This window comes from Nocardioides endophyticus, assembly GCF_039543845.1.
Classification (GTDB): Bacteria; Actinomycetota; Actinomycetes; order Propionibacteriales; family Nocardioidaceae; genus Nocardioides; species Nocardioides endophyticus.
The window spans coordinates 440,271-486,347 of record NZ_BAABKN010000009.1; the positions used below are offsets into that span (position 1 = coordinate 440,271).

Below are 46,077 nucleotides of genomic sequence, written 5' to 3' on the forward strand. Positions count from 1 at the left end.
GGCGCACACGCACGAGTACATCGCGACCGCCCACGAGGACCAGAAGTTCGGCTTCTCGATCACCAGCGGTGACGCCCTCGACGCCGCACGCCGGGTGCTCGCCGCCCCGGGCATCGAGCTTCTCGGGCTGCACTCCCACATCGGCAGCCAGATCTTCGACTCCTCCGGGTTCGAGGTCGCAGCCCGCCGGGTGCTGGCCCTGCAGGCGCGGATCAGCGAGGAGCTCGGCGTGACGCTGCCGGAGATGGACCTCGGCGGCGGCTTCGGCATCGCGTACACGACGCAGGACGACCCGGCGGACCCCGCGCAGCTCGCGACCGAGATGACCAAGATCGTCGAGCACGAGTGTCGCGCTCTGGGCATCCCCGAGCCGCGCCTGTCGATCGAGCCCGGCCGCGCGATCGTCGGGCCCGCGATGTGCACCGTCTACACGGTCGGCACGGTCAAGCAGGTCCACCTCGACGGCGGCGCCGTCCGCACATATGTCTCGGTCGACGGCGGGATGAGCGACAACATCCGCACGGCGCTGTACGACGCCGACTACTCCTGCACGGTCGCGTCGCGCGCCTCCGAGGCGGTGCCGGTGCTGGCCCGCGTGGTCGGCAAGCACTGCGAGGCCGGCGACATCCTGGTGAAGGACGAGTTCCTCCCCGGCGACGTGCGCCCCGGCGACCTGCTCGCGGTCCCCGGCACGGGTGCCTACTGTCGGTCGATGGCCTCCAACTACAACCACGCGCTGCGCCCGCCAGTGGTCGCGGTACGGGACGGGGTCGCGCGCGTCGTCGTACGCCGCGAGACTGAGGACGATCTTTTGGCGACAGACATGGGTGATGTGCGATGACGGAGGGTGACAAGCCACTCAAGGTGGCCGTGCTGGGCTGCGGCTCGGTGGGCTCTCAGGTGGTGCGACTGCTCGGTGAGCAGGCCGGCGACCTCGCGGCCCGGGTGGGCGCGGAGGTCGAGTTGGTCGGCGTCGCCGTACGCCGGCTGGACGCGCCGCGCGACATCGAGGTGCCCGACGGGCTGCTGACGACCGACGCCAACGCGCTCGTCGCACGCGACGACGTCGACCTGGTCGTCGAGGTGATCGGCGGCATCGAGCCGGCCCGGACCCTGATCCTCTCGGCGCTCGAGAACGGCAAGTCGGTCGTCACCGCCAACAAGGCGCTGCTCGCCGAGGACGGACCGACGCTCTTCGAGGCCGCCGAGAAGGCCGGCCGCGACCTCTACTACGAGGCCGCCGTCGCCGGCGCGATCCCGATCCTGCGCCCGCTGCGTGAGTCGCTCGCCGGTGACCGGGTCACCCGGGTGCTCGGCATCGTCAACGGCACCACCAACTTCATCCTCGACAAGATGGACACCTCCGGAGCCGGCTTCGCCGAGGCGCTGGAGGAAGCCCAGGAGCTCGGGTACGCCGAGGCCGACCCGACCGCTGACGTCGAGGGCTTCGACGCTGCGGCCAAGGCCGCGATCCTGGCCTCGCTCGCGTTCCACACCAGGGTGACCGCCGCCGACGTGCACCGCGAGGGCATCGCGGAGGTCACCGCGGCCGACGTCGCCTCGGCCCGGGAGATGGCCAGCGTCGTCAAGCTGCTCGCCATCTGCGAGCTGCGCGAGACCGACGACGGCCAGAGCGCCGTCGCCGTCCGCGTGCACCCGGCCATGATCCCGAGGTCGCACCCGCTGGCCTCCGTGCGCGAGGCCTACAACGCGGTCTTCGTCGAGTCCGACGCCGCCGGCCAGCTGATGTTCTACGGTCCCGGCGCGGGTGGCGCGCCGACCGCGTCCGCCGTGCTCGGTGACCTGGTGACAGTCGCCCGCAACCGGCGGGCGGAGACCCGCGGACCCGGCGAGTCGGCGTACGCCGACCACGCGGTGCTGCCGATGGGGGAGACCCTCACCCGTTACCACGTGGCGATCGATGTCGACGACCGCGCCGGTGTGCTCGCCGCCGTCGCGACCGCCTTCTCGGAGCACGGCGTGTCGATCCAGACCGTCCGCCAGGAGGGCCGTGACGCCGACGCCCAGCTCGTCGTCGTCTCGCACGAGTCGACCGACGCCCAGCTCGCCGCGACCGTGGAGACGCTGCGCGGCATGGACACCGTCCGCGAGGTCACCTCGGTGATGCGCGTCGAAGGAGTAGCGGAGTGACCACCGAGAAGATGGCACGGACCCACCAGTGGCGCGGCGTCATCGAGGAGTACCGCTCGCTGCTGGACATCCCGGAGGGCACCCCCGCCGTGACCCTGCGTGAGGGCGGCACGCCGCTCGTCTTCTCGGAGTGGCTGTCCGGCCTCGCCGGGGCCGAGGTCTGGCTGAAGGTCGAGGGCAGCAACCCCACGGGGTCGTTCAAGGACCGCGGCATGACGGCCGCGATCTCGGTCGCGAAGCACGAGGGCGCGCGGGCCGTGGTCTGTGCGTCGACGGGCAACACCTCCGCATCGATGGCGGCGTACGCCGCGAAGGCCGGGCTCAAGCCGCTCGTGCTCGTGCCGGAGGGCAAGATCGCCGCCGGCAAGATGGCGCAGGCGCTGCTGCACGGCGCCCAGGTCGTGATGGTGCGCGGCAACTTCGACGACTGCCTGGGGCTGGCCAAGGGCCTGGCCTGGGACTACCCGGTCGCGCTGGTCAACTCGGTCAACCCGGTGCGCCTCGAGGGGCAGAAGACCGCGGCCTTCGAGATCGTCGACTTCCTCGGCGACGCCCCCGACTACCACCTGCTGCCGGTCGGCAACGCGGGCAACGTCTCGGCGTACTGGCTCGGCTACACGCAGTACGCCGACGCCGGGATGGCCACCAAGAAGCCCGTCATCCGCGGCTTCCAGGCCGAGGGCGCGGCGCCGCTGGTCACGGGTGAGCCCTTCCCCGACCCCGAGACGCGCGCGACGGCGATCCGGATCGGCAACCCTGCCTCGTGGAAGCTCGCCGAGGCGGCGCGCGACGAGTCCGGTGGCGCCTTCGCCTCGGTGACCGACGACCAGATCCTGGCGGCGCAGCGTGAGCTCGCCTCTCGAGATGGTGTCTTCGTCGAGCCGGCTTCGGCGGCCGGCATCGCCGGGATGTTGCAGGAGCTCGCCGGGGGCACGTCGTACCGCGGCAGCACGGTCGCCGTCACCGTCACCGGCCACGGCCTCAAGGACATCGCCACCGCGCTGGAGGGTCTCGCCGAGAGCGGGCGCCCGATCGTGGACACGGTGATCGACGCGGACGTCGCTGCTGCCGCGGCCGCCGCCGGGCTCGCCTGAGGCTGCCGTGACGACCTTCGTCGAAGGCCCGGTGCGGGCCTCCGTTCCCGCGACCTCCGCCAACCTGGGCCCGGGGTTCGACTCGCTCGGGCTCGCCCTGTCGATGCGCGACGAGCTGGTCGCCGAGGTGGTCGCGAGCGGCCTCGAGGTCGAGGTGACCGGTGCGGGTGCCGACGCGGTGTCGCGCGACGAGAGCCACCTGGTGGTCCGTGCGATGCGCGCCGCGTTCGACCTGATGGGCGCCCAGCCGTCGGGTCTGCGGCTGTCGTGCGCCAACGTCGTCCCGCACGCCCGCGGCCTCGGCTCGTCGTCCGCCGCGATCGTCGCGGGCGTCGTGCTCGCTCGTGGGCTGGTGGCCGGGGGAGCGCTGCTGGCCGACGACGAGGCGCTGTTCCGGCTGGCCGCCCGGATCGAAGGCCACCCCGACAACGTTGCGCCGGCCTTCTACGGCGGCTTCACCATCTCCGGTCGCGACGAGGACGGCGAGTTCTACTCGGTCGGTTCGCCAGTCGACCCGCGGATCCAGGTGGTCGTGTTCGTGCCGCCCACGGGGGTCTCGACCGAGGTCGCCCGGGGACTGCTCCCCGCCGAGGTGCCCCACGCCGACGCCGCGGCGGACGCCGGGCGGACCGCCCTGCTCGTCGCGGCGCTCGCGGGCAAGCCCGAGCACCTGCTGCGCGCGACCCGCGACTACCTGCACCAGCAGTACCGGCGCCCCGCCATGCCGGGCTCCCTGGACCTGGTCGACCGGCTGCGCGCCGACGGCCTACCGGCCCTCGTCTCCGGCGCCGGTCCCACGGTGCTGGCGTTCACCGACGCGGCCGGCGCCGACCGCCTGCTCGCCCGGTGTCCGGACGGCTGGGTGAGCCACCGGCTCGAAGTGGAGACCGCGGGAGCACGGCTCTCCTGACGGGTGTATCTTGACGGTGCGTCGAGTTCTTCGGCGTGGCACCGCCGGTCGTGAAGGCGGCACCGTGCACCCTCTTCCTCGTGATGCGGCGGCTTGCCGCCCAGCGGCCCGACGGCCTCGGAACCGAGCGCCACGGCGGGCGAGGAAGCACTGACCAGTACGCCGCCGGCCCGAGGCCGGATCGGCACTGAACGTGGGAAGGACCTCACGTGACGGAAACCATCGAAGGCACCACCGAGCCGACCGGCGCGGGCGCTGAGAAGCCCGCCAAGAAGCGCGGTGGCGGCCTCAATGCCATGCTCCTCGCCGACCTGAAGTCGATGGCGGCGGGCATGGGCATCGCGGGCGCGGGCGGCATGAAGAAGGCCCAGCTCGTCGACGCGATCAAGTCGCAGCAGTCCGGCGGCCCTCGCCAGGAGAAGCCGACGCAGGACCAGCCGGGGCAGGACCGGCCAGCGGAGAAGAAGCCGGCGCAGGCCAGGCGCGGCCGCGCCAAGGCATCGGCCGAGGACCAGCCGACCCTGGAACAGGAGCCGGCCGAGGAGAAGCGGCCCGAGGAGCTGCCGGCCCAGGACAAGCAGCCGCAGCAGGAGCGCCGCCAGCAGCGCGACCGCCAGCAGGACCGGAACCAGCAGCAGGATCGGAACCAGCAGCAGGGCAAGCAGGAGCCGAGGCAGGACCGCGGCCAGCAGCAGGAGCCCAAGCAGGACCAGAAGCCGGACCGGGGCCAGCAGGACCGGGGCCAGCAGGACCGGAGCCAGCAGGACCGGAGCCAGCAGGACCGCGGCCAGCAGGACCGCGGCCAGCAGAACAAGTCCAACCAGGGTCAGCCCAACCAAGGTCAGCAGGACCAGCACGACGATGACGCGGACGGCGACGGCGAGGGCAGCCGGCGCAACCGCCGCCGCCGGGGACGTGACCGCGACCGCAGTGTTCGCCCCGCGGGCGGTGGCACCGGAGGCCAGCGCAACGAGCCCGACACCACGATCCTCGAGGACGACGTGCTGGTGCCGGCCGCCGGCATCCTCGACGTGCTCGACAACTACGCGTTCGTCCGGACCAGCGGCTACCTCGCCAGCTCCGACGACGTCTACGTGTCGCTGTCGATGGTGCGCAAGTTCGGCCTGCGCCGCGGCGATGCGATCGTCGGTCAGGTGCGCCAGCCCCGCGAGGGCGAGCGCAAGGAGAAGTTCAACCCGATGGTTCGTATCGACGCCGTCAACGGCGCCGACCCCGAGGTCGCGAAGAACCGCGTCGAGTTCTCGAAGCTGACCCCGCTCTACCCCACCGAACGACTGCGCCTCGAGACCGGGGCGGACAACCTCATCGGCCGGGTCATCGACATCGCGGCGCCGATCGGCAAGGGCCAGCGCGGGCTCATCGTGTCCCCGGCGAAGGCCGGCAAGACGATGATCCTGCAGTCGATCGCGAACTCGATCACGACCAACAACCCCGAGTGCCACCTGATGGTCGTCCTGGTCGACGAGCGGCCCGAGGAGGTCACGGACTTCGAGCGCTCGGTCAAGGGCGAGGTCATCTCCTCGACCTTCGACCGGCCGCCCGCCGACCACACCACCGTCGCCGAGCTCGCGATCGAGCGGGCCAAGCGGCTCGTCGAGCTCGGTCACGACGTGGTGGTGCTGCTCGACGGCATCACGCGACTCGGTCGCGCCTACAACCTGGCCGCGCCGCCCAGCGGCCGGATCCTCTCCGGCGGCGTCGACTCGGCCGCGCTCTACCCGCCCAAGAAGTTCTTCGGCGCAGCGCGCAACATCGAGGACGGCGGCTCCCTGACCATCCTGGCGACGGCGCTCGTCGAGAGCGGCTCGAAGATGGACGAGGTGATCTTCGAGGAGTTCAAGGGCACCGGCAACATGGAGATCCGGTTGCGCCGCGACTTCGCGGACAAGCGACTCTTCCCCGCCATCGACGCCGTCCAGTCGGGCACCCGCCGTGAGGAGCTCCTGCTGAGCAAGGAGGAGCTGGCCATCATCTGGAAGCTCCGACGAGTGCTCTCGTCGACGGACGGGCAGCAGGCACTGGAGCTCTTGCTGGAGCGCCTGAAGAAGTCCCAGACCAACATCGAGTTCCTCATGCAGGTCCAGAAGACGACCCCGACCGTGTCCGCACGGGAGGAGTAGACCGGCACCGACGACGGGCCGCTCCCGCGACGGAGCGGCCCGTCGTGCTCGATCCGAGGGCAGCTGCGGCTAGGCTGCCCGCACATCAGAATGGGAAGGGGACCCGCGTGGCTCGGATCCTGGTCGCGGACGATGACGTCGACATCCGCGAGCTCGTCGAGTTCAAGCTCTCGACACTCGGCCACGACGTGGTCGCAGTAGCGGACGGCGCGGCGGCGATCGAGGCCTGTCAGGCCGAACGCCCGGACCTCGCGGTGCTCGACGTGATGATGCCGGGGGTGTCCGGACTCGACGCCATTCGCGCGATCCGTGCCGACCCGGCGCTGGCCGACCTGCCGGTGATCCTGCTGACCGCGCGTGCGCAGGAGTCCGATGTCGAGACCGGCTTCGACTCGGGCGCCGACGACTACATCACCAAGCCCTTCAGCCCCCGCGAGCTCGCGTCGCGGGTCCAGGCGCTGCTGAGCCGCTCCACCCCGTAGCCGCAAGGTAGGCGCAAGGTCGCCACAAAGTGGGCCGTTTGAGCGGCGTCCAGCCGTAGCCCGGGGGTAGCCTCCTGCCGTGGGAGGGGTGCTGGTCGCGCCCGGCGGACACGGGGGGTGTTCTCACGTCATGACTGGCCGTCCGGTGGCGCGCGTCGTGTCGTCTGTTCTGGCGCGGATCGGGTTCCTCGGTGCGCTCGCCACCGCGGTTGCCGTCATCGGTGTCATCGTCTCGGCCGTTGCGGTCAGTGACCTGACGGACGAGCTGTCGCCGGCCGCCGCCGCCAACCAGGCGGTCTACCAGGACCTCACCGACATGTCGGCCGCCGCCGAGGCCTGGGCGAGCGTCGGCCTGCCCAGCGCGGCCGACGACTACCGACAGGCCACGTTGCGATTGAGCGCGCACGAGCAGGAGGTGAGCGCGTACGCCGACGGCGATCGGGCCCTCCAGATCGCCGTGGAGCGCCAGGATGCCGCTGCACAGGCCTGGATCGACGGGTACGCCGCGCCGCGGATGGCCGCCGAGGGGGGCGCCGGCGCGCGTCCGCGGGACGTCCGGGCCGGCAACGCGGCGTTCGACGCGATCCGCTCCGCGCACCAGACCACGACCCAGGCGTTCGACAGCCGGGTGCGATCGGCCAGTGACGGCGTCTCGATGCGGCTGCGCGGCACCGTGCTGGCCGTCATCCTGCTGGCGGTCGCCGCGGCCGCCTTCATGGCGCGGTCGCGCCGGCGGGTCCTCGCCGAGCTGTCCACCCCGCTGCTGGCGCTCGAGAAGGTCGTGCAGCGGATGGCCCGCGGGGACCACGACGTACGAGCCGCTGCTGCCGGGCCGAAGGAGGTCCAGGCAGTCGCCCAGGCGTTCAACGAGCTCGCCGAGGCGCAGACCCGGGCGCGCGCCGTCGAGCTCTGGATCCAGCGCGAGCTGCGCACCCTGGACACCGCGAAAGACGACTTCGTCGCCAACGTCTCCCACGAGCTGCGCACCCCGCTGACCACGATCAGCGGCTATCTCGAGCTGGTGGCCGAAGAGTTCGAGGGGCAGATGGAGCCGCGGCACGAGCGGATGCTCGACGCGACGCGTCGCAACGTCGCCCGGCTCAAGATGCTCATCGACGACCTGCTCACCCTGCAGCGCGCCGAGGGCAGCAACCAGCAGATGGAGCCGGTCGACCTGCCGGCCCTGGTCCGCGACGTGGTCGTCGACGTGAAGCTCACGGCTGCCCGCCGGAGCATCAGGATCGGCGTGAAGCTGCCGCAGATCGACGTCGCGGTGCTCGCGGACCGCGCGATGCTGCACCGGGCCTTCCTCAACGTGGTGACCAACGCGGTGAAGTTCAGCCACGACGACGGGATCGTCGAGGTGGCCGTCACCACCGGCCGCGGCCAGGTCGAGGTCGCGGTCACCGACCGCGGCATCGGCATCCCGTCGGCCGAGATCGACCGGCTCGGGACCCGCTTCTTCCGGGCGTCCAACGCGGTGTCCAACGAGATCGCCGGCACCGGCCTCGGCGTCCGCATCATGCAGACGATCGTCGACCGGCACGCCGGCGCCGTCGTCATCGACTCGGAGGAGGGCGTCGGCACCACCGTGACCGTGCGCCTCCCGGTGCAGGCCCAGGCGCCGCAGCCGGTCGTGACCCCTCCCGCGATCCTCTCCGTGGTGGAGAACCAGCCCCAGCCGGAGCCCGCCCCGTAGGCCGGCCAGCCACGCCCGTCGAGCGTGCCGTACGCGGGAATGTTGTCGATTACCCAAGTGTTTGGACCCATGGCAGAATCGTCTGTCGGCTCCGGTTCACGCCTCCTCGTAGGGAGCGAGGCGACCCGGCGGCTATCGAGAGGACATCAGCATGAAGAAGGACATCCACCCGGACTACATCGAGACCCAGGTGACCTGCACCTGTGGCTCCACGTTCACGACGCGCAGCACCGTGGCGTCGGGCGTCATCAAGTCCGACGTGTGCTCGCAGTGCCACCCGTTCTACACCGGCAAGCAGAAGATCCTCGACACCGGCGGTCGCGTCGCCCGCTTCGAGGCCCGCTACGCCAAGAAGGCCGCTGCCGCCGAGAGCAAGTAGCTGCTTCCGAGCGCCGGTCCCCGCCACGTGGCGGGGACCGGCGCTCGTCATTTGTCCGCACCCGTCACGCGAGGAGAAGCCGATGTTCGAGGCAGTCGAGGGGATGCTCGCCGAGCACGCCGAGATCGAGACGCGGCTGGCCGAGCCCGAGACGCACGCTGACGCACGGCTCGCCAAGCAGCTCAACCAGCGCTACGCCGCGCTGTCGTCGATCATCGGCGCCTGGCGGGACTGGCAGGCGCTCGGTGACGACCTCGGCGCCGCCCGCGAGCTCGCGTCGGAGGACTCCGCGTTCGCCGAGGAGGTCGAGGCCCTGCAGCCGCGGATCCACGCGGCCGAGGAGCGGCTGCGCCGGCTGCTCGTGCCCCGCGACGAGGCCGACGACAAGGACGCGATCCTCGAGGTGAAGTCGGGAGAGGGCGGGGAGGAGTCGGCGCTCTTCGCCGCGGACCTGCTCCGTATGTACACCCGGTACGCCGAGGCCCGCGGTTGGAAGGTCGAGATCCTCGACGCCGCCGAGTCGGACCTCGGCGGCTACAAGTCCGTCACCGTCGCCGTGAAGGCGCGCGGCACCTCCGAGCCCGGGACCGCGCCGTACGCCTTGCTGAAGTTCGAGGGCGGCGTGCACCGGGTCCAGCGGGTCCCGGTCACCGAGTCGCAGGGGCGGGTGCACACCAGCGCCGCCGGGGTGCTGGTCTTCCCCGAGGCCGAGCAGATCGACGTCCAGATCGACGACAACGACCTGCGCATCGACGTCTACCGCAGCAGTGGCCCCGGGGGGCAGAGCGTCAACACCACCGACTCCGCGGTCCGGATCACCCACGTGCCGACCGGCATCGTCGCCAGCTGTCAGAACGAGAAGAGCCAGCTGCAGAACCGCGAGCAGGCGATGCGCATCCTCCGGGCCCGGATCCTGGCCGCCGCGCAGGAGAAGGCCGACGCCGAGGCCGGCGCGGCCCGCCGCAGCCAGGTCCGCACGGTCGACCGTTCCGAGCGGATCCGCACCTACAACTTCCCGGAGAACCGGATCTCCGACCACCGCACCGGCTACAAGTCCTACAACCTCGACCAGGTGCTCGACGGTGACCTCCAGCCGGTGCTCGACTCCTGCATCGAGGCCGACCTGGCCGCCCGGCTCGAGGCGCTCGAGCAATGACGTCGCGGCGGGCCGTGCTCTCCGCGGCCGTCGACCGGCTCCGGGGGGCCGGGGTCGCCAGCCCCGAGCACGACGCCGCGGAGCTGCTCGCCCACGCCCTCGGCACGACGCGCTCGCGCCTGCCGCTGGTCGACACCGTCCCCGACGACGCCCTGGGGGAGTACGACGCGCTCATCGCCCGTCGCGCGGCCCGGGAGCCGCTCCAGCACCTGACCGGCACGGCCTACTTCCGTCACGTCGAGCTCGCCGTCGGACCCGGGGTGTTCGTGCCCCGGCCCGAGACCGAGCTGCTCGCCGGCTGGGCGGTCGAGCAGGCGGTCTCGACCACCGGGAGGGCGCCCGTCGTCGTCGACCTGTGCACCGGGTCGGGAGCTGTCGCGAAGGCGATCGCCGACGAGGTCCCTGCGGCGAGCGTGCACGCCGTCGAGCTCGACGAGGCTGCGCTTCCGTGGGCGGAGCGCAACCTCTCCGGTACCGGTGTCGACCTGCGCGAGGGCGACATGGCGACCGCCTTCGACGACCTGGCAGGCACGGTCGACGTGCTGACCTGCAACCCGCCATACATCCCACTCGACGCCTGGGAGTCGGTGGCGCCCGAGGCCCGCGACCACGACCCGCACCTCGCTCTCTTCTCCGGCGCCGACGGGCTGGACGCGATCAGGGTGCTCGAACGCCGGGCGGCCCTGTTGCTGCGGCCCGGGGGAGTGGTCGGGTTCGAGCACGCCGATGCTCAAGGCGAGTCCGCGCCGGCGGTCTTCTCCGCGACCGGTCGCTGGACCGATGTCAGGGACCACGCCGACCTGGCAGGGCGCGCACGCTTCACGACGGCCCGGCTGGCACGATGAGCCCCAGAAGGAGGGCACTGTGACGAGCGAGCGTTATCCGACCGGGACCGACGAGGAGCGTGAGGCCGCGGTCGAGGCGGCAGCCCTCGCGGTCCAGCAGGGCGAGCTCATCGTGCTGCCGACCGACACCGTGTACGGCGTCGGGGCGGACGCGTTCGACCCGGTCGCCGTGCGGGGTCTGCTGGCGGCCAAGGGCCGCGGCCGCAACATGCCGCCGCCCGTGCTGGTCAGCTCGGCCACGACGCTCGACGCGCTCGCGGTCCGGGTCCCCGGGTACGCCCGGGCGCTGGTCGAAGAGTTCTGGCCCGGCCCGCTGACCCTGGTCTGCCACCAGCAGAGCTCGCTGCAGTGGGACCTCGGCGACAGCCGCGGCACCGTGGCCGTGCGGATGCCCGACGACGAGATCGCCCTCGCGATCCTCGAACGGACCGGGCCGCTGGCAGTCAGCTCGGCCAACAAGACCGGCATGCCGGCCGCCACCGACGCCGACCAGGCGATCGAGATGCTCGGCGACGACGTCGACGTGGTGGTCGACGGAGGGACGTCTCGCGGTGGTGAGGCCTCCACGATCATCGACGTCACCGGATCCCAAGGGAGGGTGCTGCGCCTGGGTGCGCTCAGCCTCGAGCAGCTCAACGCCGTCCTGGAACCTCTCGGCGCGACCCTGACCGACGAGGCCTGAGCCCTTGCGGGAGTACCTCCTCGTCTTCATCGTCGCCGCGGCGACGACCTATCTGCTGACCGTCGTCTCCCGCGAGATCGCGCTGCGCACGGGAGCGGTCGCGAAGGTCCGCGACCGCGACGTGCACGCCGTCCCGATCCCGTACCTCGGTGGTCTCGCGATGCTGGGCGGCCTGGTCGCGGCGTACGCCGTGGCGCGACAGCTGCCGTTCCTCTCCACCAGCGGTCCGCTCGTCTTCCGTGACGCCGGGGTCGTGCTGATCGCCGGGGCGCTGATCTGTGCTGTCGGGGTGCTCGACGACCTGTTCGAGCTGGATGCTCTCACCAAGCTGGGCGGGCAGGTGCTCGCCGCGGGCTTCCTGATCGCGTTCGGCATCCAGTACGTCTTCTTCACTGGGAGCGACGGGACCCAGTTCCCGCTCCAACCGGCGCAGGGGGCGCTGCTCACCGGCTTCGTGGTCGTGGCGACCGTCAACGCGGTCAACTTCGTCGACGGCCTGGACGGCCTGGCCGCCGGCATCGTCGGCATCGGCGCCTCGGCCATCTTCGTTTACTGCTACCAGCTCGCCAACATCAACGACCTCACGCTGGCCACCACGGGCGCCCTGCTCAGCGCGGCGCTCGCCGGTGCCTGCGCCGGCTTCCTGCCGCACAACTTCCACCAGGCGCGCCTCTTCATGGGCGACAGCGGGTCGATGCTGATCGGCCTGGTGCTCTCAGCGAGTGCGATCACGCTCACCGGGCAGTTCTCGGCCGACCAGATCAGCGAGGGCGCGGCCGGTTCGCAGGCGAGCCTGGTGCCGACCCTGCTCCCGCTGCTGCTGCCGGTGTCGATCCTGATCGTGCCGATGCTCGACCTGGTCCTCGCCGTCGTACGCCGCACCCGTGCCGGTCGCTCGCCGTTCGCGCCGGACAAGCAGCACCTGCACCACCGGCTGCTCGAGATCGGTCACTCCCACCGGCGCGCGGTGCTGATCATGTACCTGTGGGCAACGCTGATGGCCTTCGGGACGGTGCTGGTCAGCCTCTACAGCGGCGAGAGCTGGGCCTGGGTCGCGGTGGGGGCGATGGCGGTCGTCACGGTCGGCGCGACCTTCCTGCTGCCGAAGCTGCACCACCCCGACCAGCTTCCACCGGCCGTCCCGGCGCCCGACGAAGGGCCGCTCTGATGGGGCCGGAGCGGTTTGGATCGTTCCGGTTTCAGTGCGCTCAGACTTTGTGCTAGTTTTCACAAGCGCCCCTGACCAGGTCGGGAGCGCATGCACCGTCAGCCCCCTACGAACGGCCGCCGACATGACGACCGATGCCCGCCCGGCACCCCTCATCAGAGGGACGGCTGTGCTCGTGCGGACGGCCGGCGCCACGATCCTGCTGGGTCTGCTGACCACCGCCCTCGGCGCGCTGGTGTCGGGCTCCGCGGCGGCGTACGGCGCGCTCGCGGGCACGGTCCTGGTCGTGGGGGTCTTCGGCTTCGGCACCTTCACCGTGAACGCCGTCGCGGCCGTGATGCCGACGGCATCGCTGCTCGTGGCCGTGATGACCTACACCCTGCAGGTCGTCGTGATGGCGCTGGCCTTCGTCATCCTCTCCGGCTCCGGCGCGCTCGACGACACCATCGACCGGGCCTGGCTCGGCGGCACCGTGATCGCCGGCACGATGGTGTGGCTCGTGGCGCAGATCGTGCAGGCGACGAGCCGTCGGATCCCCATCTACGACGTCTCGCTGCCCGATGTCGACCAGACGCCGGCGCCGAGGGCGGAGGGGGCGGAACGATGACCAAACCCGACTGCTATTCTCCGGTTCGCAATGAGTCAGCAGGAACCGTCGGCTGGACCTCAGGGGGAGCGCCCGAAGGGCGACCCGTGGCATGCCTTCGGGTACATCGTCTCCGGGGTCGCGATCTACGGCTTCCTGGGGTGGCTCGTGGACCGATGGCTCGAGACGGAGTTCGTCGTCGCGATCGGGATCATCTTCGGTGCGGCGCTCGGGATCTACCTGACCTTCAGCCGCTTCAATCGCGCACAACCGTCCGACCAGAAGTAGAGGAGAACCGGTGACCTACGCAGCCGCCGTGGTGCGCAGCGATGGCTTCACGCCGCCCGGACCGGGGGACTTCGACCTCCCGGCCATCGGCGGTGGGACCGACACGTTCGAGATGTTCGGTCAGACCTTCGTGCTCGGTGTCACGAAGCCGATGCTCCAGCTCGTCCTGGCGGCGGTGCTCGTCTTCGGGTTCTTCTACCTCGCCTCGCGCAAGCGGGCGATGGTGCCGGGCAAGCTGCAGTTCATCGGCGAGGGCGCTTACGGATTCGTCCGCAACTCGATCAGCCGCGACATCATCGGCGGGCGCGACTTCGCGAAGTACGTGCCCTACCTCTTCGCGCTGTTCTTCTTCATCCTGGTCAACAACCTCTTCGCGACCATCCCGTTCATCCAGTTCCCGACGTTCTCGCGCTCGGGGATGGTCTACGGCCTCGCGATCCTGAGCTGGGTGGTCTACAACGCTGCCGGCATCAGCCGACACGGCTTCTTCGGCTACCTGAAGCACCAGACCGTGCCGCCGGGCATCAGCGGCCCGATGCTCATCCTGCTGGTGCCGCTGGAGTTCATGTCGAACATCCTGGTCCGGCCGGTCACGCTGGCGCTGCGACTCTTCTGCAACATGTTCGCCGGCCACCTGCTGCTCATCCTGTTCGCCCTCGGTGGCGAGTACCTCATCTTCGAGATGTCCGCGGCGTACGCGCCGGTCGGCCTGCTGGCCTGGGTCCTGTTCATCGCGGTTGCGTTCCTGGAGATCCTGATCCAGTTCCTGCAGGCCTACGTGTTCGTCCTCCTGAACGCGATGTACATCTCCGGCGCGATCTCCGAAGAGCACTAGAAGTCCTGCCGGCAGCGCCCTGCTGGGCGTTCCCCGAAGTCTCACTCCGCACAACACCTGAAGTAACAACCGAAAGGAAACTGCCGTGGACGGCACTCTCAACGGCTCGGTCAACATGATCGGCTACGGCCTGGCCGCGATCGGCCCGGGCATCGGCATCGGCCTGATCTTCGCCGCCTACATCAGCGGTGTCGCGCGCCAGCCTGAGGCTCAGGGTCGCCTGCAGTCGATCGCGATCCTCGGCTTCGCGCTCGCCGAGGCGCTCGCGATCATCGGTATCGCCCTCGCCTTCGTCCTCAGCTGACCGTCCTCACCGAGACGTAGGATCCGGAAGGACCTGTCATGCATGCACTGATCGCCCCCGTGGTGGTGTCGGCCGCGGAGGAAGAGCACAAGCTCAACCCGCTGCTGCCGCACGTAGCTGAGATCGCCCTCTCGCTGGTCGTGTTCGGCCTGCTCTTCTTCGCGGTGAAGAAGTGGGTGGTCCCGGGCTTCGAGACGACGTTCGAGGAGCGCTCCAAGGCCATCGAGGGCGGCCTCGAGGCAGCCGAGTCGAAGCAGGCCGAGGCGGACGCCCGGCTCGCCGAGCTCGAGCAGCAGCTGGCCGACGCCCGGCACGAGGCGGCCCGCATCCGCGAGGAGGCCCGGGAGCAGGGCGCGCAGATCATCGCTGAGATGCGCGACCAGGCCCAGGCCGAGTCCACCCGGATCGTGGAGCACGGCAAGGCCCAGATCGAGGCCGAGCGTCAGCAGGCGGTCACCGCCCTGCGCGCCGAGGTCGGCACTCTGGCGACCAGCCTGGCGGGTCGGATCGTCGGCGAGAGCCTCGAGGACGACGAGCGCTCGTCGCGCGTCGTCGAGCGGTTCCTGGTCGACCTCGAGACCATCAACGCCTCCGAGGCTGCAGGTAACGGGGCCGGCTGATGGTCTACCAGCTGAGCTCGTTGCGGGGTTCGTCGGCCGACGCGCTGCAGGCACTGGGCGCGCGGGTCGACGACGGTCGCAACAGCCCGGAGGAGTTCGCCTCACTGGGGCAGGACCTGTTCCAGCTGGCGGCTCTGATCCGGTCGGAGCCGGCGCTGCGGCGTGCGGTGACCGACGTGTCGACGCCGGCCGAGGCCAAGGCATCGCTCGTGCGCAGCCTCCTGGGCGAGCGGGTCGGCGCTCCGGCGCTCGACCTGCTGGTCGACGCGGTCGGGCACCGCTGGGTGGCGTCGCGCGACCTCGCCGACGTCATCGAGCACCTCGGCGTCGTCGCCGTGGTCCGTTCGGCTGGGAGGGAGCAGTCCTCCCGCCTCGCCGACGAGCTCTTCGCCGTCGCCCAGGCGGTGGAGGACAGCTCCGACCTGCGCAACGCGCTCTCGGATCCGGCGCGTTCGGTCGAGGACAAGGTCGCGCTCCTGCGTGGCCTGCTCGGCGGTCGCGCACTGTCGGCGACCTTGGCGCTGGTGGAGCAGGCCCTCGCGGGCTCGTTCCGCTCGTTCCACGCCGGCATCACGCAGTACCAGAAGGTCGCAGCAGCTGCCCACGGCGAGGGCGTCGCGTTGATCCGCGTCGCCCGCTCCCTGAGCGACGCCGATCGATCCCGGTTGGAGCAGGCCCTGACGGCGCAGTACGGCCGCCCGGTCCACCTCAACATCCAGGTGGAGCCGGCGTTGGTCGGTGGCATGCGGGTCGAGATCGGTGACGACGTCATCGACGGCACCGTCGCATCACGGCTCGACGACGTACGAAGGAAGCTGGCCGGCTGATCGCCGCCACTCGACAACCGACTTCAGAAGACACAAGAGAGTAGGGACAACGATGACGGAGCTTTCGATCCGTCCGGAGGAGATCCGCGACGCGCTCCAGAAGTACGTCGCGGACTACCAGCCCGAGGCGGCCAGCAAGGAAGAGGTCGGCACGGTTGCGCAGGCCGGCGACGGGATCGCGCGCGTCAGCGGGCTGCCCTCGGCGATGGCCAACGAGCTGCTGGAGTTCGAGGACGGCACCCTGGGCATCGCGCTCAACCTCGACACCCGCGAGATCGGCGTCGTCATCCTCGGTGACTTCGACAAGATCGAGGAGGGCCAGACGGTCCGCCGCACCGGCGAGATCCTCTCGGTGCCTGTCGGGGACAACTTCCTCGGCCGCGTCGTCGACCCGCTCGGCAAGCCGATCGACGGTCTCGGTGAGATCGCCTCGGACACCCGCCGCGCGCTCGAGCTGCAGGCGCCGACCGTGATGCAGCGCAAATCGGTCCACGAGCCGCTCGCCACCGGCATCAAGGCGATCGACGCGATGACCCCGATCGGCCGTGGCCAGCGCCAGCTGATCATCGGCGACCGCGCGACCGGCAAGACCACGATCGCGATCGACACGATCATCAACCAGAAGCAGAACTGGGAGTCGGGCGACCCGACCAAGCAGGTCCGCTGCATCTACGTCGCGATCGGTCAGAAGGGCTCGACCATCGCCTCGGTGCGCGGCGCCCTCGAGGAGGCCGGCGCGCTCGAGTACACCACCATCGTCGCCTCGCCGGCCTCGGACAGCGCGGGCTTCAAGTACCTCGCCCCCTACACCGGCTCGGCCATCGGCCAGCACTGGATGTACGACGGCAAGCACGTCCTGATCGTGTTCGACGACCTGAGCAAGCAGGCCGAGGCCTACCGCGCCGTGTCGCTGCTGCTGCGCCGCCCGCCGGGCCGTGAGGCCTACCCGGGTGACGTCTTCTACCTGCACAGCCGCCTGCTCGAGCGTTGCGCCAAGCTCTCGGACGACCTCGGCGCCGGCTCGATGACGGGTCTGCCGATCATCGAGACCAAGGCCAACGACGTGTCGGCGTTCATCCCGACCAACGTCATCTCGATCACCGACGGCCAGATCTTCCTGCAGTCGGACCTGTTCGCCGCCAACCAGCGGCCCGCGATCGACGTCGGCATCTCGGTCTCGCGAGTCGGTGGCTCCGCGATGACCAAGGCGATGAAGGCCGTGACGGGTTCGCTCAAGGTCGACCTGGCGCAGTTCCGCGCGATGGAGGCGTTCGCGATGTTCGCGTCCGACCTCGACGCCGCCTCGCGTCAGCAGCTCGACCGTGGTCAGCGACTGATGGCGCTGCTCAAGCAGCCGGCGTACTCGCCGTACCCCATCGAGGAGATGACCGTCTCGCTGTGGATCGGCACCACGGGTCGTCTCGACCGGGTCCCGGCCGACGACGTCCTGCGCTTCGAGCGTGAGTTCCTCGACTTCCTGCGTCGCTCGCACGACGGCATCCTCTCGGCCATCCGCGAGTCGCTGAAGTTCGAGGACGACACCGAGTCGTCGCTGAGTGACGCCTACGACTCCTTCCTGGAGCAGTTCGAGACCTCGGAGGGTGGCTCGATCAAGGTGGGCAACGAGGCGAAGGCGGAGGCGCTCCTCGACGAGGACGTCGAGCAGGAGCAGATCGTCAAGCAGAAGCGGGGCTGACCCATGGCTCTATCGGTGCGTGAGTACCGGGCGCGGATCAAGTCGACGGAGTCGATGAAGAAGATCACCCGCGCGATGGAGCTCATCGCCGCGTCCCGGATCATCAAGGCGCAGCAGCGGGCCCAGGCGGCCGCTCCCTACGCCCGCGAGCTGACCCGGGCGGTCTCGGCGGTGGCGACCTTCGCCAACGTCGACCACCCGTTGACGCGGGAGCCGGAGAACCCGAAGCGGGCCGCGGTCCTGATCGTCACCAGCGACCGCGGGCTGGCCGGCGCCTACTCCTCGAGCGTGCTCAAGGAGGCGGAGCGGCTCGTCGAGAAGCTCCGGGGCGAGGGCAAGGAGATCGACACCTACATCGCGGGCCGCAAGGGCGAGGCGTACTACAAGTTCCGTGGTCGTCCCGTCACGCGGTCGTGGACCGGGTTCTCCGACCAGCCGTCGTACGAGGTCGCCCACGAGATCGGTGCCGCCCTGATCGACGCCTTCCTCGAGGAGGACGGCGAGCACGCGGTCGACGAGGTGCACGTCGTCTTCACGCGGTTCCGCTCGATGCTGGTCCAGGAGCCGACCGACGTACGGCTGCTGCCGCTCGAGGTGGTCGAGGGGGAGTCGAAGCCCGACTCCGCCGAGGCCCTGCCGCTCTACGAGTTCGAGCCGTCGCCGGAGGCCGTCCTGGACGCGCTGCTTCCGCAGTACGTGCAGAGCCGGATCTTCTTCGCGCTGCTCCAGTCCGCTGCGTCCGAGCTGGCCGCGCGCCAGAAGGCGATGAAGGCGGCGACGGACAACGCGGACGAGCTCATCAAGAAGTACACGCGGGTCGCCAACCAGGCGCGCCAGGCCGGTATTACCCAGGAAATCAGCGAGATCGTCGGTGGCGTCAACGCGCTCGCCGACGCCCAAGCCGGGAGTGAGTGAACAACATGACTGCAACGATCGAAGAGACCCAGGAGACCGGCTCCGCTGGCATCGGTCGGATCGCGCGCGTGATCGGGCCGGTCGTCGACGTCGAGTTCCCCGTGGACTCGATGCCCGCGATCTACAACAAGCTCGAGTGCGAGCTCGAGCTGAGCGGCGAGAAGAAGGTGCTCTCGCTCGAGGTCTCGCTGCACATCGGTGACGGCATGGTCCGCGCCGTCTCCCTGCAGCCGACCGACGGCCTGGTCCGCGGCGCCCAGGTGACCGACACCGGCGGGCCGATCACGGTCCCCGTCGGCGACGTCACCCTCGGCAAGGTGTTCAACACCCTCGGCGAGTGCCTCAACCTCGAAGAGGGCGAGACGTTCGACGTGAAGGAGCGTTGGGGCATCCACCGCAAGGCGCCCGCCTTCGACCAGCTGGAGTCCAAGACCCAGATGTTCGAGACCGGCATCAAGGTCATCGACCTGCTCGCGCCGTACGTGCAGGGCGGCAAGATCGGCCTGTTCGGTGGTGCCGGCGTCGGCAAGACCGTGCTCATCCAGGAGATGATCGCGCGAGTCGCCAAGGACCACGGTGGGGTGTCGGTGTTCGCCGGCGTCGGCGAGCGTACCCGTGAGGGCAACGACCTGATCGTCGAGATGGAGGAGGCCGGCGTCATCGGCCAGACCGCCCTCGTCTTCGGCCAGATGGACGAGCCGCCGGGCACTCGCCTGCGGGTCGCGCTGTCCGCCTTGACGATGGCGGAGTACTTCCGCGACGTGCAGAGCCAGGACGTGCTGCTCTTCATCGACAACATCTTCCGGTTCACCCAGGCCGGCTCCGAGGTCTCCACCCTGCTCGGCCGGATGCCGTCCGCGGTGGGCTACCAGCCCAACCTCGCCGACGAGATGGGCACGCTGCAGGAGCGGATCACCTCGACGCGTGGTCACTCGATCACCTCGATGCAGGCGATCTACGTGCCGGCCGACGACTACACCGACCCGGCCCCGGCGGCGACGTTCGCGCACCTCGACGCGACCACTGAGCTGTCCCGCGACATCGCGTCGCAGGGCATCTACCCGGCCGTGGACCCGCTGACGTCGACCTCGCGGATCCTGGACCCGCAGTACATCGGGCAGGCGCACTACGACTGCGCGATCCGGGTCAAGCAGATCCTGCAGCGCAACAAGGAGCTCCAGGACATCATCGCGATCCTCGGTGTCGACGAGCTCTCCGAAGAGGACAAGATCATCGTGTCCCGCGCTCGTCGGATCCAGCGGTTCCTGTCGCAGAACACCTACGTGGCCAAGCAGTTCACCGGCATCGAGGGCTCGACGGTCTCGATCGGCGACACCATCGAGGCGTTCAACAAGATCGCCGACGGTGAGTACGACCACGTGGCCGAGCAGGCCTTCTTCATGTGCGGCGGGCTGGACGACGTCGACAAGAAGTGGGCCGAGATCCAGAAGAGTCTCTGATGGCAGCCGAGGCCGCCCACGACCTGCACGTCGAGCTCGTCGCCGCCGACCGGACCGTCTGGTCCGGTGAGGCGTCGATGGTGATCGCGCGCACGGTCGAGGGCGATGTCGGTGTCCTGCGAGGGCACGCACCGCTGCTCTCGCTGCTGACCGACGCCGCGGTCGAGATCAGCACCCCCGACGGCGTTGTCCACGCCGTCGTCGAGGGCGGCTTCCTCTCGGTGGCCAACGACCGGGTCTCGATCCTGTCGCAGCAGGCCCTGCTCGCCGAGGAGATCAAGATCGACGAGGCCAAGGCGGAGCTCGAAGCCGCCGAGGGCCTGCACTCCGGCGACGAGCGGGAGATGCGGATTCGTCGCGCCTCCGCCCGGATCCGGGCCGCCGAGAAGGCCTCCTGACCCTCTCTCGTTGCGTGACCGGGGTGCCGCTAGTGTGAGGCATCCCAGGGGTGACGGAGCGGATGGAGGGCATGGATGCCGGTGTGGCAGTGGCTGCTTGATGCCGCTGGTGTGCTGCTCGTCCTCGTCCTGTTCTACGGCCTCGGACTCATCGTCCGTCGTCGCCTGCTCTCCCGTCACGGCGGGACCTTCGAGCTCAGCTACCGCGTCCGGCACGAACGTGCCGGGCGCGGTTGGCTTCTCGGCCTCGGCCGCTACTCCGGTGAGTCGCTGGAGTGGTTCCGCTACTTCTCGCTCTGGCCCGGACCCAAGCGGGTGCTGCAGCGCTCCGAGGTCACCTTCCTCGACAGCCGCGCCCCCGAGGGGCCCGAGCAGATGTCGCTCTACCCCGAGCACGTGGTGCTCTCGTGCTCGACGCCGACCGGCCCGATCGAGCTGGCCATGTCGCCCGCCTCGCTGATGGGCTTCCAGTCCTGGCTCGAGTCCGGCCCACCCGGCACTGACTGGACCCGCGGGCCTCGGAAGTAGAACGCCGAGTCGGCGCAAAGTGACCCTGGCTGGGGTCACTTTGCGCCGACTGGCGGGTCATTTTGCGCCGAGTCGGCGCTGTCTCACCGGGGGGAGAGGGTGAGACGGCGCCGACTCGGCTGTCTGGGGTCAGCCGGTGGGCTTGCCGTCCTCGAACAGCCGCGGCACCGGGTGGTTGGCGGCGAAGATGCCGTGGGGGTCGACGGCGCTGCGGATGCCGGTGAGCTGGGTCCACACGTCCGGGCCGTACGCCGCACGGGTGTCGACGGGGTTCTCGGCGAAGTTGAGGTACTCCCGACCGCTCGCGAACGGCGCCAGTGCCTCGGTGAACCGGACGGCGTCGGCGTGGGCCTGGGCGCCGATCTCCGCAGTGGCGGCGATACCACCCGCGAAGGTCACGAACTCGGCGTCGAGGCGCGACAGCACGCCACCGCCCGCTTGGGAGCGTCCCAGCGCGCCCCCGAGCTGGCGCAGCTCGGCCATCAGCAGCGTCGTCTGCGCGTCCGGTCCCGCTTCGGCGAGGAACGCGTCGACCGCGGCGTCGGGGAAGGACGCGAGCATGGCGGAGTCGGAGGCGAACGGCGCCCCGCCCTCCGGGTCCATGTGCAGGCGGACCAGGGACTTGGCGGGCACCCGGGCGAAGGTGTCCATGAAGGGTCGCAGCGCGCGCAGGCCGGCGATCAGCTCCGCGCCCCGCTCGTCGGAGCCGACGACGGCGCCGTCGATCACGACCAGCTCCTGCCCACGCAGGAACTCGGGGAGGTCGGGCATGTCGGGCAGCCGCATCGCGCGGAACGCCGTGGTGATCTCGTCGGGCGCGGTCGGTGCCCAGGCGGTCCACTCGCGCAGCACCGGCTCGATGTCGGCGAGGCTCCACATCAGCATGCCGGCGTACGCCGTGGGGATGTCGTACATCTTGAACTCGAGCGCCGTCACGACACCGAAGCTGCCGCCGCCACCGCGCACCGCCCAGAACAGCTCGGTGTTGGTGTGGTCGTCGGCGCGCACCAGCTCGCCGTCGGCGAGGACGATCTCGACCGCGGTGATGCTGTTGGTGGCGAGACCGTGCTGGCGGGCGTACCACCCGATGCCGCCGCCGAGGCTGTAGCCGGCGATCCCGACGTCGGGGGAGGAGCCGTGCAGGACGGCCCGGCCGTGCGCTGCCGCGGCGTCGACCGCAGGCTCCCAGATCGCGCCGCCCTCGACCCGGACGATGCCGCGGATCGGGTCGGCGATGGCGGTGTTCATCTCCGAGGTGCGCACGATGACGACGTCGTCGAGTCCCTGGGCGGCGAGCGGGCCGGCGCTGTGGCCGGTGCTCTGGGGCGCGACCCGGAGGCCGGCCTCGGCAGCGACCCGGACGACGGTGGCGACCTCGGCCGCGGACCGCGGTACGGCGACGGCGGCGGGCCGCTGGTCGATGGCGACGTTCCACGGCAGTCGCGCGGCGTCGTACCCGGGGTCGCCGGGCAGGTGGACCCGGCCGCCGAGCAGGCCGCGCAGGGCGTGTGCGGCAGGGGCGGTGCTGGCGGAGCTGCGCTGGGTGGCGTTGAGGTCGATGGTCATGGTGGTGACTCCTGTGTGGGTTCTTCGATCGGTGGGACGACCATGCCGCCGGTGACTTGGAGTCGACTTTGAGCCGACTGGGAGCGCCGGTGTCCCGCGCCGCTCTACGCTGCCGCCGTGGAGGTGTCGGTGCTCGGTCCGGTCGAGGTGTCGCTGGCCGGCGCCCCGGTGGATCTCGGTACGCCGAAGCAGCGTGCCCTGGTCGCCGCGCTCGCGCTCTCACGCGGCTGGCCGGTCTCGGTCGACGGGATCGTGGACCTGCTCTGGGAGGACCACGCTCCCCCCGGCGTGACGGCGACCCTCCAGGCCTACGTCTCCCAGCTGCGGCGGGTGATGGAGCCGGACCGCGCGCGCCGCGCCCCGGCGACGGTGCTGGTCACGGTGGCGCCCGGGTACGCCCTGCGGGTGCCCGACGAATCCGTCGACGCGTACCGCTTCGAGCAGGCCGTGACCGGCGTACGCCGGAGTCTCCAGCCACTGCCGCCGTGGGGTCCGTCCCCACTCCCGGCCGCGGAGCTGCGCGACCTGGCCGCCGTGCTCGACCAGGCACTCGGCTGGTGGCGGGGCGTGCCCTACAGCGAGCTGGGCGACGCCGACCCGGCGGTCGCCGAGCGCGCTCGGCTCGAGGAGTTGCGCTTGGTCGCCCGTGAGGACCGGGCGGTCCTCGAGCTCGCGCTCGGCCGGCACGCGAGCGTGAGTGCCGAGCTGGAGGCGATGACGGCTGCGCATCCTCTCCGCGAGCGCCTCTGGGCGCTGTGGGCGGTGGCGCTGACCCGGAGCGGGCGACAGGCGGACGCGCTCGACGTGCTGGCCCGGGTCCGCACCATCCTGGACGAGGAGCTCGGGCTCGAGCCGTCCGCCGAGCTGCGCGAGCTGCAGACCGCCGTGCTCCGGCAGGACCCGGACCTCGAGTGGGTCGCGCCCGCCGAGGACCCAGCGCCACCGAGGCCGGCGGCCGTCGTCACTCCGGAGCCCGCTCAGACCCCGGTCCCGGAGGAGCAGGTCGCGCCCTGGCCGATGATCGGCCGGGGCGAAGACCTGGCCGCACTCGTGGCGCTGGTGGACCGGGCGCGGACCGGAGCCCCGTCGTACGCCGCGCTGACCGGCGACCCGGGCATCGGGAAGTCTCGCTTGGCCGCCGAGCTGGTCGCCGAGGCCCGGCGCCGCGGGATGCGCGCCCTGATCGGTCGCTGCTCCCAGGACGACGGTGCCCCACCGCTGTGGCCGTGGAAGTCGGTGCTCGACGGGATCGGCATGAGCGTCCTCGCCGAAGGCCAGGTCGGGGACGGGGCCGAGCCGGCGGACGACGGTGCCCAGTTCCGGGCCTGGGAGCGGATCGTCAGCGGCATCCGGGCGGCCGCTCAGGAGGAGCCGCTGCTGGTGGTCCTGGACGACCTGCACTGGGCCGACACCTCCACCCTCCGGGTGCTGCGGCTGCTGGTGGACTCCGTCGACCTTGCCCGGCTGCTCGTCGTCGGGACCTGGCGGCTGCACCCCGAGCCGACCGGGTCGCTCGCCGACGTCGCCGAGAGTCTCGCTCGCATGCACGCGCTGCGCATCGAGCTGGCCGGGCTGCCGCCGTCGGAGGCGGCCGCGGTGTTCGAGGCGGTGACCAGGCGCGAGCTGACGGGGGAGCACGCCGCCGAGCTGCACACCCGCACCGACGGCAACCCGTTCTTCCTGATCGAGTTCGCACGGCTGGCGGGGGAGCGCTCCACGCCCGGGCTGGCTGACGACGGCGTCCCGACCGCCGTCGCCGACGTCCTCAACCGGCGGCTGCTTCGCCTCCCCGAGCCGACGGTCCGCGCGCTGCGCGTCGCGGCGGTGCTCGGCCGCGACTTCGACACGCCCACCCTGGCGACCGCCACCGGCATCGACGAGGACGACCTGCTCGACGTCGTCGAGCCCGCGCAGGCCGCGGGACTGGTCCGCGAGGACGGCATCGACCACTTCTACTTCGCCCACGCGCTGGTCCGCGACACCCTGCAGGCGGGGATGAGCATCAGCCGCCGGGCCCGCGCCCACGCCCGCGCGGCCGAGGCCCTCGACGGCGTACCCGGCCGCGAGACCGAGGTTGCCCGGCACTGGCGCGAGGCCGGACCGTCGTACGCCGACCGCGCCTGGCGCGCCGCCGTCGGCGCGGCCACGCTGGCCCGCCGCTACTACGCCTACGACCAGGCGGCCGAGCTGCTCGGCAGCGCCCTGGCCTCCCTCGAGGCGGACCCGGCCGCGGGCCCCGCCGAGCGGTACGCCGTGCTGATGGCGCTGATCGAGGAGTACCGCTGGGCCGCCAACCTCCCCGCACTGGTCGGCGCGGTCGAGGAGGCGATCGCCGTCGGCAAGCTGATGCGCGACCCGGAGGCGGTCGCGCGCGCGGCGATCTCCACGACACAGGGCGTGCTGTGGCGCTCCGGCCCTCCTGGCGCGGCCAACGAGACCGTGGTCGACGCGCTCCGCGGCAGTCTGGATCGGTTGCCCGCGACCGACAGCGAGCTGCGCTGCCGCTCGATGCTTGCGCTGGCCAACGAGAGCCAGGACGTCGCGTCGTACGACGAGCGGCGCGCGCTGTGCGACGAAGGGCTGGCGATGGCCCGGCGGCTCGACGACCCGCACCTGCTGCTGGACGCCTGCCAGACCGTCTTCGTCGCGCTGTGGCTGCCCCAGACCGCGGCCGAACGACTCGAGCTCGTCACCGAGTCACTCGAGCTCGCGCGGGCGACGGGACGCGAGCGCAGCTTCGTGGTCTCGGCCTGCCTGCGCGCCGCGGTGCTCAGCGAGCTCGGCCGGCCGGCGGAGATGTTCGCCGCCGTCGACATCGCGCGAGCCGAGGCGGAGCGGTTGCGGATCGTCTTCGGCGAGACGGTCCTGAACGGCATCGTCGTGCCCTGGCACGCGATGGCCGGCCGGTTCGAGGAGTGCGACCGGCTGGTCGAGCACACCCGGCAGCTGGCCGAGCGGATCTCGCACAGCAACGCCGACGAGTCCGTGCTGAGCTCGCTGCTGGCGATGCGGGTGTGGCAGGGACGCTCGATCGAGATGGTCCCGGTCCTGGAGCAGTTCGCGCAGACGCCGTTCCCGTTCGCCGCGAGTGTCGCTGTCTACCTGTGGCGAGCGGGGGAGCACGACCGGGCGCGCGCCTACCACGCCGAGCACGGCGCCCCGCTGGGCCACGTCAACGACATCGCTGTGCTGTCCTGGTGCCACGGCGCCGAGCTCGCGCTCTACCTCGGTGAGCGGGACCTGGCCGCAGGTGCCTACGCCCTGCTCGCGCCGTACGCCGGGATGAGCTGCTGCGCGGGGTCCGACCTGGCTCTCGGGCCGATCGATGCCTATCTCGCGCTCGCCGCGGCGGCAGTGGGCGAGCGGGACCTGGCATCGAGGCACGCGGACGCGGCGCTCGCGCTGGCCGACGATTGGGGCATCCCGGTGTTCGCCGAATGGCTGCGAGACACCCGTCGGGCCCACGACTTCTGACCGGTTCCTGTCCACGCTCTGGACCGGTCAAGAAGGCATTTTGGAGATGGCTCGCCGATCCGGAATTCTGGTCCGGTGCCGTCCCTCATCCAGACCCGCAACGCGGTCGCCTTCAGCTTCGCGCTGAACGGGTTCTGCTTCGCCACGATGGTCTCGCGGCTGCCCGACATCCGCAGTGGCCTGGAGCTCGACAACGGCTCGCTCGGCCTGCTGCTGCTGGCGATCTCGGTCGGCTCGGTGATCGCGCTCCCGCTCAGCGGCCGGCTCATCGACCGGATCGGCGCCACCTCGGTGACTCGGTTGGGCGCCATCCTGGTCGCCTCGGGACTGCTCGTCGCCATGACCGGGGTCGTGACCGACCTGGTGGTGCTGACCGTCATCGGGTTCTTCGTCGACGGCATCGGCATCGCGGTCTGGGACGTCTCGATGAACGTCGAGGCCGCTGAGGTCGAGCGCCGCTTCGGGCGCACGATGATGCCGCGCTTCCACGCGGGCTGGAGCATCGGCTCGTTCGCCGGAGCCGCGATCGGCATCCCGATGGCGGCGCTGCACGCGCCGCTGGTGCTGCACGTGCCGGGCTTCGCGATCCTGGCCGCCCTCCTCGCCTGGCGCTCGTCGGCGTCGTACCTGCCGCCCACCGTCACCCACGAGGACCGGCAGGCGGTCGCGTGCTCCCCGTGGCGCGAGCCCCGCACGCTCGCCATCGGCGTGATGGTGCTCGCCTTCGCGCTGTCCGAGGGTGCCGCCAACGACTGGCTCTCACTCGCGCTCATCGACGGGTACGACGTCCGCCACTGGGTCGGCGTCACCGGCTTCACGGTCTTCGTGACCGCCATGTTCGTCGGCCGCCTGACCGGTCCGGTCGTGCTGGACCGCTACGGCCGGGCGCCGGTGCTGTGGGGCTCCGCCGTCGCGGCGTTCGTCGGCATCCTGCTCGTGGTCTTCGGCGGCAACGTCGTGCTGGTCGGCCTCGGCATCGTCGTGTGGGGCCTCGGGGCATCGCTCGGCTTCCCGGTGGGGATGAGCGCGGCCGCCGACGACCCGCTGCGCGCGGCCCGCCGGGTCAGTGTGGTCTCGACGATCGGCTACACCGCGTTCCTGGCCGGGCCTCCGCTGCTCGGGCTGCTGGCCGACCACATCGGCACCCTCGAGACCCTGCTGGTGATCGCCGGCCTGATGGTCCCGGCGGCACTGACGGTCTTCGCCGCGCGCCCGGTCCGTCCTGCGGTGGCCGAGGACGCGCTGGGTCGCGCCGACCGCTGATCAGGTGCCGGGCGGCGTGACCGGGCGGCTCGGGTCGACCAGGTAGGCGACCTCGACGCCCAACACCTCGGCGAGGATGAAGATCGTGTCGAGCCGAGCATTGCCCGGACCGGGGCGCCCGGTGGTGGCATCGCGGGCGTTGTTGCGGCTGTGCTCGATGTTCTGCACTTGGTTGCGGCTGATGCCGGTCCGGCTCGCCAGCTCGTCCTGGCTGAGGCCCCGAGCCTCGCGGGCGGCTCGCACCTTGAGTCCGAGCATCTGGGCTGCTCGCTCGTAGTCGCGGGCGACCCTCCTTTCCGTCACACGATCACCCTGTCGGCGTCGCACGCTAGAGTCCGCCCAACGAATTGGGCTATAGGGGGCGACGGATCGATGGCGTGGAATGGGTGTCCAGAGTGCGGTGCTGCGAAACCGGATCCGCGGCGTGATCGCCGTCACGGACGGCGGCTCGTGGAGGGCTGAGATGGGCTTCCTGACCCGCCAGCGAGAGCTGGGTGAGCTGATGGCGTTGACGGCGAGCGGCGCGATCCAGCTGCCGGACTTCCAGCGCGACTACCTCTGGAGCGACGAGCGGGTCCGCCAGCTGCTGGTCACGGTCGCCCAGGGCCATCCGCTCGGTGCGGTGCTGCTCCTCGACACCGGCACTCTGCACCTCCGGCTCCGGGCCGTGCCGCTGGAGGGGACGGATCCGGCTCGGGGCACCCGGCCGGAGCTGCTGCTGCTCGACGGCCAGCACCGGCTGACGGCACTCACCCAGGCGCTGACCGGATCGGGCGTGGTCGGCACCGAGGACGCCGGCAGTCGTCGCTACCTCCTGCATGTCCCGACCGCGCTCGCCCGGCCCGACGATCTGTACGACGCCGTCCGATCGGTGCCCGCCTCGGAGCCCGACCTCGAGCTGGAGCACGGGTGCTTCCCGCTCGGCTCGATCTTCAGCGACGACGCCACGCGCTGGCTGACGGCGTACGGCGCCGAACACGAAGAGGAGGTGCGGTCGTTCCTCAGCGGCGTCGTCTCACCGATGAGGTCCTACGGTGTCCCGACCATCGAGCTGGACGAGCGGACCACCATGGCTGCCGTCGCGACCGTCTTCGAGAGGATCAACCAGAGCAGCGTGAGCCTCACGGTCTTCGAGCTGCTGACGGCCAGGTTCGCGGGGGACCGTTCGTACGCCGAGTGGACCGGGGCGCAGTTCCGGCTCCGCGACGACTGGGACGCGATCCGAGGGCAGCTCGACGACCACCCGGTGCTCGATCGGTTCGGCGGTGACGACTTCGTGCAGGCCGTCGCCCTCGTTGCCACGCACACCGGACCGATGGCGACGACCGCGCGCAAGGAGGACGTCCTCGACCTGTCGCTGGCCGAATATCTCCTGTGGGCGCCCCGGGTGCGTGACGCGCTCCTGTGGGCGGCCACCTTCCTCGACGAGCAGCACCTCCACGTCGCCGGCGACCTCCCCTACCCCCGACAGGTGGTGCCGCTGGCGGCCATCCGGGCTGTGCTCGGCGACGCCGCCGACGTCTACGCCACCCGAGCCAGGGTGCGGCAGTGGTTCTGGTGCGGTGTCCTCGGGGAGCTGTACGACGGCGCGATCGAGGCCCGGTTCGCACGCGACCTCGACGAGGTCCCGGGCTGGGCGATGGGGGACACGTCGACCACGCCGGACACGGTGGCGGCCGCGTCCTTCCGGGAGTCGCGGCTGCACCCGAGGCGCACCCACTCGGCGGCGTACAAGGGCTCGTTCGCGCTGTTGATGGGGCTGGACGCGATGGAGTGGGTCTTCGACGAGTCCTTCGACAAGGCGCACTACCTCCAGCTCAAGATCGCCGCCCACGAGGCCGACCCGGCGTTGCTCGGGATGGGTGAGGGCGACGAGTTCTTCGTGGCCCGCCGTGCCGCGCTCCGCGCGCTGGTCGAGGAGGCGATGGGCAAGCCGGTCGCCCCGGTCGAGGAGGCCTGACGCGGCGCGTCCCGAGAGTCAGCCCCGCTCGCCGCCCGGCACCCACAGCACGTCGCCGTTCTCACGGTTGGCGTGCCGGGCCAGGATGAAGAGCAGGTCCGACAGTCGGTTCAGGTACTTCACGGCCAGCAGGTTCATGGTCTCGCCGTGGATCTCGTACGCCGCCCAGGCCGACCGCTCCGACCGTCGTACGACGGTGCGGGCCACGTGCAGCAGCGCCGCGCCCTCGGTGCCGCCGTTGAGGATGAACGAGCGGAGCGTGGGCAGCTCCGCGTTGTACTCGTCGCACCACGCCTCGAGGCGGTCGACGTACTCCTGCTCGATGCGCAGCGGCGGGTACTCCGGCTCTGCCACCACCGGGGTGCAGAAGTCGGCGCCGACGTCGAAGAGGTCGTTCTGCACCCGGGTCAGCAAGGCGACGACATCGGCCTCGAGCCCACCCTGCGCGAGCGCGAGCCCGAGGTGGGCGTTCGCCTCGTCGACGTCGGCGTACGCCGCCAGCCGCGGGTCGGTCTTCGTGGTGAGGCTCATGTCCCCGAGGCGGGTCTCGCCGGCGTCGCCGGTGCGGGTGTAGATCCGGGTGAGGTTGACCATGGGCCCAGGGTAGTGGCTGGCACCGGACGCGACACGGCGGAAAAGTTCGGGATGAGAGGCAACCTTCCGGGTGTTGTACGCGTCATAGTGAGTGACAGGCCAAGGACGGCTGATCGGGACGCGGGGTTCCGAGAAACGGGGCAGAACGATGGAGATCTTCACCGACGGTCCGACCATCCATCTCAGCGGTGACTTCGACGTGCGCAGCACGATGGAGGTCCGCAACGCGATCTACGAGCACCTGCTCGGCCACGACGAGGACGTCGTCATCGACCTCACCGACGTGACCACCATCGACAAGACCGCGCTCAAGGTGCTCGCGGTCGCCACCCGACAGGCCTCGCGCACGGGGCGTCGCCTCACGTTGCGCGGCTGTGGCCCGTCCGTGCGTCGGATGCTGCACCTCACCCACCTGATCCGGCTGGTCGAGGTCGAACGCCTTCCTGCGGCTGTCGGATAAGCCACACGCCAGAGCGGTTACCAAGCGGTAGTCGTCGTCCTACGCTCGGTCCATGAGCGACCCCCTGTCCCACCCGGCAGCGAGCCACGCCAAGGACCGGCCGTGGCTGATGCGCACGTACTCCGGGCACTCGACCGCAGCGGCGTCCAACGAGCTGTACCGCACCAACCTCGCGAAGGGGCAGACCGGACTGTCGGTCGCCTTCGACCTGCCGACCCAGACCGGCTACGACCCGGACTCCCCGCTGGCGCGCGGCGAGGTCGGCAAGGTCGGCGTGCCGATCCCGCACCTCGGCGAGATGCGGCGCCTCTTCGAGGGCATCCCGCTCGTCGAGATGAACACCTCGATGACGATCAACGCGGTCGCGATGTGGATGCTCGCTTTGTACCAGGTCGTCGCCGAGGAGCAGGCAGCATCATCAGGAGGCGACCTGTCGGTGGAGGAGGTCGCCGCCCAGCTCGCCGGCACCACCCAGAACGACATCATCAAGGAGTACCTCTCCCGCGGGACCTACGCGTTCCCGCCCGAGGCCTCGATGCGGCTGATCGCCGACATGATCGCCTACACGGTCCACCAGATCCCGAAGTGGAACCCGATCAACATCTGCAGCTACCACCTGCAGGAGGCCGGGGCGACGCCGACGCAGGAGCTCGCCTACGCGCTGAGCACCGCGATCGCCGTGCTCGACCAGGTGAAGAACGCGGGGCAGGTCTCCGCCGACGACTTCGAGAAGGTCGTCGGCCGGATCTCGTTCTTCGTCAACGCCGGCGTCCGGTTCGTCGAGGAGACCTGCAAGATGCGCGCCTTCGTGCAGCTCTGGGACGAGATCACCCGGGAGCGGTACGGCGTCGAGGACCCCAAGATGCGGCGGTTCCGGTACGGCGTGCAGGTCAACTCGCTCGGTCTGACGGAGGCCCAGCCGGAGAACAACGTGCAGCGGATCGTGCTCGAGATGCTCGGCGTCACACTCTCCAAGAGCGCCCGCGCCCGCGCTGTACAGCTCCCGGCGTGGAACGAGGCGCTCGGCCTGCCGCGACCCTGGGACCAGCAGTGGTCGCTGCGTCTCCAGCAGGTGCTCGCCTTCGAGTCCGACCTCCTCGAGTACGAGGACATCTTCGACGGCTCGCCCGTGATCGAGGCCAAGGTCGCCGAGCTGGTCGAGGGCGCTCGGGCTGAGATCGACCGGATCCAGGCGATGGGTGGCGCGATCGCGTCGGTCGAGTACATGAAGTCCGAGCTGGTCTCCTCCCACGCCGCCCGCCGCGCGCGGATCGAGTCGGGTGAGGAGAAGATCGTGGGCGTCAACGCCTACGAGACCACCGAGCCGTCGCCGCTCACCGCCGACCTCGACGGCGCGATCATGGCCGCCGACCCCGAAGCCGAGCGGACCGCCCTCGCGAGCGTCGAGCAGTGGAAGGCGCAGCGAGACGAGGCCGAGGTCGCCGAGGCGCTCGCCGCGCTCGCGGCCGCCGCGAAGACCGACGCCAACCTGATGGGCCCGACCCTGGTCGCCGCCCGTGCCGGCGCGACCACGGGGGAGTGGGCCGCCGCCCTGCGCGAGGTCTTCGGCGAGTATCGCGGCCCGACCGGCGTCAGCGGTGCCGTCGTCGCAGAGGCCGGCGCCGAGTTGACCGCGGTCCGGGAGCGGGTGCGCGCGACCGGGGACGAGCTCGGGAGCCGGCTGCGGCTACTGGTGGGCAAGCCCGGGCTCGACGGCCACTCGAACGGCGCCGAGCAGGTCGCCGTACGTGCCCGGGACGCCGGCTTCGAGGTCATCTACCAGGGCATCCGGCTCACCCCGGAGCAGATCGTGTCCGCGGCGATCGCCGAGGACGTGCACTGCATCGGCCTGTCGATCCTGTCCGGCTCGCACATGGAGCTGGTGCCCGACGTCCTCGACGGGCTCCGCGACGCGGGGCTCGGCGACGTCCCGGTCATCGTCGGCGGGATCATCCCCGACTCCGACGGGCGCAAGCTGCGCGAGCTCGGCGTGGCCGCCGTCTACACACCCAAGGACTACGGCCTCACCGAGATCATGGGCGGCATCGTCGACGTGATCCGCCGGGCCAACGACCTCGACTGACCGAGCCGACCTACTCGGCGCGGATCTCCTCCGGACGCAGCCGCGGTGCGCACGCGACCATGCTGACCGCGGCGACGACGAGGCCGCCGACCACGGCCACACCGCCGAGGACGAGCGTCTGCTCCCACGGGATCGTGGAGCTGCCGTCGAGGCTGAGGTACGTCGCGCCGGAGACCGCGCCGAGCCCGACCGCGAGGGCGGAGCCGATGACGACGGGGACGGCGGTCTCGAGGCCCTGCGCCCACCGGATCACCCCACGCCCCAGGCCCACGAGCTGCAGCGCCACGATCTCCTTGCGGCGCTGGGAGGCGCGGTCGATCGCGGAGACCAGGAGGGCCAGCAGCCCCACGCCGAGCACGACGCCCGCCACGGTCCAGATCACCGATCGCATCGTCACCACGAAGTCGTAGTCCTCGGTGCCGTAGGTGCTCGGGCTGAACCCGAGGTCGGCGACCCTGCTGGCGAGATCGGGGCCCGGCGGGCCGAGCACGAGCAGGCTGTGCCGGGTCGACGGCGGCAGGTCGCCGACCATCTCGGGCGGGATGATCACGTCCGCATAGATCGGCGACAGCGCCTCGAAGACCGGGCGGTCGACGGTGGCGAGCGGGAGGTCGGCCGGTGTGGTCACGACTTCCCGGGACACCCGGTCGCCCGCGCTCCAGGTCGTGGGCCCGGAGGCGTGAGCGGTCGCCCCCTCGCTCGCGAGCCGCATCGGCTCGCCGTCGCGGCACCCCTCGAAGCCGGGGTCGATCGCGGCCAGCTGGTCACAGGTCGCGACCATTGCCTCCGTGCCCTCCTGAGCGTTGTGGAGGACGGGGACGTCCACCACCTCGGTGACGGCGTCGATCCGCGCGAGCCGGCCGGCGAGGCTCTCGGCCTTCTCCTGGGTGGTCGGCACCTCCACCCGCTGCTCGACCTTCTCGTTGCGCTCGCCCTGGACGTACTGCGGGGTGCTCTCGAAGGCGACCAGCACGAACCGGGCGCCCGTCGCCAGGAACAGCCCGATCAGCAGCGCCGCGATGATCCGGGCGACCCCCGCGGGCTGCGCCTCGAGACGTCGTACGGCGAGACGCTGGGCCGGTCCGAGCGAGCGACCGGCGGCGAACCGGGTCAGCAGGCGCACCAGGACCGGCAGCACCAGGAGCATCCCGATCGCGGTCAGCCCGATCCCGCCGAACAGGGCCACCACCTGAGCGTCGGAGATCTCCTCCTCGTGAGGACCGGACGCCACGACGTAGAGGCAGAGCGCGACGCCGGCGGCGAGAGGCAGCAGCCGCCACCGGCCCGGCGGTCGTCGGTCCGCGCGTCGACTGACGGCGAGGGCATCGCTGACCGAGGACCGCGCCGGAAGGACGCTGGCCAGGACCGCGATCGTGGGGACGCCGACGACGACCAGCACCTGGTCGGCGATCGTCGGTGAGAAGAAGTCGCCCCAGGCCGCGCCGGCCGGCGAATGCCCCAGCAGCACCGGCCGGACCAGCCAGAAGCCGACCCAGCCCAGGACCGTGCCGACGAGCGCGGCGCCACCGGCCTCGCCGGTGCCGACCAGGCGGGTCTGGTTCGGGCTCAGTCCGATCAGCCGCAGGTTGGCAAGCCGTCGGTCGCGCATCGAGGCGGAGAGCCGGGCGACGGTGGCGACGAGCACGGTGCAGGGCATCGCGACCGCGGCGACGATGACCAGGACCAGCTGCGGCATCTCGTTCTGGTACGCCGTCGCGGTGACCAACTGGTGACGGCCCGCAGCCACCGTGATGAGGACGATCGCCGTACCCAGCGCCGCCGCCAGCGCCAGCATCGCCGTCCGCAGCCGTGCGGCTGGCGTGACGGACAGGCGCAGCCCGAGCAGGAGCGAGGTCACGCGACGGCTCCCTCGGCGACCCGGCCGTCGCGGACGACGACCAGGTTGTCGAGGTGCGAGGCGACCACGTGGTCGTGGGTCACCACGACCAGCGCCGCACCGGTCGCGCCGGCGACGGCGACCAACGTGTCGAGCACCCGCTCCGCGGTGAGGCTGTCGAGCGCCCCCGTGGGCTCGTCGGCCAGCACCACGGCCGGGCGGTGCACCAGGGCGCGGGCGACCGCGGCGCGCTGGATCTGGCCGCCGGACACCGCGCCGGTACGACGGTCGGCCAGGTCGGCCACACCGAGGGTGTCCAGCATCTCGAGTGCCCGCGCCCGGGCGTGGCGGGACTTCTCGCCGAGGACCTGGAGGGGCAGCATCACGTTCTCGACGAGCGTGAGCTCCGGCACCAGGTCGCCGAACTGGAAGACCATGCCCATCCGCGCCAGCCGGCGGCGACTCCGCTCGCCCTCGCTGAGCAGGTCGAGCCGCTCGTCCTCGAACCAGACCTCTCCGGAGTCGGGACGTACGACGCCGGCGAGCGCGTGCACGAGCGTGGACTTGCCGGAGCCGGACGGCCCCATGATCGCGGTCCGTGACCCGGGCATGATCGCCAGCTCGACGGCGTCGACGGCGAGCGTGTCGCCGTACCGGACGGTGAGCGCCCGACTCTCGAGGATGGCCGGTCCGGGGGTCATCGCAGGTCCTCGAGCCGGGTGCCGGCTTCCTCGATCCAGCGCAGGTCGGCGTCGAGGTGCGCGAGCTCGTAGGTGATCGCGAGCTGGGCAGCCGGGGTCGCGGTCTTGCGCTCCTGGGTGAGCTCACGCATCCGGGCGAGGTGCTGCACCCGCTGCCGGTCGAGGACCTCGGCGGCGGACCGCCCGGAGGTGAGGGCCACGCTCACGCGCGTGTAGAGGTTGCTCATCGCGAACTCCGTCGGCTGCTGGGGGGTGTAGACCCACTCGGTGATCGCCTCGACGCCGTCCTCGGTGATCCGGTAGCGCTTCCGCTCCGGGCCGTCGACGACCTCGACCTCGGCGACCTCGGCCCAGCCCTTGGTCTCGAACCGGGAGAGTGCGGCGTACACCTGGCCGAAGGCCAGCGGGCGGGTGCGCGAGAAGCGGTCGTCGTACCGCTGCTTGAGGGTGTAGCCGTGGGCGGGCTCCTGCTCGAGCAGGGCGAGGAGGGGGAGTGCGGCGCTCATGACGCCGCACTATACACACCTTGAATAGAGACGCATCACGTTGAGGTAAGGCTGTCCTAAGGATCGTGCTACCGTTCCCGCGTGGGGAAGAAGAGCGGACGCAAGCTGCCGAAGACGGAGTGCTGCGTCTCCAAGTCCAAGTGCGGACGCTGTCCGCTGCGGATGCTGAAGGAAGGCACCCTGCCGGACGGGTATACGGTCAAGAAGCGCAAGCTCGTCACGGTCGACGGCAAGAAGGTCACCAAGAAGAAGCTTGCCAAAGCTGCTTGATCTGCCTGCCTGACCGACCCGCCGACCGAGGAGCCTTTTGTGGCCGCACCCCGCTTCGTCGACCAGCTCAACCTCCAGGTGGGCAACGAGCTCGCCGCGCACAACCAGTACCTCGCCTGCGCCGTCTACTACGACGCGCTGACGATGCCGCAGATGGCGGCCTTCTTCTATGCGCAGGCGCTCGAGGAGCGCGCGCACGCGTCGATGATGATCCAGTACCTTCTCGACACCGACAGCGCCGTGACGATCCCGGCCGTCGAGGCGCCCGTCAACGACTTCGCCGACGTCGTCGGCCCGGTCGAGCTCGCGCTGGCCCAGGAGAAGCGGGTCACCGACCAGATCAACGGGCTGCTGCGCATCGCCCGCGAGGAGTTCGACTTCGCCTCCGAGCAGTTCATGCAGTGGTTCATCAAGGAGCAGGTCGAGGAGGTCGCCACGATGAGCGACCTGCTGGCCGTGGTGAAGCGCAACCTCGACGACGTCGAGGACATCGAGGAGTACGTCGCGCGCGAGCAGGGCGGAGGGGGCGCCGACCCGACCGCCCCGCGCCAGGCCGGCGCCTGAGTCGTCGTTCAGCAGACCCAGTCGCGGGCGATCGCGACCAGCTCCTCGGGAGCGCGCACGCCCACCAGGTCGATCTCTTGGCCCGACGGCTCGGTCCACAGCACGTGATGGGGACGCAATCCGCTCTCGTCGGGATCGGCCCACGTCACGGCGGCGTCGTGCTCGCCGACGGTCGTCTGCACGATCCGGTCGGCCACGAGCGGGTCGCCGGCGAGGTCCCGCGCGACCGACTCGCCCGCGACGCCCGGGCTGAGAACGACCAGCAGCCCGCCGGACCGCAGGAACGCTGACCGGCCCTCCTTCGGTGCGGCCCCGCCGTAGGCGACCGTGCTGCCGGCCCCGTGCTCCGCCTCGCTGGCCCCGACCACCGCCAGCCCGTCCAGCGTGTCGGGCAGTCCGAGCGGCGGGGTCTCGACCGCCCGGACCGCCAGGTCGTCGGGGAAGGGGCTGTGGGTCAGGCGCCGCTCGTACGGCGTGAAGGACGGGCTCTCGTCGATCGGCTCGACCTTCGCGGAGCAACCCTCGGCCGCCGAGGGGGCACGGACCGTTTCGACGGCGCGGCCCTGGGTCGTGCCGCACCCGGCAAGCACTGGCAGCGCGAGGGTGACCACGGCAAGTCCACGAACGGTTCCACTCTTCATGACGAAGCCTCTCAGTCCAGGGTGCCCAGGTAGGAGTTGACGCGGCGGGTACTAGGTCTCGTCAACTGATACGGAGCGTTCACGTTGAGGTGGTTGGCATTGAGGTCGTACCAAGTCGAAAGGTAAGTGCTATACAGCTCGAGCCCGCTGTGCTTGACGTCGATGTTGTATGACCCCGAGATCGAGCCGCTGGAGGCAACCTCGAGCCCCACGCCACCCCCGATCCCGGTCGAGTTGTAGCCGGGACGGCAGCGTTGCTGGTTGCCGTTAATGTAAGTCGCCCACCCGGAGTTGGCGCCGGAACAGATGGCCTGCGCGACCTTCATCGTCGGCGTCGCGCCGACCCCGAATTGGTTGGTCAGGTCGGTGAGGCAGAAGTAGACCCCGCCTGGCGTCTCTCCGTCGGTGTAGCTGCTCCACTTGCCGCTAGCAGGCGTGCAGCTGTCCACTCCAACGCCCTTGTAGGTGCCGACGGCCAGGAAGGCGTTGCCGCTGAAGTAGGCCTGGACAGGGTGCGCGTAGGTCAGACCGGGGGTCGTGCCAGGATTGGTCCGGATGTCCTGGACGCCGCGGATCGCAGTGACGTAAAGTCCGGCTTGGTCCGTGCGGCCAGCCGCCGCGCTGTCGTTGGCCGCCCATCCGGGTACCGCGCTTGAGGCGAGCAGTAGAGCCGCAGTGAGGGCGACGCCGAGGTAATGGGGATGCAATATCATTCTCTCGCTCCATTCGGGCCAGTCCACTTCACGTTCCGCGTTTCAGGGGAAGCGGGTTCAACGGCCGACAGAGCGCATCCGAGTCGCATGCGCACTTGTGTCAGAGCAGTTACTGGCCCAACCATGAGGCCTTGGCCGTTGTTTCTCCCGTTACCACGCCCATTTCACCTTTGCTACGTCCGGCAAGACTGCTGGGGTCGCTAGTTGCCCGCAAGTGCTGGCCGAGGATCATTATCGGTTTGCTTCGAATTTTGTGAGCCGTGAGATAAGAAAATGAGCATGAAGGGGTGGGAGTGTCTCCACTTCGCGGTTTATCGGCCGCGGGTCAGAACCAGGCGAGAAGTGAGCTCGGGTCGCTGAGATGGTCGGCCTCACGCTGCTCGACACCAAGGGGGCGTGAGACCGGAAGGTGACCTGCGCGCAGCCTCGTGGGCCACACTTCATCCATGGGTCGCGACGAGCGGGTGATCGTGGTCGGCGCCGGCGTCGTCGGCCTGACCTGCGCGGTGCGGCTGCTGGAGGCCGGGCTCCGCGTGGACGTGGTCGCGCGCGACCTGCCGCGGGAGACGACCTCCGCCGTCGCGGCCGCGCTCTGGTACCCCTACCGGGCGCTCCCGCAGGACCGGGTGACGGCCTGGGCGCGCACGTCGTACGCCGTCTTCGACGCCTTGGCCGACACGGATCCCGAAAGCGGGGTGCGGATGCTCCCGGGCACCGAGGTGCTGACCGCCGACCGGCCGGACCCCTGGTGGCTGGCGGCGGTGCCCGCGCTGGAGCACACCCGCGACGTGCCGTCCGGCTGGGCGGCGGGCTGGTCGTTCACGACTCCGGTGGTCGACATGGGCGTCTACCTCGACTGGCTGGCGGACCGGGTCGAGGAGCTCGGGGGCACCATCACGAGGCTCAACCTGGCAGCGCTGCCCGCGACCGGTCTGGTGGTGAACTGCTCGGGCCTCGGCGCCCGGCTGCTCGGCACGGACCGGACCGTCGTACCCGTGCGCGGCCAGGTCGTGGTCGTCGAGCAGTTCGGCCTGGAGCGCTGGTGGCTCGACTCGCGGGGGCCGACGTACGTCGTGCCGCGCGAGCATGACGTCGTGGTCGGTGGCACCGACATCGAGGGTGACTGGAGTCGCACGCCGTCGCCGCAGACCGCGGCTGAGATGCTGGCGCGTGGTGCCCGGCTGGTGCCGGAGCTGCGCACCGCCCGGGTGCTGCGGCACAAGGTCGGGCTGCGACCGGTGCGACCGGCGGTGCGACTCGAACGCGTCGGCGACGTGGTCCACTGCTACGGCCACGGTGGCGCCGGCGTGACGCTGAGCTGGGGCGTCGCCGACGAGGTCGTTGCTCTCCTGGATCGTTGAAGCATCACCAACCGCTACTGTCAGCCCGTGGAACTGCACGCGGGAGAGCTCTTCCGTGGGGTCTTCGAGACGCTCCCGGACGCCGTCGTGATCGTCGACGACGCGGGTGTGGTCGTGCGTGCCAACGCGCAGTGCCGCAGCGTCTTCGGCTATGCGCCCGGCGAACTGGTGGGCACGCCCGTCGACGCGCTGGTCCCGATGCGGTTCCGACAGGACCATCCGGGCCGCCGGGCCGGGTACGGCGCGGCCGCGAACCCGCGGCCGATGGGGCTGCTCCGGCTGGCGGCCGTGCGCCACGACGGCAGCGAGTTCCCGGCCGAGATCTCCCTGGCTCCGATCGAGGTCGACGGCCAGCGGTTCATCTCCGCGACCGTTCGCGACATCACCGCACGGATCCGCGACGAGGAGCGGTTCCGGAGCCTGCTCGAGGCTGCGCCGGACCCGACCGTCATCGTCGACGCCACCGGCATCATCGTGCTGGTCAACGACCGGGTGGAGGCCGTCTTCGGCCACACTCGCGAGGAGCTGGTCGGACGCCGGCTCGACGCGCTGGTCCCCAAGCAGCTGCGGGAGGAGACCCTGGCCGGCTTCGCGGCATACGTAGCTGAGCCGAGCGACGTCCCGATGGGCACCTTCCAGCAGTTCGTCACCCAACACCGAGACGGGCGCGAGATCCCGGTCGAGCTGTCGATGTCGCCGCTGCGCACCGAGGACGGCGTAGTCGTCTCGGTCGCACTGCGGGACGTCAGCGAGCGGCTGCAGATGCAGGCCGAGTCGCAGCGGCTTCGCGACGACGTCATCGCCACGGTCTCGCACGAGCTGCGCACTCCGCTGACCTCGATCATCGGGTACGCCGAGCTGATGGGCGACCTCGACGAGCTCGACCTCAGCCGCCGGGCCCGCAAGCTGCTGAGCGTCATCGAGCGCAACGCGTCGCGCGAGCTGCAGCTCGTCAACGACCTGCTCACGATGGCGTTCCTCGACGACGACCGGTTGCGGATGCGTCGGGAGCCACTCGAGCTGGAGAGGGTCTGCCGTCAGGTGGTCGAGGATCAGCGGCTGCGGGCCCGCGAGCGCGCGCTCACGCTGACCTTCGTCGGAGGCGAGACCGGCCCGGTGGCCGGGGACTTCCACCGCGTGGTCCAGGTCGTCGAGAACGTCGTCACCAACTCCCTCAAGTTCACCCACGGCGGCGGCAGCATCGACATCGGCATCGCCGACCACGGGGCGATGGGCGTCATCGAGGTCCGGGACACCGGGATCGGGGTCTCACCCGAAGAGAAGGAGCGCCTGTTCGAGCGGCTCTACCGCTCGCCGCGGGCCATCGCCGACCAGGTGCCGGGCGCCGGCCTCGGGCTGCCGATCGCGCGCGCGATCGTCGAGGCGCACGGTGGCTGGATCGACCTGCAGAGCAAGCTCGGCGTCGGCACGGTGGTCCGGGTCGCGCTGCCGCACGTCGACTCCGCGGGCGTACCTACAACGGGGTGACGGTCACCACGGCGGCCGGGTCCAGTGCGCCGTACACGTGTGGGAACGTCTCGGTGACACCCGCCGCAGGCGACTCCTCGATGACGGGGACGTCGAGCAGGTCGGTGTCGATCTCGAGCAGCACCAACGGCTCGGTGATGTCCGCGTAGTACCTCGCGCGCACGCCCTCCCACTGCTCGGCCCTGCTCGCGTGCAGGAAGCCCTCCTCTTCGAGGGTGACGCCGACGGTCGAGGTGGTGTACGCGCCGGTCGCCTGGGCGTCGGTCCAGTCGGCCAGGGTCGCGATGTGGAAGATCCTCACGTGCTCATCGTCGCAGGATCCGCGGGATGTCAGCGAGTCCGGATGACGGCCGTCGTCGGAGCTAGGCGTACGCCGAGGACGCGGCGGGACTCCGTCGTCGGGTTCACGGCGACGGTCCCGCGGGTGAACCGGCGGGTCCAGGTGCCGTCGGCGCGCTCGAGCGCCGGGCCGAGCGGGCGCCCGGCGCTCCGGGTCGCGGCCGGGAGCCAGTGGCTGGACGCGAGCTCGTCGGGCACGTAGACGCTGGCGCCGGTCCGTCCGTTCCAGCTCAGCAGCCAGGTGGCGCGGTGGTACGTCTGCCCGACGCGGTCGCCGGTGGGGCCGTAGGTGACCGCGAGCAGCGGCACCTTCCGGGCCGCGAGCCATCGCGCCGCGTCGAACTTCCAGCGCCAGTCGGCGCCCGAGAACCGGCCGTCCTGGCCCGGCCAGTTGGTGAAGTGCTCGTTCTCCCACCCCGACACGTACGGCGTCCAGGCCGCCAGCGTGGCCTTCCAGTTGTCCCACTCAATCGACAGGTTGGGCACGGCCAGGTAGCCCGCGCGGCGGATCTCCGGGCCTATCCGGGCGAGGAACGAACCCGTGGCGGCGTACTGCGCGTCGTCGTCGGGGATGCGGGTCGAGACCCGGTTGCCGACGGTGTCGTGGCTGAGGATGGTCAGGACGTCGTCCATCATCACGCCGTCCCACCGGTGGGCGCGCAGCTCGGCGAGGACGTTGCGTGCCCAGGTCTGCTGGTAGCCGCTGTCCGCGATGTCCATCGGGTAGAGCCCGCGCCAGTCCGACCACTCGATGATCTGGCCGGTGCGGTCGCGCAGGAACCACGACGGGTGCTCGGCGGCGACCCAGTCGTAGCCCATGCCCGCGGGGAAGCGGCCGGTCGCGGACTCGGCCTCCTTCACGACCGCCGAGGCGTCCTTGTACATCAGGATCGTGATGCCGGGATGCTTCCTGCGCAGCGCCGGGATCTGCAGGTACTCCCACGACTGCATCACCACGACGTCGCCGCGAGGCGCCTGCGGCGTCTTGGCCAGATCGCCCCGGTCGAGCGTGAGCACACCGTTGCCGGTGGCCCAACTGGGGGAGCCCACCCGGCCCGCTGGGGCCTTCGGGTCGACGGCCGGCGCCGGCGCGGAGGTGGCGACGGTCGCCGCGACCAGCGCGACCACCCCGGCCAGGCGGCGTACGGCGGAGCGGTGGACGGGGTGGTGCCTCACGGTGCCCTCCGAGGGGACGTCGGTTGTGACCGACGTACTCATCGGACGGCGGCCGTCCGACGTGAGGGCGCGGGGCATCTCTTAACTCTGGGCGCGTCGCAGCGCTCCCGACATAGCGCATCCGGGCCAGCCCGAATGGGGGTGGCTGAGTGGGATCCACATCCACACCTCGGCTTGGCGCGCACCCTCGGCCAGTACGTCGAGCTGCGAGGGTGGGGCGAACCCGGGACGGACTTCTCCTGCAGCAAGTACCCGGGCTGCGGCTTGACGGCGCTGCGTTAGGGCAGGTCAGAAACGACCGTAAGCCTGCAATCACTGAGGCTCTGGAAGGCGGCGCACAACCTCGTTGAGGGTGCTCTCGGTGCGATCGAAACGGCGGGTGTGCCAGACCTGTCACCGTAGGCCGGGTTCTCGCGAGCCGCCAGCGTCGCCCTGAAACCTGTGGACGGCGTGCCGGCCGAGTGCTCGTCAGAAGAGGCGGTGGCTCGGGTCGTCGAGCCCGCGCAGGGCGTCGTAGTCGACGAGCGCGCAGGCGATGCCGCGGTCGGTGGCGAGGACGCGGGCCTGCGGCTTGATCTCCTGGGCGGCGAAGATGCCGCGGACGGGGGAGAGGAGCGGGTCGCGGTTGAGCAGCTCCAGGTAGCGCGTGAGCTGCTCGACGCCGTCGATGTCGCCGCGGCGCTTGATCTCGACGGCGACGGAGGCGCCGGCCTCATCGCGACACATCAGGTCGACCGGTCCGATGGCGGTGGGGTACTCACGGCGTACCAGCGTCAGGCCGGGGGAGAGGGTTGCCGGGTGCTCGGCGAGCAGCTCCTGGAGGTGCTTCTCGACACCGTCCTTCTGCAGGCCCGGGTCGATGCCGAGGACGTGGCTGGAGTCGCTGAAGATCTCGGTCAGCAGGATCCGCAGGGTGTCGTCGGTCTTGGGGTTCGTGACGGTCCACTCGATCTGGCCGTCCTCGGTGGTGCCTTCCCGAAGCGTGCACGGCGGCGACATCCAGTTGAGCGGCTTGTAGGAGCCGCCGTCGGAGTGCACCAGGACCGAACCGTCGGCCTTGATCATCAGGACCCGCGTCGCCAGCGGGAGGTGGGCGGTCAGCCGCCCGGCGTAGTCGACCTGGCACGTTGCTACGACGAGTCTCACGGGCGTGGAATCTACCGCCGGGGCCGACTGACCGCGCGGGCGGTGCTCGATTGGATCGTTAAGTTACTGGTGAGTGAAGTACGCCATAGCCAGCCCGCTGGTCGCGTGCCACGATGCGCCGCATGACGACCTCTCCGGCAGAGTCCCGCACCTTCACGACGATCGGCGTGATCGGCCTGGGCACCATGGGCGCCGGCATCGCCGAGGTCTTCGCCCGCAACGGGTACGCCGTCGTAGGTGTCGAGAAGGACACCGACGCGTTGGCCCGGGGTCGCCAGTACCTCGAGCACTCGACGAACCGTGCGGTGAAGCGGGAGAAGCTGACGGAGGCCGAGCAGGTCGAGCTGCTGGGCAGGATCAGGTTCAGCACGTCCCTCGGTGACGTCGCCTCCGCCGACCTGGTGGTCGAGGCCGTGGTCGAGTCGCTGGAGACCAAGAAGGCGCTCTTCCGCCAGCTCGACGCGATCGTCGGTCCCGACACGATCCTCGCCACGAACACCTCCAGCCTCTCGGTCACCGAGATCTCGACCGCGAACTCGTCGCCCGGCCGGGTCATCGGCGTGCACTTCTTCAACCCGGCGCCGGTGCAGCAGCTGGTCGAGATCGTCCGTACCGTGGTGACCGAGGAGCAGGTGCTCGAGGAGGTCAGGACGCTGATGGCCGACCTCGGCAAGACCCCGGTCGTCTGCGGCGACAAGGCCGGGTTCATCGCCAACACGTTGCTGTTCGGCTACCTCAACCACGCGGTCTCGATGTACGAGGGCCGTTACGCGACCCGCGAGGACATCGACGCCGCGATGCGCTTCGGCTGCGGATACCCCATGGGTCCGCTGGCGCTGCTCGACCTGATCGGCCTCGACACGGCGTACGAGATCCTCGAGACGATGTACCGCCAGGGTCGCGACCGGCTGCACGCACCGTCGCCGATCCTCAAGCAGATGGTCACCGCGGGGATGCTCGGTCGCAAGACCGGCCGCGGCTTCTACGCCTACGAGGCGCCCGACAGCCCGGTCGTGGTCGCCGACGACCGGACGCCGTCCGCCGACGCGAAGCCCGAGCTCCGGCACGACATCAAGCTGGTCGGCGTGGTCGGCACCGGCACCATGGCGACCGGCATCATCGAGGTCTTCGCCAAGAGCGGCTACGACGTGACGTACGTCGGGCGCTCCAACGACAAGGTCGACGGTGTCGTCGCCGCGATCACCAAGAGCTTCGACAAGCAGATCCAGCGCGGCCGCTCGACCGAGGAGGCCAAGGCGGAGGTGCTCGGGCGCCTGACCGGCTCGACCTCCCTCGACGACCTCAGGGACGTCGACATCGTGGTCGAGGCGATCGCCGAGGACCTGGCGATCAAGACCACGCTCTTCGAGAACCTCGACGAGATCTGCAAGCAGGGCGCGATCCTCGCGACCACGACCTCCAGCCTGCCGATCATCGCGTGCGCGCAGGCCACGTCGCGGCCGCAGGACGTCATCGGGATGCACTTCTTCAACCCGGCGCCGATCATGAAGCTGGTCGAGATCGTCTCGACGGTCGCCACCGACGAGGTCGTCACCGAGACGACCCAGGCGCTGGTGGCCAGGATCGGGAAGGTCGGCGTCTCGTGCGCCGACCGGGCCGGCTTCATCGTCAACGCGCTGCTCTTCCCCTACCTCAACGACGCGGTCCGGATGCTCGAGGCGCACTACGCCACCGCCGACGACATCGACACGGCGATGAAGCAGGGCTGTGCGTTGCCGATGGGCCCGTTCGAGCTGCTCGACGTGGTCGGCAACGATGTCTCGCTGGCGATCCAGCGCGAGCTCTACCTGGAGTTCCGCGAGCCCGGCTTCGCGCCCGCACCACTGCTCGAGCACCTGGTCACCGCGGGCTACCTCGGTCGCAAGACCAAGCGCGGCTTCCGGGACTACAGCCAGCGCTGACACTCTCCCGGAGCCTGGACATGGGTGAGTTCTGCATCAGGACATTGGTGGCGGTTGGTGTGTCGGGACTTCGGTGACGCTCCGGGATTTGTCGGGCGTGGACCGCGGGGGTGGCCGTCGCCGAGGTAGGTCGTCCCTGGCTCGGGGCGGGTGATTCGGGTGTCTGCGGGTAGGTCTGCGGCCGGCTTTAGCCGGGGACGCAGGGCGGGGACCGGTGGCTGGTAGATCGGCCGGTCCGGCTTCGGGTGGGGCGGCTCGGCGATGGAGGTCGCCTGCGATGCGGCCAGCAGCGTGATGCGCCCGGGCAGTCCTTGGTGAGGACGCTCGTGTTGTGGATGCGGTCGAACGCGTCGACTTTGGCTTGGAGCTGCGCGAGCGTGTCGGCGAGCGGCTGCTTGTCGAGGTAGCGGAGCAGGGTCTGGTGGAAGCGTTCGTTCTTGCCCTGGGTGGTGGGCTTGTACGGCTTGCCGGTGATCGCCTCGGTCGAAGGGCTGGTCTTGGGGTGTCGGGCCCGGGGCTCGAGTACCGCGGACGGCCCGTCGGCCTTGGCGCGCTTGCGCAACTCGTAGAACGACTTGCGGGAGATGCCGTGCTCGACACCAGAACGTCGAAACCGCCCCACGCGGGGCGTCCTGGGGCCACTGCGAGATCGCGAGACGGACACGGGGATCGATGGATTCATTGACTGCCACCAGCCGAGCCTCGGGGCAGAAGTGTCACCACCAAGACCACCAGAAGTGTCACCGGTGTCTTGATGCCGAACCGTCACCGATGTCCTGAGACATGACACGGCGAATTCAATCGGTTGTTGCAACTGGACTGATTCTGGAAGAGGTTGCGGGTCATGCC

The 46,077-nt window shown here is 70.6% G+C and carries 45 protein-coding genes (1 of these 45 cut by a window edge); 33 read left to right on the forward strand and 12 right to left on the reverse strand.

Going from position 1 to position 46,077, the window contains the following annotated elements:
- From lysA to ABEA33_RS08285, 23 genes are all read left to right on the forward strand, one after another.
- On the forward strand, positions 1-841 hold the 3' portion of the coding sequence (gene lysA, locus ABEA33_RS08175) for a diaminopimelate decarboxylase (RefSeq protein ID WP_345526249.1). Its footprint begins 560 nt before the window's first position; the window shows 841 of its 1,401 coding nt (coding positions 561-1,401); its start codon lies beyond the left edge, outside the window; the stop codon is at positions 839-841.
- Entirely contained in the window at positions 838-2,151 is a 1,314-nt protein-coding gene (locus tag ABEA33_RS08180) for a homoserine dehydrogenase (protein ID WP_345526250.1), read from the forward strand. Before lysA ends, ABEA33_RS08180 begins: the two co-directional genes overlap by 4 nt.
- A gap of 11 nt (positions 2,152-2,162) precedes the next feature.
- On the forward strand, positions 2,163-3,245 hold the full coding sequence (gene thrC, locus ABEA33_RS08185) for a threonine synthase (protein ID WP_345526303.1): 1,083 nt from the start codon (positions 2,163-2,165) through the stop codon (positions 3,243-3,245).
- A 7-nt stretch (positions 3,246-3,252) separates the two neighbouring features.
- Positions 3,253-4,155, forward strand: a complete 903-nt coding sequence (gene thrB / locus ABEA33_RS08190; protein WP_345526251.1) for a homoserine kinase — start codon at positions 3,253-3,255, stop codon at positions 4,153-4,155.
- Positions 4,156-4,451: 296 nt separating this feature from the next.
- Positions 4,452-6,296 carry a transcription termination factor Rho gene (gene rho, locus ABEA33_RS08195; protein ID WP_345526304.1) on the forward strand — a complete coding sequence of 615 codons (1,845 nt, stop codon included), beginning with the start codon at positions 4,452-4,454 and terminating at the stop codon, positions 6,294-6,296.
- A gap of 107 nt (positions 6,297-6,403) precedes the next feature.
- Positions 6,404-6,778: a response regulator transcription factor gene (locus ABEA33_RS08200; RefSeq protein WP_345526252.1), complete on the forward strand. Its 375-nt coding sequence runs from the start codon at positions 6,404-6,406 to the stop codon at positions 6,776-6,778.
- 157 nt (positions 6,779-6,935) lie between these two features.
- A complete protein-coding gene (locus tag ABEA33_RS08205; RefSeq protein WP_345526253.1) occupies positions 6,936-8,477 on the forward strand; it encodes a sensor histidine kinase in 1,542 nt (513 codons plus the stop codon).
- A 151-nt stretch (positions 8,478-8,628) separates the two neighbouring features.
- Positions 8,629-8,856 (forward strand): 50S ribosomal protein L31, encoded by a 228-nt coding sequence (gene rpmE, locus ABEA33_RS08210; RefSeq protein ID WP_345526254.1) that lies wholly within the window; start codon positions 8,629-8,631, stop codon positions 8,854-8,856.
- Between the two features lie 82 nt (positions 8,857-8,938).
- Positions 8,939-10,012 carry a peptide chain release factor 1 gene (gene prfA / locus ABEA33_RS08215; RefSeq protein ID WP_345526255.1) on the forward strand — a complete coding sequence of 358 codons (1,074 nt, stop codon included), beginning with the start codon at positions 8,939-8,941 and terminating at the stop codon, positions 10,010-10,012.
- A complete protein-coding gene (prmC, locus tag ABEA33_RS08220; protein WP_345526256.1) occupies positions 10,009-10,857 on the forward strand; it encodes a peptide chain release factor N(5)-glutamine methyltransferase in 849 nt (282 codons plus the stop codon). The genes prfA and prmC overlap by 4 nt, the downstream gene beginning before the upstream one ends.
- A 19-nt stretch (positions 10,858-10,876) precedes the next feature.
- Positions 10,877-11,539 carry an L-threonylcarbamoyladenylate synthase gene (locus tag ABEA33_RS08225; RefSeq protein WP_345526257.1) on the forward strand — a complete coding sequence of 221 codons (663 nt, stop codon included), beginning with the start codon at positions 10,877-10,879 and terminating at the stop codon, positions 11,537-11,539.
- A gap of 4 nt (positions 11,540-11,543) precedes the next feature.
- A complete protein-coding gene (locus ABEA33_RS08230) occupies positions 11,544-12,707 on the forward strand; it encodes an MraY family glycosyltransferase (protein WP_345526258.1) in 1,164 nt (387 codons plus the stop codon).
- 124 nt (positions 12,708-12,831) lie between these two features.
- On the forward strand, positions 12,832-13,314 hold the full coding sequence (locus tag ABEA33_RS08235; protein WP_345526259.1) for a hypothetical protein: 483 nt from the start codon (positions 12,832-12,834) through the stop codon (positions 13,312-13,314).
- Between the two features lie 30 nt (positions 13,315-13,344).
- Positions 13,345-13,581, forward strand: coding sequence for an AtpZ/AtpI family protein (locus ABEA33_RS08240; protein ID WP_345526260.1), 237 nt, complete (start codon positions 13,345-13,347; stop codon positions 13,579-13,581).
- Between the two features lie 10 nt (positions 13,582-13,591).
- Positions 13,592-14,416 carry a F0F1 ATP synthase subunit A gene (atpB, locus tag ABEA33_RS08245; RefSeq protein WP_345526261.1) on the forward strand — a complete coding sequence of 275 codons (825 nt, stop codon included), beginning with the start codon at positions 13,592-13,594 and terminating at the stop codon, positions 14,414-14,416.
- Between the two features lie 115 nt (positions 14,417-14,531).
- Positions 14,532-14,720, forward strand: coding sequence for an ATP synthase F0 subunit C (gene atpE, locus ABEA33_RS08250; RefSeq protein WP_193661572.1), 189 nt, complete (start codon positions 14,532-14,534; stop codon positions 14,718-14,720).
- Positions 14,721-14,758: 38 nt separating this feature from the next.
- On the forward strand, positions 14,759-15,340 hold the full coding sequence (locus tag ABEA33_RS08255; protein ID WP_345526262.1) for a F0F1 ATP synthase subunit B: 582 nt from the start codon (positions 14,759-14,761) through the stop codon (positions 15,338-15,340).
- Positions 15,340-16,167, forward strand: a complete 828-nt coding sequence (locus ABEA33_RS08260; protein WP_345526263.1) for a F0F1 ATP synthase subunit delta — start codon at positions 15,340-15,342, stop codon at positions 16,165-16,167. Before ABEA33_RS08255 ends, ABEA33_RS08260 begins: the two co-directional genes overlap by 1 nt.
- Positions 16,168-16,219: 52 nt before the next feature.
- Positions 16,220-17,863, forward strand: coding sequence for a F0F1 ATP synthase subunit alpha (gene atpA / locus ABEA33_RS08265; protein WP_345526264.1), 1,644 nt, complete (start codon positions 16,220-16,222; stop codon positions 17,861-17,863).
- A gap of 3 nt (positions 17,864-17,866) precedes the next feature.
- Positions 17,867-18,778: a F0F1 ATP synthase subunit gamma gene (locus ABEA33_RS08270; RefSeq protein WP_345526265.1), complete on the forward strand. Its 912-nt coding sequence runs from the start codon at positions 17,867-17,869 to the stop codon at positions 18,776-18,778.
- A 5-nt stretch (positions 18,779-18,783) separates the two neighbouring features.
- Entirely contained in the window at positions 18,784-20,238 is a 1,455-nt protein-coding gene (atpD, locus tag ABEA33_RS08275) for a F0F1 ATP synthase subunit beta (protein ID WP_345526266.1), read from the forward strand.
- Positions 20,238-20,636, forward strand: coding sequence for a F0F1 ATP synthase subunit epsilon (locus ABEA33_RS08280; protein ID WP_345526267.1), 399 nt, complete (start codon positions 20,238-20,240; stop codon positions 20,634-20,636). Before atpD ends, ABEA33_RS08280 begins: the two co-directional genes overlap by 1 nt.
- Before the next feature lie 75 nt (positions 20,637-20,711).
- Complete coding sequence (locus ABEA33_RS08285) at positions 20,712-21,164, forward strand: DUF2550 domain-containing protein (RefSeq protein WP_345526268.1); 453 nt, start codon at positions 20,712-20,714, stop codon at positions 21,162-21,164.
- A 129-nt stretch (positions 21,165-21,293) separates the two neighbouring features.
- Here the strand turns inward: ABEA33_RS08285 and ABEA33_RS08290 are convergent, their stop codons facing one another.
- A complete protein-coding gene (locus ABEA33_RS08290) occupies positions 21,294-22,730 on the reverse strand; it encodes an FAD-binding oxidoreductase (protein WP_345526269.1) in 1,437 nt (478 codons plus the stop codon).
- A gap of 117 nt (positions 22,731-22,847) precedes the next feature.
- Between ABEA33_RS08290 and ABEA33_RS08295 the strand changes: the two genes are divergently transcribed.
- Together ABEA33_RS08295 and ABEA33_RS08300 are read left to right on the forward strand one after the other, a co-directional pair.
- The gene (locus ABEA33_RS08295; RefSeq protein ID WP_345526270.1) at positions 22,848-26,204 is read left to right on the forward strand and encodes an ATP-binding protein; all 3,357 of its coding nucleotides are present in this window, start codon (positions 22,848-22,850) and stop codon (positions 26,202-26,204) included.
- Positions 26,205-26,279: 75 nt separating this feature from the next.
- Positions 26,280-27,467: an MFS transporter gene (locus ABEA33_RS08300; protein ID WP_345526271.1), complete on the forward strand. Its 1,188-nt coding sequence runs from the start codon at positions 26,280-26,282 to the stop codon at positions 27,465-27,467.
- Here ABEA33_RS08300 and ABEA33_RS08305 read toward each other — a convergent pair whose 3' ends face one another.
- Positions 27,468-27,770, reverse strand: a complete 303-nt coding sequence (locus ABEA33_RS08305) for a helix-turn-helix domain-containing protein (RefSeq protein ID WP_345526272.1) — start codon at positions 27,768-27,770, stop codon at positions 27,468-27,470.
- A 79-nt stretch (positions 27,771-27,849) separates the two neighbouring features.
- On the opposite strand from ABEA33_RS08305, the gene ABEA33_RS08310 reads away from it, so the two are divergent.
- On the forward strand, positions 27,850-29,427 hold the full coding sequence (locus ABEA33_RS08310; protein WP_345526273.1) for a GmrSD restriction endonuclease domain-containing protein: 1,578 nt from the start codon (positions 27,850-27,852) through the stop codon (positions 29,425-29,427).
- A gap of 18 nt (positions 29,428-29,445) precedes the next feature.
- Here the strand turns inward: ABEA33_RS08310 and ABEA33_RS08315 are convergent, their stop codons facing one another.
- Positions 29,446-30,021, reverse strand: coding sequence for a cob(I)yrinic acid a,c-diamide adenosyltransferase (locus ABEA33_RS08315; protein WP_345526274.1), 576 nt, complete (start codon positions 30,019-30,021; stop codon positions 29,446-29,448).
- 148 nt (positions 30,022-30,169) lie between these two features.
- Between ABEA33_RS08315 and ABEA33_RS08320 the strand changes: the two genes are divergently transcribed.
- On the forward strand, positions 30,170-30,481 hold the full coding sequence (locus tag ABEA33_RS08320; RefSeq protein WP_345526275.1) for an STAS domain-containing protein: 312 nt from the start codon (positions 30,170-30,172) through the stop codon (positions 30,479-30,481).
- 52 nt (positions 30,482-30,533) lie between these two features.
- Positions 30,534-32,564 carry a protein meaA gene (locus tag ABEA33_RS08325; RefSeq protein WP_345526276.1) on the forward strand — a complete coding sequence of 677 codons (2,031 nt, stop codon included), beginning with the start codon at positions 30,534-30,536 and terminating at the stop codon, positions 32,562-32,564.
- Between the two features lie 10 nt (positions 32,565-32,574).
- On the opposite strand, the gene ABEA33_RS08330 is transcribed toward ABEA33_RS08325, so the two are convergent.
- Genes ABEA33_RS08330 through ABEA33_RS08340 form a run of 3 tightly spaced genes read right to left on the reverse strand, consistent with a single transcriptional unit; the run spans position 32,575 to position 35,608 of the window.
- Positions 32,575-34,422: an FtsX-like permease family protein gene (locus tag ABEA33_RS08330; protein ID WP_345526277.1), complete on the reverse strand. Its 1,848-nt coding sequence runs from the start codon at positions 34,420-34,422 to the stop codon at positions 32,575-32,577.
- Positions 34,419-35,102 carry an ABC transporter ATP-binding protein gene (locus ABEA33_RS08335; RefSeq protein ID WP_345526278.1) on the reverse strand — a complete coding sequence of 228 codons (684 nt, stop codon included), beginning with the start codon at positions 35,100-35,102 and terminating at the stop codon, positions 34,419-34,421. The genes ABEA33_RS08330 and ABEA33_RS08335 overlap by 4 nt, the downstream gene beginning before the upstream one ends.
- Positions 35,099-35,608, reverse strand: a complete 510-nt coding sequence (locus ABEA33_RS08340; protein WP_345526279.1) for a PadR family transcriptional regulator — start codon at positions 35,606-35,608, stop codon at positions 35,099-35,101. Before ABEA33_RS08340 ends, ABEA33_RS08335 begins: the two co-directional genes overlap by 4 nt.
- Positions 35,609-35,689: 81 nt before the next feature.
- Between ABEA33_RS08340 and ABEA33_RS08345 the strand changes: the two genes are divergently transcribed.
- On the forward strand, positions 35,690-35,878 hold the full coding sequence (locus ABEA33_RS08345; RefSeq protein ID WP_345526280.1) for a hypothetical protein: 189 nt from the start codon (positions 35,690-35,692) through the stop codon (positions 35,876-35,878).
- Between the two features lie 39 nt (positions 35,879-35,917).
- The gene (locus ABEA33_RS08350) at positions 35,918-36,442 is read left to right on the forward strand and encodes a ferritin (protein WP_345526281.1); all 525 of its coding nucleotides are present in this window, start codon (positions 35,918-35,920) and stop codon (positions 36,440-36,442) included.
- Between the two features lie 8 nt (positions 36,443-36,450).
- Here ABEA33_RS08350 and ABEA33_RS08355 read toward each other — a convergent pair whose 3' ends face one another.
- Together ABEA33_RS08355 and ABEA33_RS08360 are read right to left on the reverse strand one after the other, a co-directional pair.
- Positions 36,451-37,083 carry a hypothetical protein gene (locus tag ABEA33_RS08355; protein ID WP_345526282.1) on the reverse strand — a complete coding sequence of 211 codons (633 nt, stop codon included), beginning with the start codon at positions 37,081-37,083 and terminating at the stop codon, positions 36,451-36,453.
- 11 nt (positions 37,084-37,094) lie between these two features.
- The gene (locus ABEA33_RS08360; RefSeq protein WP_345526283.1) at positions 37,095-37,823 is read right to left on the reverse strand and encodes a hypothetical protein; all 729 of its coding nucleotides are present in this window, start codon (positions 37,821-37,823) and stop codon (positions 37,095-37,097) included.
- Between the two features lie 419 nt (positions 37,824-38,242).
- Here ABEA33_RS08360 and ABEA33_RS08365 point away from each other — a divergent pair, with 419 nt between their 5' ends.
- Complete coding sequence (locus ABEA33_RS08365; protein WP_345526284.1) at positions 38,243-39,157, forward strand: FAD-dependent oxidoreductase; 915 nt, start codon at positions 38,243-38,245, stop codon at positions 39,155-39,157.
- A gap of 27 nt (positions 39,158-39,184) precedes the next feature.
- Positions 39,185-40,645 (forward strand): sensor histidine kinase, encoded by a 1,461-nt coding sequence (locus ABEA33_RS08370; protein ID WP_345526285.1) that lies wholly within the window; start codon positions 39,185-39,187, stop codon positions 40,643-40,645.
- On the opposite strand, the gene ABEA33_RS08375 is transcribed toward ABEA33_RS08370, so the two are convergent.
- From ABEA33_RS08375 to nucS, 3 genes are all read right to left on the reverse strand, one after another.
- Entirely contained in the window at positions 40,632-40,946 is a 315-nt protein-coding gene (locus tag ABEA33_RS08375; protein WP_345526286.1) for a DUF952 domain-containing protein, read from the reverse strand. The two genes, ABEA33_RS08370 and ABEA33_RS08375, sit on opposite strands and share 14 nt — an antisense overlap.
- A 29-nt stretch (positions 40,947-40,975) precedes the next feature.
- Positions 40,976-42,160, reverse strand: coding sequence for a putative glycoside hydrolase (locus tag ABEA33_RS08380; protein ID WP_345526287.1), 1,185 nt, complete (start codon positions 42,158-42,160; stop codon positions 40,976-40,978).
- A 468-nt stretch (positions 42,161-42,628) separates the two neighbouring features.
- Complete coding sequence (gene nucS, locus ABEA33_RS08385; RefSeq protein WP_345526288.1) at positions 42,629-43,306, reverse strand: endonuclease NucS; 678 nt, start codon at positions 43,304-43,306, stop codon at positions 42,629-42,631.
- Positions 43,307-43,428: 122 nt separating this feature from the next.
- Between nucS and ABEA33_RS08390 the strand changes: the two genes are divergently transcribed.
- Entirely contained in the window at positions 43,429-45,228 is a 1,800-nt protein-coding gene (locus ABEA33_RS08390) for a 3-hydroxyacyl-CoA dehydrogenase family protein (RefSeq protein WP_345526289.1), read from the forward strand.
- Positions 45,229-45,415: 187 nt separating this feature from the next.
- Here ABEA33_RS08390 and ABEA33_RS08395 read toward each other — a convergent pair whose 3' ends face one another.
- Positions 45,416-45,850, reverse strand: a complete 435-nt coding sequence (locus ABEA33_RS08395; protein ID WP_425577367.1) for an integrase core domain-containing protein — start codon at positions 45,848-45,850, stop codon at positions 45,416-45,418.
- Positions 45,851-46,077 lie beyond the last annotated feature (227 nt).

Bases quoted from the DNA above. Each gene is read 5' to 3' on its own strand.
- ABEA33_RS08180 (WP_345526250.1), top strand. From the start codon at position 838: ATGACGGAGGGTGACAAGCCACTCAAGGTGGCCGTGCTGGGCTGCGGC.
- thrC (WP_345526303.1), top strand. From the start codon at position 2,163: ATGGCACGGACCCACCAGTGGCGCGGCGTCATCGAGGAGTACCGCTCG.
- rho (WP_345526304.1), top strand. From the start codon at position 4,452: ATGCTCCTCGCCGACCTGAAGTCGATGGCGGCGGGCATGGGCATCGCG.
- rpmE (WP_345526254.1), top strand. From the start codon at position 8,629: ATGAAGAAGGACATCCACCCGGACTACATCGAGACCCAGGTGACCTGC.
- prfA (WP_345526255.1), top strand. From the start codon at position 8,939: ATGTTCGAGGCAGTCGAGGGGATGCTCGCCGAGCACGCCGAGATCGAG.
- prmC (WP_345526256.1), top strand. From the start codon at position 10,009: ATGACGTCGCGGCGGGCCGTGCTCTCCGCGGCCGTCGACCGGCTCCGG.
- ABEA33_RS08235 (WP_345526259.1), top strand. From the start codon at position 12,832: ATGACGACCGATGCCCGCCCGGCACCCCTCATCAGAGGGACGGCTGTG.
- ABEA33_RS08240 (WP_345526260.1), top strand. From the start codon at position 13,345: ATGAGTCAGCAGGAACCGTCGGCTGGACCTCAGGGGGAGCGCCCGAAG.
- atpE (WP_193661572.1), top strand. From the start codon at position 14,532: ATGATCGGCTACGGCCTGGCCGCGATCGGCCCGGGCATCGGCATCGGC.
- ABEA33_RS08255 (WP_345526262.1), top strand. From the start codon at position 14,759: ATGCATGCACTGATCGCCCCCGTGGTGGTGTCGGCCGCGGAGGAAGAG.
- ABEA33_RS08260 (WP_345526263.1), top strand. From the start codon at position 15,340: ATGGTCTACCAGCTGAGCTCGTTGCGGGGTTCGTCGGCCGACGCGCTG.
- atpA (WP_345526264.1), top strand. From the start codon at position 16,220: ATGACGGAGCTTTCGATCCGTCCGGAGGAGATCCGCGACGCGCTCCAG.
- ABEA33_RS08270 (WP_345526265.1), top strand. From the start codon at position 17,867: ATGGCTCTATCGGTGCGTGAGTACCGGGCGCGGATCAAGTCGACGGAG.
- atpD (WP_345526266.1), top strand. From the start codon at position 18,784: ATGACTGCAACGATCGAAGAGACCCAGGAGACCGGCTCCGCTGGCATC.
- ABEA33_RS08280 (WP_345526267.1), top strand. From the start codon at position 20,238: ATGGCAGCCGAGGCCGCCCACGACCTGCACGTCGAGCTCGTCGCCGCC.
- ABEA33_RS08285 (WP_345526268.1), top strand. From the start codon at position 20,712: ATGCCGGTGTGGCAGTGGCTGCTTGATGCCGCTGGTGTGCTGCTCGTC.
- ABEA33_RS08290 (WP_345526269.1), bottom strand. From the start codon at position 22,730: ATGACCATCGACCTCAACGCCACCCAGCGCAGCTCCGCCAGCACCGCC.
- ABEA33_RS08310 (WP_345526273.1), top strand. From the start codon at position 27,850: ATGGGTGTCCAGAGTGCGGTGCTGCGAAACCGGATCCGCGGCGTGATC.
- ABEA33_RS08315 (WP_345526274.1), bottom strand. From the start codon at position 30,021: ATGGTCAACCTCACCCGGATCTACACCCGCACCGGCGACGCCGGCGAG.
- ABEA33_RS08320 (WP_345526275.1), top strand. From the start codon at position 30,170: ATGGAGATCTTCACCGACGGTCCGACCATCCATCTCAGCGGTGACTTC.
- ABEA33_RS08325 (WP_345526276.1), top strand. From the start codon at position 30,534: ATGAGCGACCCCCTGTCCCACCCGGCAGCGAGCCACGCCAAGGACCGG.
- ABEA33_RS08335 (WP_345526278.1), bottom strand. From the start codon at position 35,102: ATGACCCCCGGACCGGCCATCCTCGAGAGTCGGGCGCTCACCGTCCGG.
- ABEA33_RS08340 (WP_345526279.1), bottom strand. From the start codon at position 35,608: ATGAGCGCCGCACTCCCCCTCCTCGCCCTGCTCGAGCAGGAGCCCGCC.
- ABEA33_RS08355 (WP_345526282.1), bottom strand. From the start codon at position 37,083: ATGAAGAGTGGAACCGTTCGTGGACTTGCCGTGGTCACCCTCGCGCTG.
- ABEA33_RS08365 (WP_345526284.1), top strand. From the start codon at position 38,243: ATGGGTCGCGACGAGCGGGTGATCGTGGTCGGCGCCGGCGTCGTCGGC.
- ABEA33_RS08390 (WP_345526289.1), top strand. From the start codon at position 43,429: ATGACGACCTCTCCGGCAGAGTCCCGCACCTTCACGACGATCGGCGTG.